50 protein-coding genes and 1 pseudogene are annotated in these 57,671 nt (G+C 67.3%); 19 read left to right on the top strand and 32 right to left on the bottom strand.

The window, feature by feature from the left end:
* The first annotated feature begins 16 nt into the window (after positions 1–16).
* Positions 17–1,033, top strand: coding sequence for an SEC-C domain-containing protein (locus F8178_RS07565; protein ID WP_317493968.1), 1,017 nt, complete (start codon positions 17–19; stop codon positions 1,031–1,033).
* A gap of 58 nt (positions 1,034–1,091) precedes the next feature.
* Positions 1,092–1,475, top strand: a complete 384-nt coding sequence (locus tag F8178_RS07560; protein ID WP_317493967.1) for a VOC family protein — start codon at positions 1,092–1,094, stop codon at positions 1,473–1,475.
* A gap of 28 nt (positions 1,476–1,503) precedes the next feature.
* On the opposite strand, the gene F8178_RS07555 is transcribed toward F8178_RS07560, so the two are convergent.
* The 3 genes from F8178_RS07555 to F8178_RS07545 all read right to left on the bottom strand — a co-directional run bounded on the left by F8178_RS07555 (position 1,504) and on the right by F8178_RS07545 (position 3,987).
* Entirely contained in the window at positions 1,504–2,241 is a 738-nt protein-coding gene (locus F8178_RS07555; RefSeq protein WP_317493966.1) for a gamma-glutamylcyclotransferase family protein, read from the bottom strand.
* A gap of 82 nt (positions 2,242–2,323) precedes the next feature.
* Complete coding sequence (locus F8178_RS07550; RefSeq protein ID WP_317493965.1) at positions 2,324–2,839, bottom strand: XdhC family protein; 516 nt, start codon at positions 2,837–2,839, stop codon at positions 2,324–2,326.
* Between the two features lie 44 nt (positions 2,840–2,883).
* Complete coding sequence (locus tag F8178_RS07545; protein ID WP_317493964.1) at positions 2,884–3,987, bottom strand: hypothetical protein; 1,104 nt, start codon at positions 3,985–3,987, stop codon at positions 2,884–2,886.
* Between the two features lie 98 nt (positions 3,988–4,085).
* Here F8178_RS07545 and F8178_RS07540 point away from each other — a divergent pair, with 98 nt between their 5' ends.
* The 3 genes from F8178_RS07540 (at position 4,086) to F8178_RS07530 (ending at position 7,668) form a co-directional block, all read left to right on the top strand.
* Entirely contained in the window at positions 4,086–4,865 is a 780-nt protein-coding gene (locus F8178_RS07540) for a J domain-containing protein (RefSeq protein WP_317493963.1), read from the top strand.
* Positions 4,866–4,948: 83 nt separating this feature from the next.
* Entirely contained in the window at positions 4,949–6,232 is a 1,284-nt protein-coding gene (locus F8178_RS07535; protein WP_317493962.1) for a hypothetical protein, read from the top strand.
* A 137-nt stretch (positions 6,233–6,369) separates the two neighbouring features.
* Positions 6,370–7,668: a hypothetical protein gene (locus tag F8178_RS07530; RefSeq protein ID WP_317493961.1), complete on the top strand. Its 1,299-nt coding sequence runs from the start codon at positions 6,370–6,372 to the stop codon at positions 7,666–7,668.
* Between the two features lie 65 nt (positions 7,669–7,733).
* Here the strand turns inward: F8178_RS07530 and F8178_RS07525 are convergent, their stop codons facing one another.
* Positions 7,734–7,937 carry a cold-shock protein gene (locus F8178_RS07525; RefSeq protein ID WP_317493960.1) on the bottom strand — a complete coding sequence of 68 codons (204 nt, stop codon included), beginning with the start codon at positions 7,935–7,937 and terminating at the stop codon, positions 7,734–7,736.
* A gap of 344 nt (positions 7,938–8,281) precedes the next feature.
* Between F8178_RS07525 and F8178_RS07520 the strand changes: the two genes are divergently transcribed.
* Together F8178_RS07520 and F8178_RS07515 are read left to right on the top strand one after the other, a co-directional pair.
* Positions 8,282–8,461 (top strand): hypothetical protein, encoded by a 180-nt coding sequence (locus F8178_RS07520; protein WP_317493959.1) that lies wholly within the window; start codon positions 8,282–8,284, stop codon positions 8,459–8,461.
* Between the two features lie 368 nt (positions 8,462–8,829).
* Positions 8,830–9,765: an NADP-dependent oxidoreductase gene (locus F8178_RS07515; RefSeq protein WP_317493958.1), complete on the top strand. Its 936-nt coding sequence runs from the start codon at positions 8,830–8,832 to the stop codon at positions 9,763–9,765.
* A gap of 39 nt (positions 9,766–9,804) precedes the next feature.
* On the opposite strand, the gene F8178_RS07510 is transcribed toward F8178_RS07515, so the two are convergent.
* A complete protein-coding gene (locus F8178_RS07510) occupies positions 9,805–10,179 on the bottom strand; it encodes an MmcQ/YjbR family DNA-binding protein (RefSeq protein ID WP_317493957.1) in 375 nt (124 codons plus the stop codon).
* A gap of 150 nt (positions 10,180–10,329) precedes the next feature.
* On the opposite strand from F8178_RS07510, the gene F8178_RS07505 reads away from it, so the two are divergent.
* Positions 10,330–10,884: a GNAT family N-acetyltransferase gene (locus tag F8178_RS07505; protein WP_317493956.1), complete on the top strand. Its 555-nt coding sequence runs from the start codon at positions 10,330–10,332 to the stop codon at positions 10,882–10,884.
* Positions 10,885–10,951: 67 nt separating this feature from the next.
* Here F8178_RS07505 and F8178_RS07500 read toward each other — a convergent pair whose 3' ends face one another.
* The 3 genes from F8178_RS07500 to F8178_RS07490 form a co-directional block, all read right to left on the bottom strand.
* On the bottom strand, positions 10,952–11,482 hold the full coding sequence (locus tag F8178_RS07500; protein WP_317493955.1) for a DUF3558 family protein: 531 nt from the start codon (positions 11,480–11,482) through the stop codon (positions 10,952–10,954).
* Positions 11,483–11,829: 347 nt separating this feature from the next.
* Positions 11,830–12,327 (bottom strand): DUF3558 family protein, encoded by a 498-nt coding sequence (locus tag F8178_RS07495; RefSeq protein WP_317493954.1) that lies wholly within the window; start codon positions 12,325–12,327, stop codon positions 11,830–11,832.
* 42 nt (positions 12,328–12,369) lie between these two features.
* Positions 12,370–12,744 (bottom strand): hypothetical protein, encoded by a 375-nt coding sequence (locus F8178_RS07490; protein WP_317493953.1) that lies wholly within the window; start codon positions 12,742–12,744, stop codon positions 12,370–12,372.
* Positions 12,745–13,416: 672 nt separating this feature from the next.
* On the opposite strand from F8178_RS07490, the gene F8178_RS07485 reads away from it, so the two are divergent.
* Positions 13,417–14,961 carry a serine/threonine-protein kinase gene (locus tag F8178_RS07485; protein ID WP_317493952.1) on the top strand — a complete coding sequence of 515 codons (1,545 nt, stop codon included), beginning with the start codon at positions 13,417–13,419 and terminating at the stop codon, positions 14,959–14,961.
* A 27-nt stretch (positions 14,962–14,988) separates the two neighbouring features.
* On the opposite strand, the gene F8178_RS07480 is transcribed toward F8178_RS07485, so the two are convergent.
* The 12 genes from F8178_RS07480 to F8178_RS07425 form a co-directional block, all read right to left on the bottom strand.
* A complete protein-coding gene (locus tag F8178_RS07480; RefSeq protein WP_317493951.1) occupies positions 14,989–15,201 on the bottom strand; it encodes a hypothetical protein in 213 nt (70 codons plus the stop codon).
* Positions 15,202–15,368: 167 nt separating this feature from the next.
* Complete coding sequence (locus F8178_RS07475; protein WP_317493950.1) at positions 15,369–16,979, bottom strand: exonuclease domain-containing protein; 1,611 nt, start codon at positions 16,977–16,979, stop codon at positions 15,369–15,371.
* 18 nt (positions 16,980–16,997) lie between these two features.
* Positions 16,998–19,187: a UvrD-helicase domain-containing protein gene (locus F8178_RS07470; RefSeq protein WP_317493949.1), complete on the bottom strand. Its 2,190-nt coding sequence runs from the start codon at positions 19,185–19,187 to the stop codon at positions 16,998–17,000.
* Complete coding sequence (locus F8178_RS07465) at positions 19,184–25,405, bottom strand: DEAD/DEAH box helicase (protein WP_317493948.1); 6,222 nt, start codon at positions 25,403–25,405, stop codon at positions 19,184–19,186. Before F8178_RS07465 ends, F8178_RS07470 begins: the two co-directional genes overlap by 4 nt.
* A 303-nt stretch (positions 25,406–25,708) precedes the next feature.
* Positions 25,709–27,097: a hypothetical protein gene (locus tag F8178_RS07460; RefSeq protein ID WP_317493947.1), complete on the bottom strand. Its 1,389-nt coding sequence runs from the start codon at positions 27,095–27,097 to the stop codon at positions 25,709–25,711.
* Positions 27,097–27,687: a DUF3558 domain-containing protein gene (locus F8178_RS07455; RefSeq protein ID WP_317493946.1), complete on the bottom strand. Its 591-nt coding sequence runs from the start codon at positions 27,685–27,687 to the stop codon at positions 27,097–27,099. Before F8178_RS07455 ends, F8178_RS07460 begins: the two co-directional genes overlap by 1 nt.
* A gap of 103 nt (positions 27,688–27,790) precedes the next feature.
* Positions 27,791–28,441 (bottom strand): DUF3558 domain-containing protein, encoded by a 651-nt coding sequence (locus F8178_RS07450; protein WP_317493945.1) that lies wholly within the window; start codon positions 28,439–28,441, stop codon positions 27,791–27,793.
* On the bottom strand, positions 28,441–28,893 hold the full coding sequence (locus tag F8178_RS07445) for a hypothetical protein (protein WP_317493944.1): 453 nt from the start codon (positions 28,891–28,893) through the stop codon (positions 28,441–28,443). Before F8178_RS07445 ends, F8178_RS07450 begins: the two co-directional genes overlap by 1 nt.
* A 436-nt stretch (positions 28,894–29,329) precedes the next feature.
* A complete protein-coding gene (locus tag F8178_RS07440) occupies positions 29,330–29,887 on the bottom strand; it encodes a DUF3558 family protein (RefSeq protein ID WP_317493943.1) in 558 nt (185 codons plus the stop codon).
* The gene (locus F8178_RS07435) at positions 29,877–30,359 is read right to left on the bottom strand and encodes a hypothetical protein (RefSeq protein ID WP_317493942.1); all 483 of its coding nucleotides are present in this window, start codon (positions 30,357–30,359) and stop codon (positions 29,877–29,879) included. Before F8178_RS07435 ends, F8178_RS07440 begins: the two co-directional genes overlap by 11 nt.
* A gap of 198 nt (positions 30,360–30,557) precedes the next feature.
* Positions 30,558–30,734: a DUF397 domain-containing protein gene (locus tag F8178_RS07430; protein ID WP_317493941.1), complete on the bottom strand. Its 177-nt coding sequence runs from the start codon at positions 30,732–30,734 to the stop codon at positions 30,558–30,560.
* Positions 30,722–31,471 (bottom strand): helix-turn-helix transcriptional regulator, encoded by a 750-nt coding sequence (locus tag F8178_RS07425; protein ID WP_317493940.1) that lies wholly within the window; start codon positions 31,469–31,471, stop codon positions 30,722–30,724. Before F8178_RS07425 ends, F8178_RS07430 begins: the two co-directional genes overlap by 13 nt.
* A gap of 114 nt (positions 31,472–31,585) precedes the next feature.
* Between F8178_RS07425 and F8178_RS07420 the strand changes: the two genes are divergently transcribed.
* From F8178_RS07420 to F8178_RS07410, 3 genes are all read left to right on the top strand, one after another.
* The gene (locus F8178_RS07420; protein ID WP_317493939.1) at positions 31,586–31,756 is read left to right on the top strand and encodes a hypothetical protein; all 171 of its coding nucleotides are present in this window, start codon (positions 31,586–31,588) and stop codon (positions 31,754–31,756) included.
* Between the two features lie 88 nt (positions 31,757–31,844).
* Positions 31,845–32,027 carry a hypothetical protein gene (locus F8178_RS07415; RefSeq protein WP_317493938.1) on the top strand — a complete coding sequence of 61 codons (183 nt, stop codon included), beginning with the start codon at positions 31,845–31,847 and terminating at the stop codon, positions 32,025–32,027.
* A 151-nt stretch (positions 32,028–32,178) separates the two neighbouring features.
* A complete protein-coding gene (locus F8178_RS07410; RefSeq protein WP_317493937.1) occupies positions 32,179–32,325 on the top strand; it encodes a hypothetical protein in 147 nt (48 codons plus the stop codon).
* Positions 32,326–32,436: 111 nt separating this feature from the next.
* On the opposite strand, the gene F8178_RS07405 is transcribed toward F8178_RS07410, so the two are convergent.
* The 6 genes from F8178_RS07405 to F8178_RS07380 form a co-directional block, all read right to left on the bottom strand.
* Positions 32,437–33,099 carry a hypothetical protein gene (locus F8178_RS07405; RefSeq protein ID WP_317493936.1) on the bottom strand — a complete coding sequence of 221 codons (663 nt, stop codon included), beginning with the start codon at positions 33,097–33,099 and terminating at the stop codon, positions 32,437–32,439.
* A 2-nt stretch (positions 33,100–33,101) separates the two neighbouring features.
* The gene (locus F8178_RS07400; RefSeq protein WP_317494295.1) at positions 33,102–34,514 is read right to left on the bottom strand and encodes a WXG100 family type VII secretion target; all 1,413 of its coding nucleotides are present in this window, start codon (positions 34,512–34,514) and stop codon (positions 33,102–33,104) included.
* A 36-nt stretch (positions 34,515–34,550) separates the two neighbouring features.
* Positions 34,551–34,835, bottom strand: a complete 285-nt coding sequence (locus F8178_RS07395) for a hypothetical protein (protein WP_317493935.1) — start codon at positions 34,833–34,835, stop codon at positions 34,551–34,553.
* Positions 34,825–35,172 (bottom strand): SAV_915 family protein, encoded by a 348-nt coding sequence (locus F8178_RS07390; protein WP_317493934.1) that lies wholly within the window; start codon positions 35,170–35,172, stop codon positions 34,825–34,827. Before F8178_RS07390 ends, F8178_RS07395 begins: the two co-directional genes overlap by 11 nt.
* Before the next feature lie 266 nt (positions 35,173–35,438).
* Positions 35,439–40,034 carry an Eco57I restriction-modification methylase domain-containing protein gene (locus F8178_RS07385; protein ID WP_317493933.1) on the bottom strand — a complete coding sequence of 1,532 codons (4,596 nt, stop codon included), beginning with the start codon at positions 40,032–40,034 and terminating at the stop codon, positions 35,439–35,441.
* A gap of 58 nt (positions 40,035–40,092) precedes the next feature.
* Positions 40,093–42,921 carry a helicase-related protein gene (locus tag F8178_RS07380; RefSeq protein WP_317493932.1) on the bottom strand — a complete coding sequence of 943 codons (2,829 nt, stop codon included), beginning with the start codon at positions 42,919–42,921 and terminating at the stop codon, positions 40,093–40,095.
* Positions 42,922–43,022: 101 nt separating this feature from the next.
* Here F8178_RS07380 and F8178_RS07375 point away from each other — a divergent pair, with 101 nt between their 5' ends.
* The 3 genes from F8178_RS07375 to F8178_RS07365 all read left to right on the top strand — a co-directional run bounded on the left by F8178_RS07375 (position 43,023) and on the right by F8178_RS07365 (position 46,418).
* Entirely contained in the window at positions 43,023–43,574 is a 552-nt protein-coding gene (locus F8178_RS07375) for a hypothetical protein (protein WP_317493931.1), read from the top strand.
* Between the two features lie 50 nt (positions 43,575–43,624).
* Complete coding sequence (locus F8178_RS07370; RefSeq protein ID WP_317493930.1) at positions 43,625–45,205, top strand: serine/threonine-protein kinase; 1,581 nt, start codon at positions 43,625–43,627, stop codon at positions 45,203–45,205.
* Positions 45,206–45,341: 136 nt separating this feature from the next.
* Positions 45,342–46,418 carry a hypothetical protein gene (locus F8178_RS07365; RefSeq protein ID WP_317493929.1) on the top strand — a complete coding sequence of 359 codons (1,077 nt, stop codon included), beginning with the start codon at positions 45,342–45,344 and terminating at the stop codon, positions 46,416–46,418.
* A 499-nt stretch (positions 46,419–46,917) separates the two neighbouring features.
* Here F8178_RS07365 and F8178_RS07360 read toward each other — a convergent pair whose 3' ends face one another.
* Both F8178_RS07360 and F8178_RS07355 read right to left on the bottom strand, forming a co-directional pair.
* A complete protein-coding gene (locus F8178_RS07360) occupies positions 46,918–48,180 on the bottom strand; it encodes a DUF4143 domain-containing protein (protein WP_317493928.1) in 1,263 nt (420 codons plus the stop codon).
* Between the two features lie 14 nt (positions 48,181–48,194).
* Positions 48,195–48,536, bottom strand: a complete 342-nt coding sequence (locus tag F8178_RS07355; protein ID WP_317493927.1) for a TetR/AcrR family transcriptional regulator — start codon at positions 48,534–48,536, stop codon at positions 48,195–48,197.
* Between the two features lie 525 nt (positions 48,537–49,061).
* On the opposite strand from F8178_RS07355, the gene F8178_RS07350 reads away from it, so the two are divergent.
* From F8178_RS07350 to shbA (F8178_RS20400), 3 genes and pseudogenes are all read left to right on the top strand, one after another.
* Positions 49,062–50,288: a DNA sulfur modification protein DndB gene (locus tag F8178_RS07350; protein ID WP_317493926.1), complete on the top strand. Its 1,227-nt coding sequence runs from the start codon at positions 49,062–49,064 to the stop codon at positions 50,286–50,288.
* A 53-nt stretch (positions 50,289–50,341) separates the two neighbouring features.
* Positions 50,342–50,962, top strand: a complete 621-nt coding sequence (shbA, locus tag F8178_RS07345; protein ID WP_317493925.1) for an RNA polymerase sigma factor ShbA — start codon at positions 50,342–50,344, stop codon at positions 50,960–50,962.
* Positions 50,963–51,366: 404 nt separating this feature from the next.
* A pseudogene (gene shbA, locus F8178_RS20400) lies at positions 51,367–51,900 on the top strand (RNA polymerase sigma factor ShbA); the annotation flags it as partial.
* Between the two features lie 85 nt (positions 51,901–51,985).
* Here shbA (F8178_RS20400) and F8178_RS07335 read toward each other — a convergent pair.
* Positions 51,986–53,905: an N-6 DNA methylase gene (locus F8178_RS07335; RefSeq protein ID WP_317493923.1), complete on the bottom strand. Its 1,920-nt coding sequence runs from the start codon at positions 53,903–53,905 to the stop codon at positions 51,986–51,988.
* Between the two features lie 169 nt (positions 53,906–54,074).
* On the opposite strand from F8178_RS07335, the gene F8178_RS07330 reads away from it, so the two are divergent.
* Positions 54,075–55,676, top strand: coding sequence for an NERD domain-containing protein (locus F8178_RS07330; RefSeq protein ID WP_317493922.1), 1,602 nt, complete (start codon positions 54,075–54,077; stop codon positions 55,674–55,676).
* Positions 55,677–55,815: 139 nt separating this feature from the next.
* On the opposite strand, the gene F8178_RS07325 is transcribed toward F8178_RS07330, so the two are convergent.
* From F8178_RS07325 to F8178_RS07315, 3 genes are all read right to left on the bottom strand, one after another.
* The gene (locus tag F8178_RS07325; protein WP_317493921.1) at positions 55,816–56,316 is read right to left on the bottom strand and encodes a hypothetical protein; all 501 of its coding nucleotides are present in this window, start codon (positions 56,314–56,316) and stop codon (positions 55,816–55,818) included.
* 137 nt (positions 56,317–56,453) lie between these two features.
* Positions 56,454–56,948 (bottom strand): hypothetical protein, encoded by a 495-nt coding sequence (locus F8178_RS07320; protein WP_317493920.1) that lies wholly within the window; start codon positions 56,946–56,948, stop codon positions 56,454–56,456.
* A gap of 175 nt (positions 56,949–57,123) precedes the next feature.
* Positions 57,124–57,671, bottom strand: a 548-nt coding sequence (locus F8178_RS07315; protein ID WP_317493919.1) for a hypothetical protein, incomplete at its 5' end; no start/stop codon positions are given.

The following is a 57,671-nucleotide window of genomic DNA, read 5'->3' as shown; positions in this document are numbered from 1 at the left end:
CGCGGTAGTCTCCGGTATGCCCACAACGGAGCAGGTCACCAGCGACGACCTCGACAGGCTCGGCGTCGAGGGGCTCGTGGCTGCCGACCCCGAGTCGGTGATCGCCGAGCTGGTCAATTCCGTCGACAGCGACCGACTGGCCGACGAGTCCGACACCCGCTACGCCTTGTCGCTCGCGGCCGAGATCGCGCACCGCCACGGAGACGACGAACGCGCGCTGACCCTGTACGATCGCGCGATCGCGGCACCGGACGACCCGGACGACCCGGACGGCGGGTTCACCCGCGCCTGCCGGGCCGAGGTGCTCGCCGATCTCGACCGCGAGGACGAAGCGCTGGCCGCGCTGCGAGAACTGCGCCCGCTCCTGGGAGTCGATCCCGGCGCGGCCGAGTACCTCACCGCGGCGCTCGTCCAGTGCGGCTACGACGAGATGGCCGAGGAGTGGCTGACCGACGCGCTGCGGCAGCTACTCGCGCAGCTCAGGGACGAGGAGCTCAGCGAGGACAGCAACGAAGCCGAGGTGCTGCTCAACCTGGGGCGGCAACGCTACGAGCTGCGGGGAACGCTCGAGAAGACCGCCGATGATCTCGACCTGTTCGTCGAGGAGCTCGACGGTGCCGTCGAGGAGGACGCCGCCGAAGACGAACCGGAGGAGGACGGTGAGAACGGAGTAGCCGCGCTGTTCTGGCCCCGAGCAGAGTTCGACGCGCTCGGCACGTTCTGGCCCTCACATGCCGAACTCGCCGGGGCCACCTGGGACGAGCACTGCGCAAACGTCGAGCGCGAGCTGGTCGAGGTCTCCGCACACGGCGCCCCCGAGATTGTGCTCGTGCCGGGATCGGCGGCCGAACTTCGCGACTATGTTTCCGAGCATGGGATCGAGGACATCGACCTCGATGACCTCGACGGCTTCTTCGAGCAGTCACACGGTGTCGGCGAACCCGTGCCCTGGCCGCCGGGACGGAACGAAGCTTGCTGGTGCGGTTCGGGGACCAAGTACCAGAAGTGCTGCCTACCCCGCTCACGCGTCTGAGCGATCCGCTCCCCTTCACCCTGTGGCGCACGCCGACCCGCGGCGCGACGATGAGGGGATGGACGGTTCGGCACCCATCGGGTTGATCCGTGAGATCGTGCTCGACACCCCCGATCCGTGGAGTCTGGCGCGGTTCTGGTCCGGGCTACTCGGCGGCACACCTGTGGAGTGGTACCCGGGCTGGGTCACGCTGGAACCCCCGCCGCACGGCCAGCGCCTGTCGTTCCAGGCCAGCGAGGGTTCTTGGGGCGAGGCGCACTGCCCGGCCCATTTCGACATCCTGGTACACGATCTGGAGCGCGGTCACGAGGCGGTGCTCGCGCGGGGCGGCACCTACGTCGGCGAGCGTTATTCACCTCGGGCGGGCGCCGCGGGCGAGACCGTGCCGTGGCGTGTCTACCGGGATCCCGACGGCCACCCGTTCTGCCTGGTGGTGCGGTGAGCAGGCGCGGTTCGCGCATCTGCCGCCGTCACGGCTCGCCGGTGATCTCGGTGCAGCGCAACCCGTCACTGCGCGCGGGCGTGCCTCGCAGCGCCAACGCCGAACGCTGGTCCAGCTCCGCGCAACGAACCGGGTATCCATCTACAAGCAACGGATTCATCTCGTTGGAGGCCGCCGTGTAGGCGAGCATGTGGCGTGGTTCGGTACCGTCGTCCAGTCGGATCGTGGCCACACCGTCGGCCAGCCGCACCAGGCGGTAGCGGCTGCCCCGCCCCTCGCAGCGGTCCAGCACCCTGCGCTGGTCCGGGGTGGCGAACCACACCGCGTGGTGCTCGCTGGCACCGGGGGCAGCCACCAGCACCGCGGGTCGCTGGCCGTCGCGCGGCCGGTGACCGGCCGACCACGCCGCGACGACACCGGTGCACGATGCACGCATCACCACGGCTGGACCGGTCAGTCCGAGATCCGAGCGCAGCCAGTTGATCTTCTCGGGGCAGGCGTTCGACCCGTAGGCCAGCACCGGATAGCGACTGCCCAGCGGCTCGGCTCCGTGGTGAGCGAGCCACGCGTCCAGGCACGACTCGCTCTCGTCTCCCGCGACGACACGCCACCCGGAGGGCATGGTCACGTCCGGGAGTAGCGGGTAGCACGTGCCGCCGAGATGGACGAACGAGCAGCCGGGGCGGGAACCTGGATACGGGAACTCCGGGTAATCCGCCGCGGCGAAGGGGGCCAGTGCCGGGGCTGTTGACGGTAGTCGGGGCATGTCGCTCTACTGTGGTCCATAACCCCGACATCGCGCTGCGATATGGGTCACATTGTGACGCGCTGCGCTGGCACGCACACGTTCAGAACACGAACCCGCCCGGCTTGCCGTTGCGGTCGGCCAGCAAACCGGCCAGCGTGGCGATCGCGATCTCCGGCGGGGTACGGGAACCGATGTTCAGCCCGATCGGCCGGTGCACCCGAGCGATCTCGTCGTCCGGCACACCGAGCCCGCGTAGCGCAACCACGTGCGGCCCCTCCCGGTGCGGGTTACCCATCACTCCGACCCACCGCACCGGCTGGGCCAGCACGTCACGCAGCACCGGCCCCAGCTCGCCGCGGTGGTGATCGGTCACCACCACATCGGTGTCACCGTCGAGACCGGTGGCGGTGGCGGAGACCGCGACACCGTCACCGCTGACCTCGGCCGCGCGGTCCAGTTCCGGCTCAACCAGCGTCACCCGGTAACCGGCGTCTCGGCCGTAGGCCAGCAGGTACCGCGCCATCGGGGAGGCGAACACCGCCACCAGGTTCCGGGTGTCCCGCTCGGCCGCACGGTTGCCGTGCGCCTCATCGCATGCCGTGCTGTCCTCGGTCATGACCACAGTGTGGCCGGACGAGGCGGGCGTGGGCCAGGAGCCGATCAGTCACAGGACGGTTTGCGGTCGACCGGACGTCGTGGGAGCCGGGACTCGACCAGCATTCGCGGCCGCGGCCCGGACCACGGCGCGGGAGGGACGTGCAGCGCGGCGGCCAGCGCGTAGACCACCTGCTCGTAGTTGACCCGCCAGCCCCGGAAGTGCGGCCACGCGGCGTCGACGTCGCGCTCGGCCGGGTAACCCACCGCGGCCAGCTTGCGCACAGCGTCGTCGAAATCCTCCTTGGCCAACTGGATCTCGCTGTCCGGGTGGGGGTCGGGATCGTGGTCGACACCCAACACCTCGGCGATGGCACGCAGCGACATGAATCCGGTGCGCAACGCGAGCCGCGCCGACACCGGCGCGGACTCCGGCCGCAACGCGTGCTCCAGCGCAGCCGCGTCCAGCACCGCCAGCAGCGAGGTCAACCAGGAACGGTCGGGATGCGGGGAGCGGAACGCACCAAGGATCGGGTAGCTGGTGTGGGTCTCACCCACGTCGGCGGCCCAATGCTCCCACGCCGTGTACAGCTCGGGCAGGTCGTCGAGCGTGCCGTCGCGGGCGGACCTGGCCAGCAACTCGACGCCCCACGCAGGCGAACTCGCACGGGTCTCCAGCAGGCTGACCAGCCGTTCCCGTTCGTTGAACGCGCCGTAGAGCGTGGGCAGGTAGCCGATCAGCAACGCCACCACGATCACGCCCGACAGCACCGCGGACAGCGACGCTGCCTGCACGGGGCCGATACCGGACGCGTCCAGCCCGAGCACCGAGCCGGTCATCGCGACGAGCATCCCGAACACCCCGGTCTCGCCGGACCACGGCCGCGCCAGCAGCGCATACGCCAACGCCAGCAGACCCAGCCACACCACGAGGAGCGCGAGCAGCGCCACCGGCGGCTGCATCGCCAGGATCCGGTCCTTGGCGCGGTAGCCGCGCCAAGGCCATGCCGCGGCCACGAAGATCCCGCGCACGCCCTTGATGACGGCTTCGGCGAGGGTGGAGGGGGTGGCCCGCGGCACGACCAGCGTCCACAGCACGCTCAGCACGGTCGTGACCAGCAGCGCCGCGCCCGCCACGAACGCGGCGGTTGGCAACACGGCGTCGATCATGGTGAGGCGGCAGCTTACCAGGGGTAGACGCCATACTCGGGCTATGTGGCACGACGACCGCCCGGCACATAATCGCCTCGGGCATCTGGAGCGGCGACGTGGATGACGGTACGGCGCGGCGGCTCCTCGGCATCGGGCCGCAGGCTTCGATCCAGCAGGCCCGCGAGGCCTACAAGCGGCGCGCGAAGATGATCCACCCGGACCGCCACGCGTACGCCTCCGCCGAGGCCCGACGGGAGGCCGAGCGAGCCATGGCCGAGCTCAACGAGGCGTGGCGCGCGCTACGCACCGGTTCGACCACACGGGAGGCCTCCCAGCGGCGCGACGCCGGACGGCACAGCACCGGGAAACACAGCACTCAGCGGAGCACCACCGAGCGGCGCGAAACCGGCAGGGCGTACGCGAGCTACGAACCACCCGCAGCCACCCAACCCGGGGCGGATCGCGCCTGGCCGCACCGCCCGCGTGCCAGGGGCTGTGAGATCTGCGGGTACACCCCGGCCATCTGGATCGACATCCGCGCGCTGACCGGATTGGTCATCTTTCACCGGTCCGACCGGTACGCCGCGACGTTGTGCCGTTACTGCGGCACCGCGATCTGGCGCGATGTGCAGGCACAGACGCTGACCCTCGGCTGGTGGGGCGTTCCCGCGCTGTTCATCAATCTCGCCGTGCTGGTGAACAACCGCACCTACGGCGTGGCGCTGCGGGAACTCGAACCGCCCCAGGCCCGGGTGGCCGATTCGGGGGCGCCGCTGTCCGAACCGATAGCTCTCACCAAACGGGTCGCGACGCGGGTGCTGCCGTGGCTTGCCATGGTGGCCCTGCTGGTGCTAGTCACCCTGCTGGTGGTGGCACTGGTGCAAGCGCGGGGATGAGCGGGCGCCCCGCGCGACTCTCCACCGGAGTCACTTAGGGTTGCTCGGCAAGCTAGCTCAAGTACCGCTTGGGGGTACGTGCCATGTCCGAGCCCACCGCGCCCGCTAGTCCGGGTGAGACCTACCGGTTCCGCCGCCACCGGGTAAGGCTATGGTTGGCCGCTGCCGTCACGCTGCTGCTGGTGACCGGCGCGACCGCTGTCGCGGTCAGCACCGGGGAGGAGGCCACGCTGCGCCTCGCCGACACCCCGGGCAGCGGCACTCCGGAGCCCACGGCGCTTGGTTTCGAACCTAACCCCGATGTGTTGATCTCCCCGGACGGCACACCGCACGTTCCGGCCTGCCGGGTGGTCGGCCCCGAGGACCTGCGGCAGGCGGGGATGGCACTGTCCGACCTCGCAGCGGAAGGCAACGCGAGTCACGTGGGCGTCTCCCGGATCTGGCGCGACAACGGGACAACCGATCATCGCGACACCCCGTCGTTTCGTGGGCTGTCGAGCCACTGCACGTACACCCTCGATCCCCTCGCCGACAACCCGCTGCCCGCCCTCGAAGTGGGCACCGGCGGGGCCACCCGGGACGGTATGGAAACCGCCCGCACGATCCTCGACGAGGAGTACGATCCGACCGGCTCGATACGGGGATTCACGCTGTACGAAGCTCCCTCCGAGCAGTACGCGCTCGTGAAAGCGGACCGGGCCGTGGTGTTCCTGCACCGCACGCTGCCCGGGGAGCTCGACGAACGGCTGCTGGAGATCGCGGCGAGGAACTTCGAACGGCTGCTCGACGAGCCCGAAGGTCCAGCGCTGGCGCGGTACCGGGGCTCTCCCCTCGACGAGGACGTCGTCGAGGGGTGTCCCCTGCTGGCTGGTGAACCGATCAGGGAGGTCACCGGGGACGACGTCAGCCCAAGCGGCAAAGAGGTTCTCGCGGCACATCCGGCGGCGGCGCCCGCGACGTCCTCGGCGCCGGGTGAGAGCTACCTCTACAACCAATGCGAACGGATCACCATGCCGCACTCCGACGACGGCGATCCCTCCGGACGCGGGCCCACCTTCCGGCTGACGGTGCGCGCGTTCGAATCGGAGGACGGTGCCGCGCAGCATTTCGACAGCGACTTCCCGGACACCATCGGCTCGTACGGGGAGTCGTTCGTCCTCAGCGACACCGGCGACGACGCCTACGCCGGAATGCGACAGAGCGGAGCGTCCACGACAGACCTCTACGTGCGCTCGGGTCGCGTCACCTTCGAGCTCACCTACCTCCATGCGGGGCGCGGTGACACCGGCGACCTCGAGCAGCGGATCGAGCGGCTCGAACCGCTCACCGAACACATCCTCGAAACGCTGGAGCGTGACGGGTACTGACGCCACGGCAGAGGGTCGGTGGCTGAGTCCCCGGGCACCAGCCTGGGGGACCCGACGCGCGGTTCCTCCCCTATGCCCGGGACACCTCCTAAGATATTGCGTCAAGCCCGCTCGCCTGCCGCGCGGAGGCACCGATCATGGCGCAGGACCCATCGCACCCGGAGCAGCGAGCCGGCACCGGCTGGCTTCGCTCCAGCCGAGCACGGTGGTTGCTGGCCGCGGCGATCGTCCTGGTCCTGGTCGCGGGCATCGCCCTCGCGGTGGTCACCAGCGACGACCCGACGCTGCGGCTGGCGAACCCCGATGACATCCCCACTGACCCGGAGCTGGCCACGCTCAGTCTCGAACCCAACCCCCACGTGGTCACCGCCCCCAACGGCACCCCACACATCCCACCCTGCCGCGTGCTGAGCCCCGAGGATCTGAGCGAAGCCGGCATGCGATTCCACGAAACGAAGTTCCAGCACAACGGGCGGGTGGTCGGCATCAGCCGGGTCCGTTACGACTACGTCGGCGAGGCCACCTTCGAGGCCGACGACGGTCGACGGGCCTCCCCTGGCCATTGCTCGTACACTTTCGGCGCCGCTCCCGAGCACGAGGTGCCGGTAGTCAATGTGGATGTGTACGAGACCGCGATGCCGTACGCGGAACAGGCCTTCGACATGCTCGCGGCCAATTTCGATGAGGTCGGCACGGTGGAAGGCCTCGCGTTGCACGAGGCGTCCGGCCATGTCGCCGATGAGCGACGCTACGCGCTGGAGTCGGGCGAGGCTGTCGTGATGATCAGCGGAAACATCCCGATCGAGGAGGTCGCGACCCGGCTCGTCGAGATCGCGGCGGCGAACGTGCAGCAACTCCACGACGAACCGGAAGGGCCAGCGGTTGCCCGGTACCGGGGCACGCCCCTCGACGGCGAGGCAGTCGATGCCTGCAGGCTGCTCGCCAACGAGCCGATCCGCCAGATCACCAGCAACGATGCCACCCCTTATGCCAACGAGATACTCCCCTTCCACGCCCGTCGCACATCGAGCGGGAGCGACTACATCCGTCACCGGTGCCAGCGCACTGATGTCCCCCGACACCCTGACGAGGACGATCCGCCGCAGCATGCCATCGGTATCAACAACTTCGACCTGACCGTGAGGACGTTCGCCTCGGAGGACGGCGCCGAGGCGCATTTCGACAGCGACTTCTCGGACAACATCGGAGCGTACGACGAATCCTTTGTGCTCAGCGGCACCGGCGACGACGCGTACGCGGGCATGTCCCGGAGCGGCCCGACTGAAGTTCACCTGTTCGTGCGTACGGGCCGGGTCACCTTCACGCTCGAATACTTCCACCGGGAACCCGCGCAGCAGGATCTCGAGCGGAGCATCGCGCAGCTCGAACCGCTCACCGAGCACATCGTCGCCACGCTGCGGGGTGAAGGGTACTGACCCCGGAAATCAATGAGGGGCCCGCCGGATCCGGCGGGCCCCTCATTGATCAAGCGAAGTGGGTGTCAGAGCACCGTCACGCCGGTGGCCTGCGGCCCCCGGTTGGTCTGACCGGTTTCGAACTCGACGCGCGCGTTCTCCTCCAGGCTACGGAACCCGTTGCCATTGATCTCCGAGTAGTGCACGAAGACGTCGCCCCCACCGTCGTCGGGCGAGATGAAACCAAACCCCTTCTCGGAGCTGAACCACTTCACGGTGCCTTGAGCCATAAAAAATCTCCTACTTATCACCAAACTGTACGGGGCAGCGACGTCGCCGACCCCGGGCTCCTGCGGGTTTGGGACCTCGGAGAGCATCCACAACGCCCGCTGAACATTCTTGCGGGCGTGGGAAAACACGAACACAAAAACGATCGAACCACTGCCATCTGATCACAGACGGGCACCGGACGTCAAGTCGGGGCGACACACGCCTCAACCGCGGTGGTGGCGTGCGGTGGTGGCGTGATCGCGCCATTACCGGTAGTGTGACTGTCATCGGGGGCGTCGTCCCCTTCCGGGCATGGTCACAACTCGTAGCCGACCGCCCTGTCACCAATGATTGAGGTTCCTCCTTGACGTCATACACGTCCCAATCCGGTCAGCGGACCCACGACGAGGTCACGCCGGTGCACTTCAGCCACCCACCAGCAGCGGAGCAGCCGAACCGCGACGAGTGCGCACGGCAGCCCAGCGAGATCCCGAACGCGCGCTCGCCCCAGTTCGTCGCGCCGGGAGCACGAACCCAGCGGTAACGTCCTCACCACGCGAGCAGGTTCACCCCCGCGGGAGATGGTGCCGGGCGTGCCCGCGCACCACCCGCAGGCCGGGTGAACCAGCCGAAACGCATGCCGAGCTGTGACCGAAAACACCCGGGCGTGTAGCAGCGTTCTGCTGTGCTGCGGGTGCGGGTGCGATGATTCCACCGGTTCAGCCGGCCAGGTGATCGGCCGATCACGCCTCACGCGGAGCAGCCGATCAGATGATCCGATCCCGTCAGATTTCTTTTCCTCGTTTGTGGACCGTCACGCCGTCCGATCTGTGTGGTATGCACGACACTCGCTTTTCGTAACCTGCGGAAGCGGGCGGAATACACTCGACCCGGCTCACTGTTGCACCGGGTATGAAGGCTGTGGTGATCAACGAGTTCGGAGACGCTGACGTCCTGACTCACCAGGAAGTACCCGACCCGCTCACCGGCCCGGACTGGGTACTCGTCGAGGCCCGCGCCGCCGGGGTCAATCCGGTGGACTGGAAGATCCGGCGCGGCTACCTGCAGAGCGTGTACCCGCACCACTTCCCGCTGATCCCCGGCTGGGACGTCGCCGGGATCGTGCGCGCCGCGGGCCCGGCCGTCACCCGCTTCCGCGAAGGCGACGAGGTCATCGGCTACGTCCGTAAGGATCACGTGCAGCACGGCACCTACGCCCAGCTCGTGGGGGCGCCGGAACGGACCCTGGCGCGCAAACCCGGCTCCGTCCCGTTCGCCGAAGCCGCCGGCCTGCCACTGGCCGGGCTCACCGCGCTGCAGCTGCTGAACGCGGTCGAGGTCGGCGAGGGTGACACCGTGCTCGTCCACGCCGCCGCCGGTGGTGTCGGGCACCTCGCGGTGCAGCTCGCGCATGCCCTCGGCGCTTCCCGGGTGATCGGAACCGCGTCGGAGGGCAACCACGATTTCCTCCGCAAGCTCGGTGCCGAACCCGTCACCTACGGCGACGACCTGATCGAGCGAGTCCGCGAGCTCGCGGGTGGTGACGGGAAGGTCGACGCGGCGCTGGACCTGATCGGCGGGCAGGCGCTGACCGACTCGCCCGCGCTGGTGCGTGACCCGGCGCGACACGGCTCCGTGGTGGACGCGCAGACGGTGCTGCAGCAGGGCGGCCGGTACGTGTTCGTGCGCCCGGATTCCGCGCAGCTCGACTGGCTGGGCCGGCTCGCAGACGAGGGCAGGCTGTCGGTGGAGGTGCAGCAGACGTTCCCGCTTGCCCAGGCCGCTGACGCGCACCGACTGCTGGAGGGCGGCCACGTGCGGGGGAAGGTCGCGTTGACCGTGGCGTGACGCCCGTTGCGGCCGGGCGGGTCACCCATCCGGTGCGGGCTACCCGGCGTCGAGGCGGGCCACCAGTGTCTTGGGCGCGATACAGCGGTAGGCGTCCTCGGCCAGCTCGTCGATCTCGACCCAATCGACCGGGACGTCGAGGTACACACCGAGCCATCCCCGATGGCCGACGTACGGCGGGCGGAAGAACCGATCCGGTTCAGCCGAGACCAGCGCCTCCTGTGCTCCCGGCGGAGCGGCGCACCAGAACCCCAGCCGCTCGTAGTACGGGGAATCAGCATAGGTCACGAAGGTCTTCTTACCGCGAACGAACCACGTCGGCGCGCCGTGGCTGAGCCGCTCGGTGACCTCAGGCAACGCGAGGCACCGGGCGCGCAGCAACTCCAGGGGCTCACCCCCGTCGTCGGTAGACATGGCGGCAGTATGCGGCACCGCACCGACAACGTGCCGACCCTCGCGTGCCTTCTGTAACGGGATCGTCGGTGGCCGCCGCTATGGTGTGGGTCACCGTCACGGAGGCCCTGCGCAGCATGCGGCCCCGACGCGCCACGGGAGGTAAGCTGGATGACCACTGATCAGGCAGAACTCGACACCTACCCGGTGACCGAGCAGCGCTGGGACGACCTGGCCGCGCTGTTCGAGAAACCGGGCCCACGTGGCGGCAGGCAGGACACTGCCAACTGCTGGTGCTCCGTGTGGCGATACCCCATGCGCTCGGCCGAGTCGAACAAGGCGGCGCTGCGCTCGCTGGTGACCGACCACGACCCGCCGGGGCTGCTGGCGTATCGCGACGGCGAGGCCGTCGGGTGGGTCTCCGTCGCCCCACGCGAGCAGTTCGCCAGCCTCCTTCGTGGATCGCAGTTCAAGCCGCGTGACGACGACAGCGGCGTGTTCGTGATCAGCTGCTTCGCTGTGGACCGCAGTGTGCGAGGGCGGGGTGTCGGGCGGGCGCTGGTAGACGCGGCCGTGCGATACGCGTTGGAACGGGGCGCGACCGCCGTGGAAGCCTTCCCCGGCGATCCGCCGGACTACAAGGGGAAGCTGGACTGGTTCCTCGACTACGGGTTCGAGGTCATGCGCACCGTGGGGAAGCGGACGGTCGTGCGGTATACGGCGTGAAGGGACGCGCAGGTGATCCAGCGGAGACCGGATCGAGCGAACCGCAGGCGGTGGCGGCTTCAGCTACTTACGGTTCCCCGCCAGGCAACTGCACCTCCACCCTCTCGGCGATCCGCTCAGCGTAATCACACGCCTCGTCAGTATCCCGATTGGACTGTGTGACCAGAACCAACGCGCGTTCGGACTCGTCCACCTTCATGGAGATGCCACAGTGTCCATCGCTGGCGCCTTCGATGGGATTGATGGCCATGCGCGCGTCGCGTCCGTTTACCGTTCCCTCGTACACCTCGCCTTCGAGCAGATCGAACGGTGTTTCCCCAAGCTCCACTGTGACGCTGACGTCGCCCAGCTTTCGAGATCGGCATGAACGGTCGGACCGGACGTCGGGGGGCTCCCCGGGGTCGAATCCTTCCCCCTCGAGCGCTACATCCAGGATCTCACAGGAGTCCAGTGCCAAGACTCCGTCATGAATACCGTTGCTTTGTTCGCCAGATATTGGATCACCTTCCGGCTCGGCGGTCCCGGCTTCCTGACCGCACCCGGCTACCAGGAGGCCGACACCCAGCGCCATCGCGTACTTGCTCACCGGGGACAGCACGGAGTACTCACTCCTGATCAAATCCGGTCAGCGCCTGCTCGGCGGCGGCTTCGGTCTCGTCGTAGTTGCGCCGCGCGATCGCCAAACCTTCTTTCATCTTCTTGAACCCCGTACGTAGCGTCGCACCTAAGTGGGAGTTAGCACCTGTTCGGCCGAACGCAGAGTAGGTAACATTCGTGCTGACATCGTGGTCAACGATGCGTGATCACAGTGCCCCAGCTGACGTCCGCCGTACTCCGTCGCACTGGGCAGTCGTTCGTTGATCAGTGCTGTGCCCATGGTGTCCTGCCCCCTGACAACAAGGTTGCCGTCACAGCTCGCGTCTGCTTTGGAGATCACGATGAGTCTTACCGCTCCCAATCAGGGAGCTGCGGCTCGACTTGTTCGGCAAGCTCTTCAGCGAAATCGCATGCCTCGTCTGTGTCACGGTCGATGCGCGTCACGAACACCAATGCGCGCTGCGAGTCCTCTACTTTCACTGACACTCCACAGAAGCCGTCACTGGCACCTTCGATCGGTTCTCTGAACAGTCGCGCCGGACGGTCGTTCACCACACCCTCAAAGACCTCGCCGTCGAGTACGTCGAAGGGTCCATCTTGAAACTCCAGCGTGGTCTGAATGCTACCCGGTTTGTCCACGTTGCAAGCGCGGTCGCTGCGGGTATCTGGACGCTCCCCCGGCTCGAAGTCCTGGCCTTCCAAAGCGGTTTCCAGCAAGTCGCACGGATCAAGCGCAAACAGATCAGATTCACGCTCGGAGCCATCCGCGCCCGCAGCGGTCGGAGTCGATTCAGGATCTGCAGTGCCTGTTTCTTGACCACATCCGACGATGAGCAGTCCCAGCACCGCAACGAGCGCAACAGTCCTTACCGAGCTTCGCACAGCACCTCACTCCTGATCGAACGCGGTGAACGATTGTTCGGCCGCTGCCTCAGCCTCGTCGTAGTTACGGCGCGCGATCTGTAAGGCTTCCCGCATCTTCTTGAACCCTTCGTACATCAAGTCCAGATTGGGAATCAGGGCTCGTTCGTCCCCGACAGCAACTTTGGCGTTGTACTCGGCGATCCGCTTCGCGAAGTCGCTGGATCCCATCGGCGCTGGGACAGCTAGTTCTATTGCCTCGCGCCGCAGCTCGTCCCACCCATCGATGTACTTGTCACACACGCGGGTGTAGGCCTGCATGGACTCCTCGTTGACCGCGAACTGGCCGTCAACGGCCAGCTGCTTGAACGTCTCCGCGCCGTGGTGGAAACTTATCGACACTCTTGGTGTCGAACGGACTGACCTTTCCCATGTCCTGAAGCGACGTGGCTGCTTCGTCGCCTGGCGTCGCGACCGGCTGCTCGCTGAACCCAGTCTCCCCCGACATAGCTCAACCTTCCCGCCTTGCCGTCACTTTGTGTGATCGAACGTACGCGCTTGTCATAGGATACAAGGACCACACACGCCCATGGTGTGGATTCAGGCGACTTGCACCGCGCAATCACCGCCGCCGCCTCGGGTACGTTCGGCCTGCATCCGTCCAAGGATCATGTGCAGCACCTGCTGCGTTCCGATGTCGCACCTCGATATGGCCGGTGCACGACCTGTTCCCCAGCGTGATCGACCGGGACGACACTCGACGCATGTTCGCGCTCGGGATCTCACTCGTCGTCAAGCCGCTGTCTCGTACGCGATCACGCCTCGCGGCCTGCTTACTGTCCGGTGACTGCGTCGGCGTGCACACTCGCGAGGTCATGTGAGCCGCTAGAGCACGATCCACCGGACCGGCCAACAGCTCGCAAGGCAGCTTGGGACCAAGGGTCGAACGGGGTCATCGCATGGAGCGCCGAGTTCGCCCGCGAGATCGTCAGCGTGGACACCGGAACAGCGTTTCGCCCCACAACGGCGGTTCCGTAGCCTGAGAGGCGACCGAGCTGCTAGGGGGTACTGCGAATGCCGCTGCGGGATCTTCAGCCAGATGACCCGGCTGAACTCGGTCCGTTCCGCTTGCGGGGCAGGCTGGGCAGCGGGGGCATGGGCGCTGTATACCTCGGCTTCAGCGCGGATGGATCCGCTGTGGCGGTGAAAACGCTCCTTCCCGGTGCAACCGAGGACGCGCGCAATCGCCTGCGACGCGAAGCGGAACTGCTGGCGCGGGTATCGAATCCTCACGTGGCTGAGTTCCACGACGCCGACACCGATGGTGAGCTTCCGTGGTGCGCGCTCTCCTACGTCGCCGGTCCGGCGCTCTCCGAGATCGAAGCGCCGCTCGACGAGGATCGCATCGGGCAGTTAGCGGAGGGCCTCGCTGACGGTCTATCCGCGCTCCACCAGGTAGGGATCGTCCATAGAGACGTCAAACCGGGCAATATCATCCTGACCCACGCAGGCCCCGTCCTCGTGGATCTGGGCATCGCTCGAGCGCACGACATCACCGCACTGACACAAAGCGGCACGCTGGTCGGTTCACCAGCATGGATGGCGCCCGAACAGCTGCGAGGTGAGCAGACAGGGCCTGCGACGGATGTCTGGGGATGGGGTGTCACGGTCGCCTTCGCCGCGACCGGGCGCGCTCCGTTCGGCGACGAACCCCTCGCTGCGCTCGCCTGGCGCATCCAACACACGGAACCAGACCTGGCTGGGGCACCGAGATCCATCGTCGCAGCGGTCACGGCAGCACTGGCGAAGGATCCTCACGACCGACCATCCATCGGGATGCTCAGATCTACCCGCGATGCCATGCGATCTGTGGGCGCGGTAGCTGACACCGCCGAAGACCATGAGACCAGCGCGTATGCCGACGAGTCGCCCACAGCACTAGTGTCGACCCCACGCCACAAGTCAGTCGGCAAGCCGTCATCGAAAACGAAGATGGTGGCGCTGGCGGTAGGTATTCCGGTACTCATAGCTGCGCTGGCGGTCGGTGCGAGCGCGCTGACGGCTGGCGGATTCATCGCAGGCCAGGCAGACCGGAACACCGATCACACGGCTAGGCCCACCGCCCCGAACACCGAGGCCGCCCGTGAGCCAGCGCAGGAACCCACCGCCACGACGTCGGTTGTGATCGACGAGGTCGAAGCAGACCTACAGATGTTCACCAGCGCCCTGGGCGACGACTTCAAGTCGTTGGTATTCCAGCTACAGGACCTGTCAGGCGGCGCCACCTCAGGGGTGGAAGCCGACGCGCCCATCCTTGGCTCCTGGTGGGCACTGGCCGATTGGTGCGCGACGGCCAACCGCGGGACGGTGGGATCGTGCTATGACCAGGCGTCCTCCTATTTCCGACACTGGTTCGATCGCGATCCGCGAGAGATCAACACGGCAACCTGGCAAGGTGCAGGCGCCATCGGCGACTACCTCGCACGAGGCTATGAACTGACCGAACTCGCCCTCGGGTGGGAGCCCACCCAGCAGCAGATACCCGATCTCACCGCGGGCCGACCAGGTATCGATATCCGCTGCACTCCGTCCTGCGCCGAACGCATGGATCCCTCGTAACCGTGCCGATCGCACCCGATGTGCCGGTTACTGGTCTTCGTCGCGCTTCGCTCGTAGTTCCTTCGCGCGCTCCAGCCGGGTGAGAAGCTCCTGCTGAGTAGCCCCCGGTCCTCGCCGTTCCGGAGGGCACGCAGCGCACCACCGTTCGATGATCGCGATCTCCGCGTCGTAATCCTTGCGCCTGCGGTAGATGACCGCCGCGCGGTGGGTGTAGGCGGGTGCTGGTTCACGCCCGCTCACACGAGCGGCTCGTTCGGCGGCGTCGATGAGTTCCCAGAGCAGGCTCAGCGCCTCGTCGTCGCACCCCTGCGAGCTTCATGCTCCACCGGTGAGGAGTCATCCGCGACCGGTCCGGGTTCGCGCGGCATCGGACTCGTCTAAACCTCGGGCTGCGTCACCACGCCTCCTTACCGGGCCTGGTGTCGACGTTTGAGCCGAAGTCCGGGCCAGCCGATCAGCAGCCCCAAGAGGAACACCGTGATCGACGCGCTGAGTTCGCCACCTCCGAGCAGTGCCAAGGCAGCAATCACGGTGAAGAACGCGCCGATGCCGATGAGGACCCAGCCAACACACAGCAGGATGGCACTACGTGTGCCGGAGTCTCGCCAACCACGGGCCGAACCCACCTCGGGACTGTCAGGTGACGCCGCCGACTGATCACTGGCGCTGGCCGCCGGCTTCGATGCTGGCGGCACCTCCAACGGTACAGCTGCGGCCGGTGCTGCCGCTGCCCCAGCGTCAGTGGCCTGCAAGCCGAGTTCCGAACGCGCCGCACTCGCCGGTAGGACGCGGGCACCGAGCTCAACAGCGCGCTGTCGGCGCGGTTCATCATCCGGCACGTGCTCATCGACCACCAGGTGTGTCACCGATGCGGTCAGGTTCCTGGCGAGCTGGTAGCCGTGCTCCAGTACTGCCGAGCGCAGCGCGTCTGCCTCGACCGTCCTGCCCAGTACGAGCACGCGCGTGCGCTTGGCCTGCGCCTGCTGTCGGGAGACCGGCTTGCTTGACGACGAACCCTGGGTCTGCACCTGGGACGTGGGCCGCAAGTCACTGATCACGTCCGTCACGTCCAGCGCTTCCGCGACTCGGGCAAGATCGGTGACTTCGGTAGCGGTGACCGCGCCGTCCGACGCGGCCTCCCGGCGCAGCGCGACGACCACCTGCCGGTGGACCTCGCGCACGTGCTCATCCGACATACCAGCCTGCTGAGCCAGCTCGGCGAGCTGCTGCGCTTCATCGCGCGACACCTGACCGTCGCTGAGCACAGTGCCGAGCAGATCGAGGTACGCATCGTCAAGTTCGCCGGAGCTATCGTCGGCGGCCGGTTCCACCCGCAGCCGCTCGGTCAGACTCGACATCCAGCTCTCTCGAGCAACCGGCGCATCACCAGGGCGTGGTGTCAGCACCCCTGCCGTAGCCAGGCGAGGGAGGTCACCGAACCGTGGTTGACGCGTCAAGCCCATACCGTGGGAGTTCACCAGCGTCGCGATGACGTTCGCGCACGCGCGGGCGTCCGCCAGCGCGCTGTGCGCGGCGAACTCCGGGCATCCCAGTGCGTCGGTCACGGTCGGGAGCCGGTAGTTCGGCAGGCGGAGCGCGCGCCGCGAGGCCATCAGCGTGCACACGCCGGGCATCGCCACATCGGGCAGCCGCAACCGTTCCCACTCACGGGCGAGGAACCGCGCTTCGAACGGCAGGTTGTGCGCCACCACGACACTGTCCCGGCAGAGGTCCAGGAAGTTCCCCATTACGTCGGCAAGCGGCGGCGCGTCATCCAGATCCCCGCGGGTGATCTTGTGCACCCGGGTCGGCCCGGGATCAACTCCCGAACCCGGGTTCACCAGGGTGGACAGCTCGCCAAGCACCGTGCCGTCGCCACGGATGCGTACCGCACCGATCTCGACGATGTGCCCCGGGCTCATGCCGGTCGTTTCGAAGTCGATCGCGGTGTATTCACGATCCCGCGCAGGCACCCGTCCCTGCCGGGACATCTGGTGACGTTCGATCACGTCCGGCATCGCGTTCCCTTCATGGTGCTACGCGTGCCCCTTCAGCAGCGGCGAGGGCGTGCCGGTCCACGACACGTACAGCTGCTCGCGGGCGCGGCTGCCGCAGACATAGACGAGGCTGCGTTCCCGCGCCCACGCGGCGTCACCTTCTTCGCCGTCGAGCTTGCGCACTCCTGGCGGCGGCAGCTCCTTGCTGCCCGCGCCCACCACCGCCACCGCTCGGTACTCCAGACCCTTGGCGCGGTGCATCGTCATCACGCGCACCACGTCGCCCAGGGAGCTTTCCTCGGTATTGCCTTCGACGCGTGTTGCTGGAATGTCCGCATCGGACAGAGCGGCAAGGAAATCGTCACACTGGTACCCGGAGCGGGCCATCACCGCGATCTCCTTCCAACCGAGGCCCGCAGCCGACCATTCCCGCAGCCTGTCCACCAGGCCGGCTTTCTCCGCGGATACAGTGTCGAACCCGCGGGCCTGCGGCTGCGGACCGGTGAACTCCGAGCGCGATCCGCTGAGCGTGTCCGAAGCACCGTCCAGGTCATCCGCTGGCTTGCCGTGCACGACGCGTAGTGACCAGTCCAGGATCTCGCGGGAGGTCCGGTAGTTCACCGTCAGCCGGCGCGACCGGCCCCGTGTTTCGATACCCAGCCGCGATAGCACCACCGGATTGCCGTAGATCCGCTGGTGAGCGTCACCGACGATGAACAGGTCGTCGGTGTCGCGCGGGACGACGGCGCGCACGAGCCGCCAGTGCGCGGGATGTAGATCCTGGGCCTCGTCGACGATCGCGTGCCGGTAGTTCGGCAGCGCCGACACACCACCACCACCAGCCCCATCGCGGCGGGAAGCGTGATTCCGCGCAACCGCGGCGGCTTCCGATGCCGCCTGGTGGTAGGTCTTGCGCTCCTCCCCCGCCAGGATCTGAGTGAATCGTTCGAACACACCCCACAAATCGGCGCGCTGTGGTCGGGACACCCGCCTACCGCGCCCGCTGCGCGACGCTCGTAGGTATGTCTCGCGATCATTGATTCCCTGGGCCAGCACCACCTGGGACCATTCGGATCTGAGAAAGCTCACGTCCCAGTCGTTCGTGGCGTCCCGGCGGGCGGCGTTCCACGCGTCCTCCAGTCCCGGGTCCTCGTCGCCGCACATCCTGGGGTGTCGCTCGCTGTCCGCCTGCGTGCTCAGCACCTTCCGTGCGAGCGCGTCAACGGTGACGACCTCGACCCGGTCGAGGATGTCCGGCCCCGCCAGCTCCTTGAGCTGCGACTCGATGTTCTGCGCGAGGTTCCTGGTGAACGTCGTGAACAGGACCTTGGCGTCGCTCCCCTCCCGTTCCAGCCGGTTGGCGAGGTGGCGGGCACGGTGGATCGCGGTGACGGTCTTGCCGGTGCCGGCCCCGCCGGTTACGCGGTACGGCCCGTTCCAGCCGTCGTGGTACGCGAGCCTGCGTTGCAGCGGGTGCAGCCACACGCGCCATGCCTTGAAGTCCTCCTCCAGGATCGCCCGCAGTTCCTCGGTGCCCCGGCCACCGGTGAATGTCAGGCGCGACGTCGGCCGCTCCAGCGCGCCCATCACGTCGCTGGTGTCGATATCGGAAGCTTCCTCGGCGACCCAGTCGGCCCAGACGTCCTCGGGGCTCCGGCCGGCAGCCAGGTCGAGCAGCGCGTTTCCCTGGATACCGGGAAGTTCCTGCGCGACCATCAGCAGCTGGTCCTCGTCAGTGATCGCCAGGAGCCGCTCGGCAATGTCCCGCTCGATACCGAACTGGTGCAGGTCACGGGCACGCAGGCCGTTCAGCACCGGCTGGGCGGTCACCGCCCCGGTCGCCGCCGCGTTGGGTGTACTCCCGTCGACGCGGGTCACGGCTTCCTGCAGCGCGGCCTCGTCGACGACCTCCAACGCGCCGGTGACCTCGTTGACCCCGAAGCGCAGGCTCCGCGCGAACGGCACCGCCTCGTCGTGCGGCTTCACCGCGACAAGCACGTAACCATGTGACTCCGGCAGCTCGATCAGCACGGCGCGCCAGAACTCGTTGACGCGTGCGGTCTTGACGCGCTTGTCCTTGACCGTCTCCGGCGTCTTGACGTCCAGCGATGGCGCATCCGGGCGTTCCTGGAGCTTGACGAGAAAGTCCATCACCCGGTTCTTGACGGATCCGTCCAGTTTGGAGTACAACTTCGAGAAGAGGTCGGACATGACGACGGCGGTTGTCATGACTCAGCCACCCCGAACTCCTCGGCGATCGTGCGCACCAGCTCGTCCTCCCGTTCCTCACCGTCATACTTCAGCAGTCGCCACCCGTTCCTGGCGAGCCATTCATCCCGCTGCGGTTCCTCGTCGGTGACCACCGCGACCCGCCGGTCCAGCCAGCAGTACTCCACCTGCCACAGCTCGGCATCGCCGACCTCCCCGCCGGCTTCCGGCTCCGGCACACCCAGATTCGCCAGCCGCCGACCCACGCCGTGCAGGGTCTCGTCGGTGAATTCGAGCACCATCTTCCACTCCGGGTGGCTGACGTCGATCGTGATGTCCAGCTCGTCCGGCGCGGCGGCGGCCAGCGGGATGCTGCGCAGCCGGAACTCATCCAGGGACTGGCGGCTCCAGCATTCAGCCATCCGCAGCGGCAGCTCGTGGCCGTACCGCGGCAGACGCAGGAACTGCAGCAGGTTCGACCAGCGCAGCCAGTCGCGCCACTGTCCCTCGTGGCCGGTTCCGCCCACTTCGCTGGGCCGATCGTCGAGCACGACCAACGTCCCCATCGCCTCGGTTCCGGCAGCCTGGGTGTCGCCGACCACCGCGATCGGCAGCCCGGACCGGCCGTGCCGCGAAACCAGCATGACCGTGCCGTTCGCGCTCGCCACGCCGTCGCCCGTGGCCCAGCCTGTCAGGGCGTCTCGCAACTCGCTGGCGGCGCATTGCACCGGGGCGTCAGAGCCGTGCGCGGTCGAGGTGGCCAACGCGACACACGTCTGCACCGCGGTCTGCTCCCACACGGCCGCGGCGGGGTCAGTCAGGTACTCCAGCAGCGCCCGCATCGGGTTGCCCCACAGCACCGGCGCGCGGGGGTCGGTCACCTGGAAGCGCACGGCGTTGCGCACCGACCGGTCGACGAGCTCATCTTGCCTGCTCTCGTAGTTTTCGAGGATGCGACGGAAGTCCTCCACGTCGTCCCAGGTCAGCGACCACACGCGGTATCCGTGGTCGCGCAGCGCGGTGCGCTTGCGCGCATCGTCGGCGGTGCGGTCGTGCTCGGCCGAGGCGTGATAGGCCTTCCCGTCCAGGTAGATCGCCACCGGCGCGTCCTGATCGTCCTGCCGGTGCAGCAGGAAGTCAGGCTTCGTGGTGATCCCACCGGCGGTCACCGTCTGCTGCGGCCGCATGTTCCAGCGGCGCGGCGACCCGTCGCGCCCGCGCAGGCGGATGTCGAGCTCCTCGCCTTCCGGCCCCTTGGTGCCGGTCCACGACTGGCTGGGGTCGTCGTCCATCCACTGCTTGAGCTGCTCACGGAACAGCAGCTCCAGTTCGGAGTACCGCACGGCCGAGACGTCGATACCGGTGACCGTCTCCACGTCGTCGACTTCCCAGGCGTCGAGCAGATCGGCGAGCAGCTCCTGGGCGACGCGCCGGTTGGCGTGCTCCACTTCGTCGCGCCGCGCGACTCCGAGCAGGCACCGGTGGCACGCCGCGCGGCCTTCGTGCTGGCACGGGCACGATTCCAGCGCATCATGCGCCTGCCGCAGGATGCGACGCATCCGGTCGGGGTCGCCGAACCGGTCGAGGTAGCCGGTGCCGCCGGGCACGGTGTCGTGCAGCACCAGGAACCGGCGGGTGTTGCGTTGCTCGTCCGGCATCTGCGCGGTGACCACTTCGAGGTGTTGCGGGTCACCGCCGAAGTCGCGCCGCAGGCCGAGCAGCAGTGCGGTCTTGAACGACGTTAGCCGGGACTCCACATGGAACGTCGAGACCGGCAGCAACATCCGCACGGCTTGCGTGGTGATCTCATGCGAGAGCAGCAGCCGCTCCCAGACCACCGGGGTGCCGCGGCGGGTGGAACACCAGCCGCGGTGGCGCACCCTGTCCTCGGGGCCCGACTGCCACACCACGCCGCAATAGGTGCACGTGACGAACTGCGGCGCGGACTCGCGCACACCCGCGATCGCCAGGTCGGAACCGGGTCTCTCGCGCCGTCCGGTGTTGATGGTGCGCACGGTGGCCTGCCGGGCGTATTCGGCGCCGAACACGCGATCATGCAGCCGCCACGCATGCTGCACCTGGGCGGGCGCGATGTCCACCCCGGTGATGGTGGTGAACCGGATGGTGTCGCGCTCGTCCCGATCGTCGTCGATCACCGCCTCATCGCGGCGATGCACCGCCGAGACCCGCTGAAGCTCCAGCACCCGGTGCACCGCGCCGGTGTCGGCGACGGCGGCGCTGCCGCAACGCGGGCACGAGGCCGGTGCGGGTTCGACGGTTTCGGTGCCCCACCCGCAGTCGGGGCACAGCCGCATGACACGCCAGTGCGGCTGGCCTTGCGGCCCGATGTCCACCGCGTCGATCTCCATGCGGTAGCCGTGGCTGTAGAACACGGCGCCGGGGGCGAACTCAGTGAGTGCAGTGCGGCTGCCGCGGCTGTAGTTGTGTTCGGTGGTGTGGAGGGTGCCTTCACCTTCGTCATCGGTGGTCCACCACAGCGAGACGTCCAGTTCGGTACTGTCGTCGTGCAGGTTGTAGGTCGGCAGCAGCCCGAGTTCCCCGAGGCCGATGAGGGCGTCCTTCCGTCCCCGGTCGTGCAGTACATTTCGCAGCGCAGTGAGCTCGCCGCGCCAACGTTTGCGGTCTTCCTGCTGGCCGTCGTCGAGGTGTCCTTGCTTACCGAGCTCTGCGATCGAGCGCGACAGCTCCTGGATGCGGTTCTCGAGATCGCGTTGGCGTTCGACCCATTCGGCGTGCACGCGTGCGACGCTTTCTTGCAGACCAGCTTTGGCGAACTGCCGCACGCTGTCGCGGGCGTGCTCGTCGAGGTGCTGGCCGTAGAGCTGCAGGAACTGCTCGGACAGCTCGCTGGCCCGGGCGGTGACGGTGTCGATGCACTGCCGCAGCCAGCTACCCTGCTCGAGCCCGTCCTCCATCAGCAGGCCGAGCCTGGGCGGCATGTCGCGGTCGAGGGCGATGTCGCCGGTGGCGACCCGGTCGATGCAGAACGCGAAGTACTGCCGGTGCAGCAGCTCGGTGGCCGAGAGGAACGCCGCCGGTGGGGTGATCTCGCCGTCGATGAGGTGCTTGGGTTCAGAGAGGTAGTACAGGTCGCGCGAGCCGGTCGGCACGGTGGCGAGGATGAGCGCGTTGCCGGTGGAGCGCCCGGCGCGGCCGACCCGCTGCAGGTAGTTGGCAGGCCCGCGCGGCAGCGAGGCCAGCCCGACGGTGGACAGGTCGCCGATGTCGATGCCCAGTTCCAGGGTGGGTGTGCAGGTGAGCACGTTCGGATCGATCGGTGAGGTCCCGGTGGAGAAGCTGCGTTCAACCTGCTGGCGGGTGACGTCGTCGAGCATCGCGGTGTGTTCGTGGCTGACCAGGTGCCGCAACCTGCCCGACTGGTACAGCTGTCGGTAGAAGTTGTCGGGCCGCACCGGTCGGGGTTCCAGCGTGCCGGTGCAGCGCATGCGGGGGCAGGGCGCATCTAGCCACAGCTGCACCCGGTCTGGGGGAACCGGCTGGATGTGGTGGCAGGTGGGGCACCGCAGATGGGAGTTGGTGAATTGCTCATCGTCGAGCGGGGCCAGCAGCAGGTGGTCGGGTTTGAAACCGAAGACCGAGGCGTCCGAACGGGTGGTGCGCCGCATCAACGGTGCGTCGTCGCCCTCGCTGAGTTGCCGCAGCACCGGCTGCAGCAGGCCGCGGGCTTCGTCCTGGCTCACCCCGAGGCAACGCGCGGTCCAGTCGGTCAGCCAGGAGTCCCCGCGTGGCCGCAGGCTGTCGAAGTCCCCCTTGGTGCCGGTGGTGAAGAACAGCGGGGCGGCCCTTCCCTTCGGGAACTTCGGCATGCCTTTCGGGCTGCCGCCCCAGATGTGCCAGCGCTTGCCGTCATCGCCGATGTAGCTGGTGAGCCACTCGTGATCGATACCGCCACGACGTCGCAGCCGGTCGAGCAGGCCCAGGATCCACGTCTGGTAGGCGGCGGTACCGGGCAGCGTCATGCCGCGTTCGGGAAGGTTCTCGTGCTCAGCGCGCACCAGCGCGGCGTGGTGCTCCAGGTCCACGGCGTAGTCCACGGCGAGCGCGCCGGTGAGTTCGAGCGTGCGGCCGACACGTGCGTGTAAGCCGACTTCGAGCTGGGCTTGGAACGCCAGCCGCTCGCCGAGCAGGTTCCGCCGTTTGCGGCCGCGGTCCTGGTCGAGCCACTCGCCGGTGAAGCCGAGGCGGCGGGGGAAGTCGGACGGGGTGATCGCGTACAGGTCTCCGGCGGTGTTGCCGGCGAGGCCCCGGCACACCTCGGTGAGGGTGCGCTGCCGTCCGTCGAGGGCGCGCAGCATCGCGGAGCGGAAGTTGAACTGGAATGCCCGGCCTTCGATGAACGCCGCCCGGTGCGCGGCGTCCTGCACCGAGTCGGTGAACACGAGGGTTTTCTTCTCGTCGTCGGGTACGAGCGAGGACCCGAACAGCTGGGTCAGGGCGACACTGATCAGCGTGGCCACCGAGGAGCCGAGGAACCGCACCGAGTCGTCGCTGCCGCAGGAGGGGCAACGCTGCAACTCGGCGGCTTCGGCGTCGGGGGTGATCAGCACGGGCAGTCCCTTTTCGCCCTCGCGGCAGAACGCGAGGGTGCGAGGGTCGATGAGCCGCGCGCCGGGTTCGTCGTCGTCGGCCAGCAGCAGGGTGCGCGCGCTAGCCCGGTCGGTCACGGCGGCCCGGAACACCTTGCGCGGGGAACCTTCGAGCGTTTCGCCGAGCTCGGTGGCCTGCGCTTGCCACCCGGAGCGGCCGCACACGCGGCAGTAGGCGGCAGGCAGGTACCGGTAGTCGTCGTCGACCGGACCGTCGTCCCACCACGCGAACCGGGGCTGCCGGTCGACGGCCCGCAGCAGCCGGCTCACCGCGCGGACCCACAGCTGCACCTCCAGGTTCAGCAGCGGGCGGTCCTTGCCTGTGCCTGCTGGGGCACGCGCGGCCGACAGCAGCGCGAGGAAGTGCCGCAGGGCGTGCTCGACGTACTCGGGGGACTGCTTACGCATGTATCCCCACTGGTACGGGCCGTTCTCGGCCACGGCGTCCACGGCTTCGCGCAGCGTCAGCGGCCCGGACGATAGGGACTGGACCACGGCTCGGGCGAGGTAGCTGCGGCTGAGCGCGCGGCCGAGCGCCTGCTCGTCGGGGATGACGCCGGTGAGGAACTGGTGCGCCAGCGGCTGCCACGAGCCGCGACGCTCCGCGTCGGGTTGCGGCAACTCGGTCAGGTCCGGCACGTCCCGGTCGTCGACGTCGAAGTCGACGTCGGAAACGACCTCGGAGGCGTCCAGCCGCTGCTCGGTGATGACCGAGCCCGGTTCGAACTCAGTGCCGAACACGGTTTCCGCGAAGCTGCGTAGCTCCTCCGAGCGGGTGGTGCCGCCTAGGGTGGCCGACGTCGCGACCGGGGTGATCCGGCCCAGTGGTGCGCCCGGTTCGGCCACCTTCAGGGTGGCGCCGAGCCGGCGCAGCAGCATCGCCACGTCGGTGCCCTGGGCGCCGTCGTAGGTGTGGAACTCGTCCAGCACCAGGTAGCGCAGGCTGCTGGTAGAAGCACGCCACAGCGGCGCGTCGGCCTCACGAAGCAGCAGCAGGTCGAGCATCTTGTAGTTGGTCAGCAGGATGTCCGGCGGGTCGTCGCGCAGCGTCTGGCGGTGGTTGACCAGCCGGTCGCGGGTGGCCTGCTGCTGGTTGCCGTCGCCGCCGATATACACCCCGGCGGTAACCTGCCGTAGGGCCGGTTCGTCGTGCAGCAGCTCCGCGATACGCCGACCCTGGTCGGTGACCAGGGCATTCATCGGGTACAGGATGATCGCTTTGATGCCGCTCTCACCGCGCGCTTTCGCCCGCGCGGCGTGATCCAGCAGCGGGTAGAGGAACGACTCCGTCTTGCCGGAGCCGGTGCCGGTCGTGACGATCGTCGGCTGTGCGGGGCTGTGCCGCGTCGACAGCCGTTCGAAGGCCTGCGCCTGGTGCCGGTACGGGCTGAACCACGAGGGCAGCCAGTCCAGCGGGGAACGCCACCCCTGCTCCACCGCCTGGAACGGGGTACGTATCCGCAGGTACGGGCCACGGAAGATCCCGTGTGTGGGGTCGGACAGGAACCGCTGCAGCTCGGTGCGCGCCTCATCCTCTGCCAGGGCGAAGGTGGTCGAGAGGTACTCCGTGAGCGCGTGCTCGGCCTCCTTCGCGAGCAGCGACGGATACATCGACAGTTCCCTTCCCCGGACGGCTTCGGCACTCTATGTGATCATCGCGCAAGTAGCGCGTGACGTTAAGGGCCGTTACTGAGTCGTGGTATGGGGTCGTGGCGTGCGGGTACGGCGTTACTGCGCCCAGGCAAGGACAGCTGTTGGGACGGTTGACGTCTCTCGCGGCGACCTTGAGGGGCGGCACACTCAGATCCTCTGCGAGCTCGCCGCGAGGGTCGACGACGACCACAGCGCCACTCCGAGGCCCGGCAGCGGGGACCGAACTCCGTTCGGACTGCGTTCCCCCTCGGACTCACCGGTTCATTCGCCGATGACGCCGTCGATGATGACCATGCCGGTGACGGGGTCGTACTCTTTCTCGCCGTGTTCGTCGCGCACCACCGGCAGGCCGGTGTCGAGTTGCTCGTCCTGGATGAACTTGCGCTGGTGGGTGTCGTCCTCGCCACCCTGGCCACCACGACCGCCAGCTCCGGCGCCCATCATGCCGCCCATCGGCGCCCGCGCCCCGGCCGCGGCACCGCCGCCCGCGCCGCCCCCGGCCGCACCAGCCGCGCCCGAGCCCGTCGGGCCGAAGCCGCCCTGCCCGCTCAACGCACCAGCACCGGCCATGCCACCCGCGCCGCCCGCGCCTGCGGCGCCACCGGGTCGTGCGCCCGCGGCACCGCCTGCGGCCAGACCCCCAGCGGCCATACCCGCACCCCCAGCGACCGCCCCCGATCCCACCGGCCCGAAATCACCGCCCGACCGGCCCCCGGCACCCCCAACACCCGAGGCGCTCGTGCCACTCGGCGGGATCACCGTGCCATCCGGCCGCACCAAACTGCCATCCGGACGCCGGATCGACCCATCCGGATACCGGATACTGCCATCCGGCAGCCGCACCCCACCCGAACCAACACCAGCACCAGCCCCGGTGCCACCACCAGCACCACCCCCGACAGCACCACCAACAGCCCCAGCCGGCACCCCCGGCACCCCCGGCGCCACCGCCGAACCACCAGACGCACCCGCAGCCCCGGAACCGCCATAGGCACCACCACCGGCGCCCATGCCGGCGGCGGTTGGTGTCGCGGTAGGCAGGCCGCCGCCTCCGGGAGTGCCTGCGGCCGAGCTCAACGTGTACCCCGAGCCACCGGAACCGGCATTGTCGCCAGAGCCCTCCGAGTAGTCGCGCTCGATCATGTCCCAGTTCAGCTGCGACGTGTTCCGGTAGCGCTCGTAGGCCTCGATGTTGTGCTGGTTCGTCTGCTCCCACTCGGCCCGCTTGTCCTCGGCGGAGTCCATGAAACCCATCGTCCAGCCGGTGTTGCGCACGAACCAGTTCGGATCATCCGGTTGATCCGGCACCTCCACCACCTCATGGCGGGTGCGAGAGAACGCGTCATTCTGACCACCCATGCTCGGGTTCGACGGCTCGACCTTCGACGCGGCCAGCGCGGACCGGTTACGGACACGGTCGAGTTTCGCCTTGAACGCCTCGGCGGCCTCACCCCGCCAAGACTGACCTACACTGCCGTGCACCCAGGCCAGCTCCTCCGCCGCCTCCTGCTGCGCCGCGCGAGCCTGGCTCGCCGTGTCTTGCCCCGTTGCCAGCGTGCCGCCGAACTGGTCGTCCGTGGTCATCAACCGGTAGATCTGGGCGCCGGTATAGCCGGTGGCACCACGGTCATCGATCATCTGATCAGCCATCAGCTCTCCCCCTGGAGTGTCGCGACAACGACCTCGGCCAACTCATGAGCACCCTGGCATGGTGTGTCCTCGTAGCGTGCGTCCTCTCCAGTACCAACCGTAAAGTTGGCGGAGACGGCCAGGTCGTCGCGGATGCCCACAGCAACAGTGCATATCCCGATATCCCGAGCATCGCTCTGGCTGGCCGCGACAGCGGGGTAACCGCTGACGGGGTCGAGCTCCTCGAACAGGCCCAGCCCACCGCCAGCGTGGTTGGCATAGATACCACTGAGACCCTCGGTGTTGGACACCATCACCGTGACACCGTAGGAACTGCCGTCGCTCGCGTGCCAGTGGCAGATCGGATCACCCTGAACATCGGTATCGGCCGCAGTGTCCTCATAGGTGAAGCCAGCCTCGGCCAGAAGAGCATCATCGATCGTGCGGCACGGGTCATCCTCATAGGGCGCGATGTCTGCCACGATGGGATCCTCCACCGCAGGCGCGCCACTATGCGGCAACTCAGCACTGCCCTGCTGCTCGTTGTCACCGTCGGCATCGGCGCTGCCGCCCGGGTCACCGGAGCAACCCGCCACCAGCAGCGCAGCCACCGCCGCCAAAGTGAGTGTCCGCGCGGCCCTGGGCATCATCCGCGCCTCTCGATCGGCTCGATGGGGTCGGTACGCCAACAGACGTCAGCCATCCCATGAGCCATCAGCTCTCACCGTCGAGTGTCGCGACAACGACCTCGGCCAACTCATGAGCACGCTCACACGGTGTGTCGTTATACGGGACGTCGTCACCAGCTCCAGCACTGAAGTACGCCGAGATCGTCAAGTCGTCGCGAACACCGACCGCTACTGTGCAGGTACCGCGGTGCCGAGAATCGACTTGATCTGCAGCAACCGCCGGATAACCGTTGACGGGCTCGAGCTCCTCGAAGACCTCGAGCCCGCCGTCTTCATGATTGGCGTAGATGCCGCTCAGACCGTGCTCGTTCGAGAGCATCACCGTCACGCCGAACACGCCGCCGTGATCAGTTTTCCAATGGCAGATGGGATCACCTTGGTTCGTCGTACTGGCCTCTGTCTCGTTATACGTAAAGCCGGCTTGGGCTAGCAGGTCGTCGTCGAGCGTTCGACAAGGGCTGCTTTCATAGCGTGCGGTGTCGATGCCGATCGGGTCGCGTACCGAGGGTGCACCGCTGTACGGCAGATCGGAACTGACGCCTCGCTCGTTCGGCTCCCCGTTGGCACCGGTGGGTTCGGCGGTGCCGTCAGCGTTGTCGGAACACGCTGTTGTCGCTAATACGGCGACAGCCAGCGCCGTTACCGTTCGTCTCCAAATACGGGTGGTGGTGGGCATCATCCGTGCTTTTCGATCTGTTCGACCTGGTCGGCTTCCAGCCATAGGCGCTCGTCGCGGATCCGCTTGACGTCGTCGATCAGCTGGTCGAGCTCCGCGATCTCCTCCTCGAGGGCTTGGATGTAGGCTTCTCCGCCCTGGTTCGCGATCGTCGCGTAGAGGCGTGAGGCCGAATCCTCCCGCTGGTGGATGCCGGCCAGGGCTTGGGCTTCCCCTCGGTGCATGTCGAGCTTCTGCCGCACATCCTCCAGCTTGCCGATGATCGTGTTGACCCCGTCTTCGTCGAAGGCGATGTCTTCGAGCTGGCCCGCGACTGTGGCGTCGGCGTTAGCGCGGAGTTGGTTGACGTAGAGCATGTCGCCCATGCTGGTAGCGGTGTTGCCACTGGAAGGGGCGACCATGTCCTCGTGGAAGCCGACCAGGTCACCTCCGGTGTCGTCCTGCGCAGGCACCTCGCACTCTCCTCCCTGGGATTGCCCCCTGTGTATCCTGCCGCGCGCGACATACTTACCGTAGCGAGGGCCTTACCGGCCAGCAACGCATTCCACACACCCGACCCCCACCACCTCGTGTGTCGCACGTCACACACTCCGCCGAGTTCGGAAGCGTGGTTCGCGGGGGTGACGACCGAACCGAACCATTCCGGCGCCTACGGCCGGGATTCACTGTCGTAGCGCTGCGACCGACACCGATGAGAAAGCCGTCGAGCCGGAGTGTGGCTTCCTCGATCCCGCGGCTCCGCGAGCGAACACAGCAGGACGGATGCGCGCTCGACGGTGAGTGAGATGCTGCTGCGCCCAACTCGGTGTGCCTGAGCGCCCGACACGGGGTGTCACTACGCCGGACACGGCGAACGCTCGTCCAGAGAGCACCGACCGCGCGAGTTCGCTACTCCTCGGGAGGGAGTTCCGGCTCCACTCGCTCGGCGATCTGTTCGGCGTTCTCGCATGCTGTGTCGGTGTCCCGATTAACTTGCGTAACAAAGACAACCGCACTCTGCGACTTCTGCGCCTTCATGGATATACCACAGTGGCCGTCGCTCGCTCCTTCGAGCGTCTCAGTGAACAACCGAGCCTCGCGTCCATTAACGACGCCTTCATACACCTGCGCCATGTCCGGCTCTAGGATGTCAAACGGCGCTTCCATCAACTCAAGCGTGACCGTGATCTCGCGCGGCTTACTTGTAGTACAGGCGTAGTCACCTCGAATATCGCGTGGTTCGCTGGGATCGAAACCCTCGCCTTCCAGTGCGGCATCCAGCGTTTCGCACGGATCCAGAGTCAACACTCCGTCCTCACCCACGTCGCCGTCGGCGAACCCTGGAGTGCGTTCTGGATCTGGCTCGGCAGTACCGGTCTCCTGCCCGCAGCTTGCCAGCGCCAACACAACCGTCGGGACCAGGCACACAACCTTCGTCGCGCTCCTCACGGTGTGCTCATCCCTCATCGAGGCCGTTTAACGCCTGCGAGGCAGCGGTCTCGGTCTCGTCGTAGTTGCGTCGCGCGATCTCGAGTCCTTCCTTCATCTTCTTGAAGCCCTCGTACATCAAGTCCAGATTCGGGATCAGGGATCGCTCATCACCAACAGCGACCTTGGCATTGTACTCAGCAATCTGTCGAGCGAAGTCACTCGAACCCATCCTTGCCGGGTAGCCAAGTTCCGCAGCCATCGGCCGCAGCTGCTCCCAGCCCTCTAGGTACTTGTCGCAGACGCGGGTGTAGGCCTGCATGGCGTCTTCGTTGACGGCGAACTGGCCGTCGGTGGCGAGCTGTTTGAACGTCTCCGCACCGTGGTGGAACCTGTCGACACTCTTGGTGTCGAAAGGGCTCACCGAGCCCATACCTTCCAGTGCTCCAGCGGCAGCGCCGTCCCCCGATCCATCGATCGGCTGGTCGCTGAAGCCGGTTTCCCCAGACATCGCTCGACCCTTCCAGTATCTCTCACTGTACGTAGCAGCCCAGATGCGCTCACCACAGGATACAAGCGCCGCCCGCACCCGTGGGATGGTTTCACGCACCCGGAGCACGCCCAACGCCCGTAGCCCACGCCAGCACAGCGGGGCGCGTATAAGTCATGCCTCCGACCCGCCTGGGCCGGAGGCATGATCAGTGGGCGTTTACCGCTCGGGCAGGCTCGCCACAAACGCGCGCCACGCGCCGAACGGGACCTCCAGGGCGCCGCCCTCGCGGTCCTTGGTGTCCCTGATGCGAGTGCGGCCGGGCTCCACTGCGAGTTCGACGCAATTACCGTGCGTACCAGAGCGTGTCGGCTTCCGCCACTTTACGTGTTCCATTGCTCCGCCACTTCCACGATCAGTTGTCGGGACTGCCGTTGCGGCAGCGCCTCGCCTCTGAGGTAGTCCCATCGTCTCACGAGCCGTGTACCGATTTCCGGATCATCCAGCACGAAGCCTCTGGCAGGAGTTTCGACATAGCTGATCTCCTTGCCATCCACCGTCGCCAAACAGAAGCTGCCGTCCACCCCGTAGTAGGTCTCAGCACCGGAGGGAACAACCTGCACAGATACTGGGGCTTCCGCCAGCCGTTGCAGCTGTTCGCGCATGATCTCACGATTACCGATCTGGCGGTGCAGCACGGCCTCGTCGAGCACGGCTACGACGTCTGGCCGGGTTCCGGGGTCGAGAATGCTCGCTCGCGCCAGGCGCGCCGCGACCTGATCATCATCGACGAGCAACGTGCGGGCATAGTCTTCCGTTTGCATCGGGCCAGGTACAACAAGCGGTTCGTACAAACGAACCAGGCTGGCCTGCTCCTCGATATCCGGCCAGGCGCGGAACCACTCGGGCACCACATCCTGCTTCAAGGTGTGCAGCCGGATCCTCGAAAGAAAGCCGTCGGTCTGCAGCACCTTGTCCGCCTCGCCTGCGAAGGCCTCGCTGGGGAACTTGCTGCCGCTCTCCACCTTCTCGACCAGGCTTATTGAGAAGCAGACCTCTTCTGCGAACTTCTCGCGGGACCAGCCCAAAGCCTCACGGGCGCGCCGCAGCTCGCTGCCAAACAGAGTCACCACGTTTTCACCCCTCTTGCACTCCGTACACGACTGCGCCATCCGGAGGCTCCACAGCAGTCGTGGTGCGTACACGATCCGTTCCGTAGCGTAATCGACGGGTGTGACGATAAGCACATGCTCACGCTCTGGATCAGTCTCCTGACCCTGGCCTACCTGCTACTACTCGGCTACGTGCTCGGCCACGTCGTCCGTGACGCGCGGCTACGGCGCAGGCAATGGCAGCACGATCCCCGGCCACGCATGGTCATCACCGACGACGGTGCCTACCTGGACCGGGGGTTGTGATGGCCGCGCCACCGCCGCAACACCGGCGACCGCACATCCCTCGACGCCCCTCCCCATCGCCCTACCCACAGCACACGGAGCTCGCGCCATGAACTACCAGGTACACCGCATCCAGCACAGCGACGGCGGGTGCGTGCCGGTGCTCCTCAGCGAGCACGCGACCTACCTCGAAGCGTTACAACACCGCGATCAGCAGCGGCAACGCCTGCGGGATAGGTCGATCTACGTCACCGACGCCTACGGATACCCGCTCGCTGACACCAACCCCTGAGACTCCCGGCCGGTGCACGAGACCGCCCCCGACCGTGCACCGGCCGGGTCCCCATAAATCGACATATCAACACACGAGCGTTGGAATGAACGTGACGTCCGTTCCCTCTACGGAACCCGACGTCACGTTCAGCCCCACACAGGAGGAACTCATGAGCCGGTGGTACCGCGGCGACGGCCGCATCATCGTCGACGACGGCGACGACGTGTACGTCATCCGCGCCGACGACCCCGACCACGCGGACAACGCGGACAACGCCGACGAGGAGCAGCCGGTCGAGAATCCCGACACCACGTAGTGACTCCCGGCCGGCGCGGCCTGACCCTGTCCTTCCGCTCGTCCCCGCCGCGCCGGCCGGGTCTTGGCTGGTGTCGCTCCACGCGGGCCGCTCGTGCTCGACGGCGCGAAGCTATTCAGCTTCGGGGCTCTGGCTACGTCTCGCATCGCGCATGGCGACCTCCCGATGCAGCTGCAACCTGCTGATGGCTCTCGAATCGATGTACGCGCCGTTGACCACAGAGTGCCGGATGCCGTTGTAAACCAGATTCCACAGCCTGCGGTTCCCTAGCAATGCCAGTTCCGAGACAGAAACTTCGTTACCATACCTGTCTTGCAATTCGAACGTGTACTTATTGATGGCGGGTTCGAGTTCGATCGATGTCAGTTCGTAGGTTTTGATGAAATGCTTGCGTTGCATGAGCCAATCCGCACCGGCGGCGACGGTACCGATGTAGACCCCGAACGAAAAGAGGAAACTGAATACCACGAACAATATCCACATGGTTCGATCAGTTGCCCAATCGAACATACCGCGGTCGCTATCCAGCAGGTCATACACTGTGAAGAACCCGATAAAAATGACCATTGTGACAAAAAACGCCTCGATTTGGCGTTTGAGCGATCCGTAGTCCCATTCCAGGGGAGGACCTTCACCGGGCGGAGGTTTCGGAACACGGAACCTGCTCCACCGCTGGCGAGAGTTTTTAGCGGGTCGAATAACTGGTGCCCGTGGTGGGCGTGGCTCGCCTGTCTCGCGGTCCGGCATAGGGGGTAACTGGAGCGGCTCACTCATACCTAGAACGTGTTTCTATCTTCTGGCCGCTGTTGATGCGGCTCAGGGGTCTCGCCTGGAAGGTCGCCGTGCGCGGGAGCGACGGTGGACTCCTCACCGCCGGTCACCGAGTCCTTGAGGTTGGAAGCCTGGTCGCTGATCCAGTCCTTGGTATCTGAGGCGGTATCTGAAGCCCACTCCTTAGCATTGTTCGCTTGCTCGGTCACCCATTGCCCCGCGCTGGTTTCTTTGAGTTGGTCGCTGTAGTACATCGCCATCTCGGCAGCACCCACCGCCGGAGCCAAGCCCGTAGGGGCAACATTTGCGTACTTGGGTTGGGGGTTGGTCCCGAAATCCTTGACTACCGCCGATGTGCCCGCACCGACGAGAAAACCGGCAAGCGCACCTCCGGGACCGGTGATCGATCCTACCGTAGCGCCACCGGCTGCGAGCCCTCCGACACCAGCAGTCACAGATCGCACCGGATGAGTGCCCGATCCTATATCACGATAAACGCCGAACCCTGTGATCATGGATCCGACTACTGGAATGTTTCGTACGAGCGGGATGGCGTTCCGGAGGTACGTAGCGTTCTTCGGGATAAAATCGCCAAGGCTGAGGCGGATAAAGTCCTGAATTCGTCCGGGCAGGCGTTCGAGGAACCGGCCGATGTAGCTGGTGTTGGCGCGTGTCTCCGCAGCGATAGCGCGGGCACGGGCCATCATCGCCGTCAGGGAGTTGCTGGCTCGGGTGGCGGCGCTACGGCCGGCATCCTGCGCTGCTTGGGCGGCCCGGTTGCCGATGTCGTGGAAGTGTGCCGCGTTGGCTCGCCAGGTGTTCTGGCGGGACAGGAACCCGGCTGCCAGTCCGGTCATGAGGTCCGTTGCCTGGATGTAGGGCTGGCTGATGAGGTGTTCGATACTGTCCAGCGCACCCGTGTGGCCCTGTTCTTCGAGCTCGCGGTCCTCGTCGACGCGTCGTTCGCATTGGTGATAAACCTGGGCACGCCGCACCCATTCGCTGTAGAGCTGCCACGCGGCACGCTTGTCAGCCGCCTGGCTGGGCGTGTCGGCCTCGTGCAACGGCGTAGGAAACGGGGGAGGCGCACCGGGGTTGTGGATCTCGGTGTCGCTACACGTCAACCCCTCCTCGCTCGCCCACTCGCGGGTCTCGGCCATATTCCTGCGCACCGCGGCGATCGTCTCGGCGTGTTCACGCAGCGCGCGGGCGGCCGCTGTGTAGGCGTCTGCCAGCTGTTGACCATCACGCCGCAGCTGGTCGGCTACCGCGCGAAAACCGTCACCGGCATCGCCGTCCCACCCGGCCTGCGACTGATCACGGGCCTGGCCGGCATCACAGGCGGCATCGTCAACCGTGCCGGCGATCTGGTCGAGCCAGTCGGCCAACGCGTGGATCGACTCCGGCTCGGCTCGCACTTGAATGTTCAGCGTCACATCTCCCCCTCTGCTGGATCAGGTGCCGCCCGCACCGAGCGCGTCGGCGATCTCGTCCTCGGCGGTGCGGTACACCTCCCGCGAGGCGGTCACGGCCTCGCCAGCACCACCGAGTTGACCCATGAACCGCTCCGTTTCACTGGACAGATGCGCCATCAGCGCAGCCACCGCCTCGGTAATCTCACCCGCCCGCACATCCCCCGGCGCCGTCGGCACGGAATCCAGCCGCTGCGCTGCACCCGCCAACCGCCCGGACACCTGCTCCAGCGTCGCCGCCCGGACATCGAACCCGTCACCGCTCATCGGTACCTCCCTGGACGGTAGTGTCCCAGTCCCCGTGCTGCCGCAGCTCCGGCGCCAGCACCGCATCCCAGATCAGCCGGTCGAGGCCGAGCCAGTACTGAAACTCCGGCAAGCCCTCCGAACGGATACTCACATACGGCTGCCCCTGGCCACAGCCCGCTGCCAGAGCTTCCAGTGAGGTATACACCAGCATCGCGACCTCGCCGTCATCCATCTGACGCAACACCAGCGCAGGGGGTTCCTCCCCGCCATCCCACACCGTCGCGGTGGGGGTATACACCACCGGCGGAAACGCGTCCTCCTCCTCGTCATCAGCGAACATGTCACCGGTGATCACTTCCGGAAGGCACCTCTCCCCCTCATCAGGCCCGAACACGTCGCCATCCCAACGTGACCCCACCCGAAACACCCCAGGTCATCGACGGCGGCAGTGGACAAGCGCAAACACATAGGGTAGTCGACCGTTCGTGCCGCAGCAATCGCGGCAACGCGTCGTGCCTCCCGGCCGGTACGGGCGCGCGCGTCGATCACCCGCACCGGCCAGGTGCCCATCGCCGTCGGTGTGCCTGCTGCGCCTGGTGCTCGGCAGGCTGGCGGTGGCGGCTACAGACCCAGCCGCCGGGAGAAGTCGTCGTAGGCGGCGCGCATCTCGGCTTCGCGGTTGACCCGGGTGATCGGTGGCTCGTAGCGGTCGAGCAGGTCGCCGCAGTCCTCTTCGCTGCGGTACGCCTGCAGCAGCTTGAAGTCGTCCTTACGCTGCTTCACACCGTGCGCGTGATGGTCCTTGGCGATCTTCTGGCCGAGGTTGTCGAAGAACATGTTCTCCTCGTACTTGCGCAGCACCGCGAACTGTCCCCGGTACATCAGACACAACTGATCGGCGGACAGGCCGAGCATGATCGCCGCCAGCGCGTCGATCTCCACCAGTGCCGCCCGGCGCTCGAACTCCGAACGCAGCGGCGTCTCCCAGTGCCACTCGGGTTTGGACACAGCGAGCTGCGGCCAATCGCTGAACGGCGTCGTCCAGGAATCCTCGGCGAAGTGTGGCGCGTACAGCTCCTCCCACAACGGGGCGTAATCCCGCGTCAGGCAGTTCAGGCGGAGGGTGCGCAGGAGCAGGTATGGGGCGGCGGAGTGCTCAATGGGGGCGGGGAGTCTCCTTATGAGCTCCTCGTAAACATTAACTTTACCGCTCAGCTTCACAAGATAATCGACCGGTAGCGATGTCCATAGTCCACTGACAAGAATTGTTAACCGATTCGAGCTACACGCTAGGGTGTGCACACTACCTGTGTGCGCGGGCCCCGGGGGCAGGACTGCGCAGCGAAACGTCCTCTCATGACCTTCCTGAACCATCTTCCGCCAAGCGGCACGATAGTACTTCGTATAAGGAATCGTATTCCAGACATCGAGGCCTGCATCGTAGCGGTCGCGGTCGGTGGCGCGCTGGTAGTTGGTGCGCGGGATCACCTGCTCCGGAAGTTCTTCCAGGTCCCAGTCGGAGTAGTCGCCTTTACTCTTGCAGTGCTCGTTCGGTTCCTTTGCGAACGGCGTCGCGACGGAGAAGTGCGGGCCTTGCAGGATCACCTCGTCCCAGCGTGGCGGGTACTCGGTGCGCCACTCGATGTAGCCGTCTTCCTTGGCTCCCTTCTCGTGCCAGCCGCTCGTCCACTGGTAGTCGACGCTGGCCATCCGCGTTCCCTGGCTCGACAGCACGGCGAGGGAGTCGAGATGTTCGCGGGTGAGCGGGCGCAGCAGGCGCGCCCGGGCCGGTGCGGTCCCCGGTTCGTCGAACAGATCCGCCCACTGCGCCAGCTCCCGCTCGGTGATCTCGACGACGCGGGAGGCGTGCGGACGCAAGTCCCAGCCGCCTGCCGGGTACTGGATGCCGGGGACTTCGCCGGTGCCATCGTGGCTGAGCGAGCCCTCCAGGGTGTCCGGAACGAGCAGGTTGGCGACTTGGATGAACTCGGTCTCGCGGGGTGAGCCGTAAATGTGAATTCCGTATATGACCGGATGTCCAATGTCGGCGAAAAGCATGGCTTCGTTAACGAACTGCCAGTGGCGCCGCAGGCGCGGATATGTGGCCGCGCGCAGGGTGCCCGCCTTCGGGTCGGTGAAATGGCTCTCCGGATGCAGCAGCCCAACGATGCCGCGCTCGCCCATGGACCGCCAGGTCCGTTCCATGAAGCTCGTGTACAGGTTGGTCTGCACACCACGCAGCACGGGGTGTTCCACCGGCGAACCGAGGTGCTCGTTGAGCCCTGCCCACGAACCGAGCTCGCCCAGGTACTGCTGCTCGACGGCGTGGTCCGCGAGCAACTCGGCGCGCCGCTTGCGGAACGTGGTGTCCGGGATCTTGTCCTGTAGCACGAAGAACGGATCGAACTCGGCGAGGGCTTCGTCGTCCTTCCACGTAGGCCGCACCCACGGTGGGTTCCCGAGCTGCAGGTCGAACCCACCCCGGTGGAACACCTGGGCGAAGTCGAGTTCCCAGTGGAAGAAGCCTTCCTGCTTGGCGATCTCGCGGACCACCCCGAGCCACGGGTGCTCCAGGTACAGCACCGCGACGTCGCGCATGCCGTAGTAGGTCTTCTCCAGCTCGTCCAGGTCGGCGAGCTCGTGGAAGCCGTCGACGCTCTCGGTGAGATCGAGCTGGTTCACCGCGGTGGCTTTCCCGTTCACCCCGAGCAGGCCCTCCAGCGCGGCGATCCACTGGTCGAGGTTCGGTGGCGCGACGTCCGTGGTGAGTGGCCAGAAGAACAGCGCGCACCAGGCGTCCATCGCCAGCCGCAGCCGCTGGTACGGTCCTTCCGGGTCGGTGAGCTTGTCCTCCACCTCGTCCCGGCTGACCGCTGTGCTCTCCGGGCCGATGTCCGCGCCCCACACGTCGATGTGCCGGGCGACCTCGCGTTCGCTGATCTCCAGGCGGCGCAGCGTCAGCTCCCACAGCCGCTCGACCCGCCGCGCCAGGCCCCGCAGCCGCGCGGTCTGCTCCTTGCCCGGCTTGCGGGTGATGTCCTTCGCCCAGTCCTTGATCGCCTTGGCGTGCTCGGGCACGCGTTCCTTGGCGATCTTCGCGTCGCCGACCGCGCCCCACCCGTCGGCGGGCAGCAGGAAGTGGTGGATCTCCCCGTCGCCGATCGCGCCTTCGGCCAGCGGCCGGTCCGTGGGTGGGGTGTCCTTCCAGTGCTTTTTCGCCTTGGCCAGCGCGGTGAGGTCGTAGGTGGCCCGGCGCGCCCCGATCAGCGAGTTGCCACGCCCCAGGTGCAGGCCGAACCACGGGGCCTTCAGGCCGGGGTGCATCACGTTCAGCCACAGCGACACCTCGGCGAGCTCGCGGGCGGTGTCGTTGAGGTCGACGCCGTAGCAGCGGTGCAGCGCCAGGTAGGCCTTCACCTTCTGCAGCTCCTCGCGGTAGCGCTCCGGGTCGATCGTCTCGCCCAGCTCGTGCTGCCGCCGTTTCAGGTACTCGGCGGCGAGCTGGTTGATGGCCTCGTTGAGGAACGCCCCGCTGCCCATCGCGGGTTCGCAGACACGGTAATCGAGGATGTCCTGCGCGCTGGTGTCCTCAGTGATCAGTTCGGCCAGCGAGTGCCGCACCACGCACTGGGTCAGCACCTCCGGTGTGTAGTAGGAGGCGCTGCGCTGACGGTCCCGCCCGGAAAGCCGGTAGACGAAGGTGCCCGGCTTGTGCACCACGAAGTTCTTGTCTTCGGTGATGGGGTCCTCGCGGTAGACGATGTGCTTCTCGTCGTACTGGGCGAGGTTCTCGCGTGGCACCAGCCAGGTTCCCTTGCCCGGATCGCCGTCCTTGGCCAGCTCCACGAGCTCCTGCTCAGCGATGAACCCGCTGTAGGCCATCAGCCCCTCATACACCGCGCCGAGCTGGTTGATGCCGAGCTGTGCGTAGGACACGTAGCCGCGGCGGGCGCCCTTGCTCTTCGACCGCTTGGACAGCAGGAGCAGCGCCAGCACCCGCTGCAAGGTCGCGTTGCTCAGGTTGACGTTGTCGATGTGGTAGGCGTGCCGCTGGTCGAACAGGTCCGCCCGCAGCGGCTCGAACACCAGGCTGTCGCCGTCCGGGTTGTCGTAGCCGTGGCCGGAGTTGACCAGGCGGAACAGCAGCCGCAGCGAGTCGTGCAGGTGATGGCCGTCGCGGGAGCGGCCGGTCAACGGCACCTGGATCATCTCCCGCAGCCGGTCCAGGCCGTAACCGGCGTCGTAGTCATGGTCGCCGACCGGCAGGATCCGCAGTTCCGGCCGAGCCTCCGCATACAGCAGGAACAGGATCCGGTACAGGAACCGCAGCGACTGGGTGGTGAGCTCGCGCGGCAGCTCCGGGATGCCCTCCACCGGTTCGCCCCGCTCGCGGCGCTTGGCGATCACCTCGCCCGCGATCAGCTCCACCGACACCCGCAGGCCCTCGCGCAGGTCCTCGCTGACCCCGACGGCGTGCTTGACGGAGTCCTCGCTGAACTGGTCGAGCCTGGCCGAGCCCTCCTCGGACGGCAGCAGCACATCCGCCGAGGCCAGCCCGGCGAGCCAGGCGAGCTCGCCGGTGACCTTGTCGTCCTTGCGGGACAGCGCGGTGTGGATGTCGAACGCGAGGTAGCGGCCCTCGGCCCAGCGCTCCACATCGGACAGCAGCATCCAGCCACCGGCCAGCACCAGCACGAAGCGTGGCGCGTGGCCGGTGAGGAACAGCTGCTGCACCGCCTTCGGCACCGCCGCCAGCTCCTCGACCTTCTCCGCCCCGGTCTGGATCCGCAGGGGCTCGACGAGCTGCCCCTCCTCCCCGAACAGCGCGTCGACGTTGCCGACCGGATGGGCCTGTAGCACGTGCAGCGCCTCACCGGCCGGGGACTGGCAGCGGGCCAGCAGCGGCACCGTGATCGGGGTCTCGGACTGCTCGGTGTCCAGCTCGGTCGGCGTGGCATCGAGACCGAGCGCGGCCAGCACCTGCCCGTGCAACTCGGTGAGGGCCACGGCGTAGCCGTCGTCGGTGTCGCGTGGCAGGTTGGCGTAGCTGGTGAGGAACGGGCCGCTGAGGCTGGACAACTCCCGCAGCGGGCTGGGCTTGCCGTGCTCGGTGCGCTCCCGCCACTCGCGGTTGAGCTCCTTGAGCTTGCCGGGGAACGCCTCGGACAGCCAGTGCGGGGACAGGAAGTCGCCGACGTTGCGGATCGAGTCGTACATGTCGTTTCCTCTGCTCGCCCTCTGCTGTTCCGGTGCGCCGGTCGTGCGCCGGGGATGCCTAGCCTGCTGGGACGATCACGCCGACCACCCGGACGAACGGCTCGCCCGACGCGGCCAGCGAATCGATGCGCGAGTCGGCATCGTCACGCGTCCGGTGCACGGCGTCCTTGCGCTTGTGGGACCGGCTTCCAGACCGGCCCTCACTGTCCACGAGCGACAGCGCGAGCTGCTCCCAGCGCTGCACCCGCGTGCGGTGCTGCTCCAGCCGTTCCAGCAGCGCGCCTTCCATCTCCTCGCGCCTGCCGCGCAGATCCTCCGTGGCGACCTCTACCGCCTGCGGCACCAGGGGTTGCAGCTTTTCAGCCCAGCTCTGCACGCCTCCGGGGTTGCGTGCCCGCTCCTTCAGCCCGGCCTGCTCAACCGCCTCGCGTAGCTCCCCCACCTGCGGATTCCGGGGCAGGCCGGTGATCGCGCCCCAGCGGGTGAGCACCGCCTGGCCCAGCTCGTTCGACCAGCTCGCCTGCGTCAGGAACACCGGCTCGTCCACCGCAGCGGCCATCAGCGGCGCCTGGTTGCGGTCGAACCGCGCCAGCGCCCGGCTGGTCGCCCACTGCAACACCGGATGGATCGGGGCCAGATAGCTGACATCCGGCCACGTCATGTCCTCCTCGGCGCGGGCCTTGTCCAGCCGTGTCTTCGCGTACCGGTACTGCGAGGACAGCCGGATCCGGTCGGTCACCCCGCGCTCGGCGAGGTAGTCACCCGGCAGGTCCGCCAGCCGTGCCGCCAGGTCCTCCGGGGTGTCGAACGCCAGCAGACCTGTCTCCTGCTCCCGGTGCACGTTGAGAGTGCCGAAATCCGGGGCGATCTCCTCCAGCGCCTCGGTGAGGAAGTTGTCGTCGTCATCGAACAGCGTGCGCGGGCTCTCAGTGCGCACCGGCGGTTCCTGCTCGTGCTGCCCGCCGGTGGCCATCATCGCCGCGAACGGGTTGAGCTGCGCCGGCTCCGGGTCGGGCACCTCCTCGTCCAGGTCCCGGCCCTGCTGGAGGTAGGACATCACGGTGTCCTCCTCGATCTGCTCGTCCCGCACGTTCAGCAGCGCACCCGCATCCCCCAGCGCCTGGTTCGCGGCGTGCTCCTTCTGCAGCAGCTTCGTCACCACCCGTAGGTCGCTGATCGCGGACTCGCCTGACTCGCCGTCCGAGGTCAGCGCCAGGGCGGTGATCTCCGGTTTCCGCAGCTGCATGTACCGGTCGATGCGGCCGTTGCGCTGCTGGATCCGGATGAAGCTCCACGGCAGGTCGTAGTGCACCAGCCGGTGGCACTGCCGGTGCAGGTTGATGCCCTCCGACGCCATGTCGCTGGCCAGCAGCAGCCGCACCGGGCTGGTGGCCAGCTCGAAGTCGGTGCGCACCGCCTGCACCTTCTCGTCTGGCAACTGGGCGTGCAGCGTGGCCACCGCCTTGTCCGGCAGCTTCAGCCGCGACGTCAGCTGCTCGCGCAGCCAGTGCAGCGTGTCGATCCGTTCGGAGAACACCACCACGCGAGCATCGTTGCTGGCGGAGAGCCCGACATCGCGGAGGTAGCCCACCAGCGCTTCCAGCTTCGCGGGCCCGCGCATCTGCGCCGCGGCGGCCAGCTCGTCCAGCCGCTGCAACGCCGTGGCCTCGATGGCGGCGTCGGAGCGGTCGGCGAGGGTGTTGAGGCGGCGTTTGATGCTGCTGCGCAGCGCTTCCGGCGACGACAGGAACGCCTTGAACAGCGTCCACGGGAACAGCGACCGGCCCTTGCCGGTCACCGGTGGCTGGCCTGCGGGGCGCAGCCACACATCCCGCAGCTCGTCCAGCACCGCCTGCTCCTCGGCGGTGGCGGTGACCGAGACGACGCGGGGATCCTCACGCGCCGCCCAGTGCTGGCCGACCTCGAGCGTGACGTCCGGGGAGTTGCGGTGCCTGCGCACGTACAGGTGCTCGATGTCATCGGCGCTGTAGTTCGAGCGGTCCGCGATCGCGGTGGGGTCGAGCAGCTCCACCAGGTTGGCGAACGACTCCGGTTTACCGTTGTGCGGCGTGGCGCTGGCCAGGATCAGGGCTTCCGTCTGCCGCGCCAGCAGCTTGGCCAGCTCGAAGTTCTGGGTGCCGCGGTTGATGAGGTTGTGGCACTCGTCGATGACCACCACGTCCCAGTCGTGATTGCCCAGGTGGTGGCGGTAGCGGGCCGGGTTCTTCAGCGTGTCGATCGAGACGATCGCCCGCCGGTAGTAGCTGAACGGGTTGCGGGTAGCGGGCAGGGTCTGGCGGATCCGCTGGATACCGTCCGAGTCCAGCCGCACCAGCGGGATGGCGTAGCGGGTCCACATCTCGTGCTGGAACTGCTCCAGCACCGCACGCGGGGTGACCACCAGGATCCGCTCGCCGCGCCCCCGTTCGATCAGCTCGGTCAGCGTGATGCCGATCTCCAGGGTCTTGCCCAGGCCGACCGCGTCACCGATGAGGATACGCGGCCGCAGGTTCGCCAACGCCTGATGCGCCGGACGCAGCTGGTAGTCCATCCGGTCGGCCAGCCCGCGATGGCCCGAGACGATCTCGGTGTTGGTGATCGGGGTGGAGCTTTGCCGCAGCAGCGACTCCAGCCACAGCCGCGAGCGGCGGAATCCCGAGCTGTCGTCGGCCACCAGACGCGTCTCGCGGGGATCGAGCACCGTCACGTCGTCCAGGTCGGTGTAGAACACCGCGTCCTGGTCCCGCACCAGCTCGGACACCCCGGTCGCCTCGATACGGTAGCTGCCCCGCCGGGTGCGGCGGGAAGTCCGGACCAGCCAGTCCTCGTCCCGCACGACGATCTGCGCGCCCGGCGCGTAATCCGGTTCCGACTTCTCCCCTTGCACTCGCGCGAGCCTAGTAACCATGCCAGTCCCCTATCGAGGGCCATGCCCGAATCGTGATCCGACTACCGCGCACAGCGACCGTGCCGTCGTAGGGTGGGGTCGTGGCGCACTACCTGCTTGTTATCGGTGACCGGGAAGCCCTCGGCTGGGTGCTGACCGAGCAGCGCATGGCGTTCCCTGACATGCGGCGCGCCGAGGTGCGTGCGCTCACGCCGGGCGACACGCTTTTCCTCTACACCACGCGGGGCTGCTTCAAGAACCCCACGCGGGACCGGGGCCGGATTATCGCGGCTGGTACCGCCCGCTCGGCGGTGGCGGAGCTGGACGAACCGGTCGAGTTCGGCGGCAAACGCTTCACCGTGGGCTGTGACGTGGAGTTCGCCACCGCCACCACGTGGCCCGAGGGGGTGGAGCTGGGGCCGCTGGTCGGTGAGCTCGCCAGTTTCACCGGGATGGAGGACAGCTGGAGCATTCGGCTGCGCAAGCCATTGGTGGCGGTGACCGAGCGCGACGCTAGCTACCTTCGCGACCAGCTGGAGCGGCACACGCTGCACCCGCTGGCGGAGGTGCTGGACGACTACGCGCGGTGGTGGGTTCCGGCGCAGGCGGAGGGGAGTGATTCGCGGGACGCCACCGCACCGCCCACGGGATAGGCTCGACCCGGGTCCGGGCACATCGACGGGCAGCGCGAGCGGGAGGTTGTGTGGCCGAGCGCAGAGTGATCAACGGGCGCTACGAGCTCCACCCCAGCCCCATCGCCCGGGGCGGGATGGGCGAGGTATGGCGAGGCCGGGACATCCGGCTCGACCGCGAAATCGCCGTCAAGTTCGTCCGCGTCCCCCCTGGTGCAGACAGCCAGGACATGCTCAAGCGCTTCGAGCGAGAATCCCGGATCACCGCGCGCCTGCAGCACCCCGGTGTGCCGTCGATCTTCGACGTGGGCGCTGAAGGTGATCAGCCGTACCTGGTGATGCAGCTCGTGCACGGTCTCACTGTCGGCGACCTCATCGACCAGCACGGGCAGCTGCCCATCGGATGGGCCGCCGCGATCGCCGCCCAAACCTGCTCGGTGCTGTCGGTTGCGCACGAGAAGTCGCTGTTGCATCGGGACATCAAACCCAGCAACCTCATGGTGGAACCGGACGGCACCGTCAAGGTTCTCGACTTCGGGCTGGCCGTCGCGCTGGACATCGCCGACATGTCGGCGATCACCCGCAGCGGCCAGAACATCGGCACGCCCGAATACATGGCGCCCGAGCAGGTGCGCGCGGCGGTCAGCGCTCCCCAATCCGACCTGTACGCGCTGGGCTGCACGCTGTTCCACATGCTCACCGGCGAGAAGCTCTTCACGGGCACGACGTCGTACTCGGTGATGAGCCAACAGGCCGACGCCGAGCCCCGGTCGGTGAGGTCCGTGCGGGGAACCGTGCCGCCGGAGCTGGACGCGCTGCTTGCCGACATGTTGCGCAAGAATCAAGCGGACCGGCCCGCCACCGCCCAGGAAGTCTACGATCGGCTGCTGCCGTTCGTGCGCGATCTGGACCCGCTACCCGGAGCACCCCAGCCGCCGGTGGTGCCCGACCCGGTCCGCATGTACGCCACGGTGCTCAGCCGCGCCTTCACGTCAGCACCCGGGGCCCAGTCACAAGAGCGCTCCGCCACGCCCGAACCCGCCCAGCCCGACGCCACACGAGCGGCGAATCACGCGACACGGGCGGTGTCACAGGCGGACCTGGTGCAGGCACGCAGTGAAGCGAACGGGCTGGCACACAAGGCGCGCTTCTCGCAGGCCGCCGAAGTACTGGCTGGCATGGTGGAAGCCGCGAGCGGCGTCATCGACCCCCACGACGAGGACCTGATCAACGCGAGGTTGGAGTGGGCGAACATCCTCTTCGACGGCGGGGACTACCGGTCTGCGGCACCGATGTACCGCGACCTCGTCGACCCGGTCGCCCAGCGCTACGGCGCCGACTCCGTCCTGGTGTTCGAGTGCCGCCGTCGCTACGCGGAATGCCACGCCAAGCTCGGCGAGTTCGAACTCGCGCTCGATGTGCTGCACCACGTGCTGGAGGATCAGCAGCGCATCTTCGGCGCTCGCAGCTCCCGCACCGTGGACGTGCGCAAGCAGATCGGCACCCTGCAGCTCGCGGCCGGGCATACCGAAGCCGGGCGGGCCACGCTCCAAGGGCTGCTCGACGAGCTCGTCGCTGACCGGGGCGAGTCCCACCCGGTCGTCGCGCAGATCCGGGACCTGCTGTCGGACCGCCCCGGGACAGCCGGGTGAGCTGACGGTGATCCCCTCGGCAGGAGCGACGAACAGGGTCAATCTCCGGGTGAGCCCAAGCAATGCGTTCCAGTAGCCGGCGGCGCTACCGTTGCTACTCCCAGGACAACGACCCGAGGCTAGGAGGTCGTGCACCGTGTCCGCCGACGACATCTTCCTCATCGAGAACGATCGCCTCGTGCCCCTGTCCGCACAGCCGTACCCGGACGAAGACGCACTGCAGGACCTACTCGCCCGGTGTCCCGACCTGCTGGCCGGCGCTAGAATCAACCCCGCCGATCCCAGGCGGTGGCTCCTGGTCACCCGTGAGGCCGGCGTGCCCGCGGTCGAGGGCGGCGGCGCGCATTGGGCAATCGACCACCTGTTCCTGGATCAAGACGCGATCCCCACATTCGTCGAGGTGAAGCGGTCCACGGATACGCGCATCAGGCGGGAGGTTGTCGGCCAGATGCTCGACTACGCGGCCAACGGCCTGCGCTACTGGCCTGCCGAGGAGCTACGCATGCGCCTGGCCAAGCGTCTTGGTTCCGCGGCCGAGGCAGATCACGCCGTCGACGGGCTGACTGGCGTGGATGATGCGGCCGACGAATACTGGGAGCGTGTGGCCAGCAACCTGCGCTCCGGGTGGGTGCGGATGGTGTTCGTCGCTGATCAGCTCCCGCAGGAACTGCGCACCGTGATCGAGTTCCTGAATGAGCAGTTGTCCCTGGCAGAGGTCGTCGGCATCGAGATCCGGCAGTACGAGGGGCACGGGCATCGCGCCCTCGTTCCCCAGGTCGTAGGCATGACAGCGACTGCTCAGCAGGCGAAGGGCCAGCACCCGCGCAAGCCCTTCACCGAGTTGCTCGCGGAGTCCCCTGGCGCGGTTCGCGAGCTTGATCAACGCATCCTCGACTGGGCGCAACAGCAGGGATATCGCGACACCACCACGGGCGCCGCGCGCAAGATCCTGCGAGCCGACAATGTCCCGGTAGTGCTGGTCTACCCCGCCGACGGTGCCGCGGAGCTGGACATCAAGCGGCTACGCGCGCAGGGCAATGACCACGACGCGGACCGGATACATGTGACGCTGCAGGAACTGGCCGGTCGTGAGCTGGCCCCGCACTATCCCCGGATTACCGCGCAGGAAGCGCTCTCCCAGTTCGAACGGTTCGTCACCGACGTTCTCCAACCGTTCGCGGCGTTGGTAAGGCCTGTCCAGAGTGGCGAGTGAATCGCGGCGAACTAGTGGAATCTCTGCGAAGGTAAAGGGCGGGGCGCAGATTGCGGGTAAGGGCGGTGCGGAGTCGGCGGAAATCTTCGGCGACCTCGACTGCCCAGCGCAGGCCGCGGCTCACGCGCTCACCCAGGTCGTCACCGAAGCCACCGGCGAGCTGCTGCTGACGACCTACGAGAGTCGCTGGACGCAGCCCCATGACAACGCTGGTCTGGGACACATCGCCGTTGTGGCACGCGATACTCGCCGATCGCCTCGATGTCCTCGGTGAGCTCGCGCAGGGACCTGGCGAAGTGCCGTGGTCCAACGTGACGACACAGACCGTTGTCGCCGAGCTACGGCGGAAAAGTACGGTCGCCCTACACGACAGCTTGCGTGTGGTCGCCGCCCCAGTCAACTGCGTCAGCGTACCCGGCTGTGCCGCCACCCATCCGTCGACGCGGTACGGTTGTTCGTCACCCCTCGCGGACAGGAACGCAGTCCACTCGCGATGGGATCATCCATCCCACCGCTGATCCCACAGGGCGGCGATGGGTACCGCTGTGATCCGCTCGCCTAGCGGATAGACCCACTTACCGGTATGGAACACGATTCCGCCAACGAAGTGCTCACCGAACTGGTCGCGCATCCAGGCCAAATGGCGCGCATCGGTCGTTGACGGCCCCGCCGATGCCTTGACCTCGATGGCAAGGAGCCGCCCATTGCGAAACTCAACGATCTGGTCAACTTCATGACGCCCGTCCCGCATGCGGAGGTGATGAAGGCGAGCTCCGTCCTCACGCAACTCGAGCAGCGGCCGGATCTGGGCCGCGACGAAAGTGTCCAGCATGCGTCCCATCATGTCCGTGTCCCTGAGAAGCGCGACCACGTCGACGCCGATCAGTGCGGCAGCGAGACCGGGATCAATGAAGTAATACTTGTGCCCTTTCGCGAATCGTGTATTGCGATTCGCGAACCAGGCTGGCACTGAGTCGAGCAACCCCAGCTCAACGAGCAGGTGCTGATAGTGCTTGACCGTCTTGACATTCAGGCCAGCTAACCGAGCCAGATCGGTGTCAGCTATCAATCCGGCCGTGTTCGCCGCCAAGACCTCGACGAAACGGCGCAACCGCCCGGAGTCGGGGTGCTCACCGAGCGCCGCCGTGTCACGGGTGAAGACCTGTTCGAGGTAGCTCGTCAGCCATAACGTACGCGCACGACCCGGCGCGCGGACGACTTCCGGGTATCCGCCTGCAACTGCCAGTTCCAGATAGCCGACCAGATCAGGTGGGTCGGCAGGCGGCAACAGCTCCCCCGCTCGCCCTGTGCTGAGCAGATCGAGCACCTTGCCTGCGGTACCCACACCGTCCGGCTTCAGCTCAGCGGTGGTCATGGGATACATGGACACTTGAATGAGCCGACCGGTGCCCGGCCACATGGTTGTCTTCATGGGCGCTCTCACGCTGCCAGCGAGCAGGAACCGGCCAGGCTCCGCGCCCTCATCGACGGCCCTCTTGACTGCGCCCAATACCTCAGGAACCTCCTGCCATTCGTCCAGCAGGACGCTGCCGCGCATGGTGGCGAGGGCCCGATCCGGTGCGGCCTGAAAGGCTCCCGCTTCCTCGTACCGATCGAGCCTAATTACCGTCTCGACGTGCTGACGAGCCGTCGTCGTCTTGCCCGTCGCCCGGGCTCCGGTGAGCAACACCGCTGGGAACGTGCGGCGAATCTCGGCGAGGTACGGATCTACCAACCGCGTATAGTAGCTCTGCGTACTCACATTACCTCTCCATGTTACTGGCAGTTTCGCACATCGTACACTGGCACTATCGCACAGAGAGTGCTGGCCATATCGCACGCCGAATGGCGGCGGTCCCGCACATACTGGGAGATCTCGAAGAGGACTTCTTCTTTCGAGCCGAAGTGCACGTCCAGCGCGGCAAGCGACAGGCCAGCCGCCGAGGTGCTATGCCCGGTGGTTGTTACGTGGAAGCCGCGCGACGCGAAACAGCGCACACCTGCCGTCAGCAACCGCCGGGCGACTTTCCTAGAATCCGCTATCCCACAGCTGACCCGATTCGTCCACCAGCTCCGGGGCAGCAAGCACTGTGGTGGGCCAACTCCGGTACATCGCACGAACCCACGCCGTGTACTACCCTGCCGCCTGGTTGTTCGTTGATGATGACGAGCCTGGTGGCGATCGCGATCGCACTGCCGCGAACCGCCTGTACGATCAGGCCGGGTTCGTCGAGGTCGACCGGCTGCACTCCTACCAGCTCACGCGGTGACGCTGGCTGCGACACCTCCCACCAGCCACCGACGTCCAGGGGCGAAGTCTACGAAGCACGCTACCGGGCCGCAGCGATCCGACTCCGCAAGTCCGCCCGTGACACCCCGGCCTTGCGGACCCATCGCCAGGCTTCGATTTCCGCGACACTCGGCCCTCCCAGGTCGCACGCGAGCCACCCGCGTGAGACCTGGGAGGGCCAACCTGAACCGCCAGGACGGTGAATCGCACCGAATCGTGCTCACACACTCGCGTCTCGTTCGCGTGAACTTGTCGACCCATGGATAATATGTTGACGACGTTCACAGTACATGCTTAACTAGCACTAGTTCACGACCACCGGCGCTTGTCGCCATCACCCGCAGGAGGTCCCCATGTCCCTGACCGTCGACGTCGAGCGCATCACCGCAGGTCGCCGCGCCGACACCTACCTTGCCGTGCGCAGCGTGCAGGGCGGCCGCACCGTGTACAGCACCCGCGTCCCGCTGCTCGACCTGGACAAGATCCTTCCCGTGCCGGACCCCGACCACACCGACCCGGACAACCGCCGGGTCGACGCCCGCCACGCCAAGTCCTTCGGCGAATACCTCACCGCGCACGAGGCGTGGGTCGCGCCGACCCTGCTGGCTCGCGACAACGGCAGCTGCACCTTCCACCCGGTGGACGGCAGCGACGGCACCGTCGGCTACCTGGACATCCCGTGGTCGACCGGCACGGTCGGTGCGCTGTCCACGATCGACGGCCAGCACCGCATCCTCGGGGTGCGCACGGAGATACAGCGGCTCACCAACGAGATCGACAAGCTCGACCGCGAGCTCGACCGCGCCCGCGCGGAGAACCGCATCCGCACCCTCACCGGGAAGCGCGAGGATCTGAAGGCGGCGCTGGAGCGGATCCAGCAGGAGGCCATCGGCCTCGACATCTACGTCGAGCCCGACCCGGTGGCCGCCCGGCAGATGTTCGTCGACGTCGCCGACAACGCCAAGGGCATCTCCACGGCGCTGCGCGCACGCTTCGACGGCTCGAAGATCGCGAACCGCACGCTCGACCGGGTCGTCGACCACGCCCTGTTGCACAACAACGTCGACCTCGAGCAGGACCGCATGACGCGCAACAACACCAACTTCATCGGCGCCAAGCACGTCGCCGACCTCACCCGAGCCGTGGCGGTGGGGGTCAGCGGGCGCATCAGCAAGAAGCGCGAGGCCACGCTGTCCGACGAGGCCGTGGTGGAGTCGGTGCACAACTTCCTGGACTGCATCAGCACGGCGTTCACCGACCTGGCCGCCATTGCCGACGGTACACTCCGACCGGACGAGCTGCGTGGCCGCTCACTGCTGGCCTCGGTCGGGATGTTGCGCGTACTCGCCGGCACGTACCACGAGCTGAACGCCAAGGACATCGCCGACGACGACATCGCGTCCTTCTTCGCCACGCTCGACCCCCACATGACCACACCGGTGGCCGACGACGGGATCTGGCGCCGCACCGAAGCCAGCCGGAACTTCGAACCCGAGGCTTCGGCCCCGGTGATGCGTACCCAGAACCTGCAACACCTGGTGTCCGTGGTCACCAGCTGGTACCCGGCAGCCCCGCGATGAGCGCCGCGACAGCCCTCCGCACACGCCACGCGCCCCGCCGAAAGGCCACCGCCATGACCGAGCCCGCGCCGGACCGTGAGTCGCCCGACACGCTGGGCGCACTCGCCGCGGCGGCCGCGGGCGGTGATTCAGGTGCCACGGCCGAGCTGCTCGCGCGTGTGGAGCCGAAGATCGTGCGCTACTGCCGAGCACGGATCGGCGCGGCACACGGCCGTGATGCGTCCGCCGACGACGTCGCCCAGGAGGCGCTACTCGGGGTGCTCAGCTCCCTGCCGAGGTACCGCGCGAGCGGCGCGAACTTCCTCGCCTTTGCCTACGGCATCGCCGCGAACAAGGTCGCCGACTTCCACCGCAGGCACGCCTCGAACCCGACCCAGCCCGTCGCCGAACTGCCCGAGAGCGCCCACACCCCGGACACCGGCCCGGAGCACCAGGCTGTGCGTGCCGAGCTGCGCGAAGAGGTGGGGAGGCTGCTGCGCACGCTGACCGACTACCAGCGCGAGATCCTCGTCCTCCGCGTGGCCGTCGGCCTGTCCGCCGCGGAGACCGCGCGGGCGCTGTCGACCTCACCGAGCGCGGTACGCATCGCCCAACACCGGGCGCTGAACCGGCTGCGTGCCGAGATCGCCCGCGCATCCGGTGCCGGTAACCCACCGCTGGCCGCGCCCGACTAACCCGCGACACCGGGAGAAGCACATGAGCGAGTACAACATCGACCCCGCCGTCGACCCCGAAGAGCCCGAGCCGCCTCTTCCGACGGCGTTCACGCGCCCCTCCGCGCCAGGAGCCGTAGCCGGCGGGGCTCTACTGTGGGTGTGCCTCGGGGTGTTGTCACTAGTCCGAACGGCTAGCTGTGAGCTTCGCCGGCAACGATCCGGTTTCGGCGATTTTTCACCATTCTGGCAGCTACCTAATGTGGAGGATTCCGCCGAGTTCCACGACGGAACACGCTACCCACGAGTATGGACCGCGCGGTCATGCCTGTACCGAAAGGTCTCTGCCCATGTCCGACAGCGCCGTCGCAGGAGTGCAGCCATTCGCGCTCGGAGGCAAGCCCGAGCAGGCGGACGGTACCGATGTGCTGGCAGGTCTCGCCGCCGATGCCGCAGGCGGTCATCCGCAGGCCATCAACGATCTGCTGGCCCGCATCCAGCCGAAGGTCGTACGCTACTGTCGCGCCCGCGTCGGGCGGACGCACTGTGCGTACGCCTCGGCGGACGACGTCGCGCAGGAGGCACTGCTCGGGCTGGTGCATTCGCTGCCGCGATACCAGGCGTCCGGTTCGAGCATCCTCGCCTTCGCCTACGGGATCGCGTCGCGGAAGGTCGCCGACTTCTACCGCAAGCGCGCCGCCGACCGTGACCGGCTGGTTGCCGAGTTCCCCGACACGCCGAGCACCGACAGCGGCCCGGACAGCGCGGTACTCACCGCCGAGACCAGCGTGGAGATCGCCCAGCTGCTGGCGGTGCTGACCCCGCAACAACACGAGATCCTGTCGCTGCGGATCGTGGTGGGCCTGTCGGTCGAGGAGACCGCGCAGGCGGTGTCGAGCACGCCGGGAGCGGTTCGGGTGGCGCAGCACCGCGCGCTGAAGCGGCTCCGCGACTACCTCGACAGCGCCAACGACTCCTGGCAGGACATGCGCGGGCTGCGTGGCTCACGCTCACGCGACGCCAGCCACGGCCGTGGGAGGGCGGTCAGTCCCCGGGAGCCAGACTCCCTTCCGCCAAACCATCCGCGTAGTGCCTGACCAGCTCCGTTCCCGTGTCCGCGAGCCGCCGCAGGGCGTGCTCGAACTCGCGTAGCTGCCGGAAACGCTCACCCAGCACTCGCTGCTCGGCCAGCCCGACTACCGGTATCTCGACACGTCGCGCGTCCAGCCGGTGCACGCCGGAGGCGGTCACGCTGCCCACCCGCGCAGCCCTGCTGGAGCGCAGCTGCCCCGCCAGGAATTCCGCGTCCAGCCGCTCCGGGTCGACCCGCAGCAGTTGCAGGTTCGGCCCAAGCAGCAGGCCGCTCTCGGTGATCACCTCGGCGACTGGCCGACCGTCGCCTGCGACCAGCGCCGGTACCACCACATCACCGGGCCGCAGCTCGATCAGGTCGGTGGATTCTCCGGCCAGCCGCATCGTCGGCCCGGTGCCACCGGCGACATTCCGACCAGTGAGCACCCGCCTGCCTGAGGCATCCGGGTCGTCGGTGGTCTCCAGCCGGGCGGTCTGCTGCCGGTACAGCAGCGCCCCGGCGCGCACCAGCTCGCCGATCGTGGTTGCCGGTCGGGTCCAGGCGGCGCCGCTGCTGCGCGCGCCCGGCAGCGCACCGGCCAGCCGTTCCAGCTCGGTGACGAGCTGGTTCCGCTGACGTTCCAAGTCATCAGCGTTCACTGTGGTGGCCGGTGCCGGTATGTGCCGCGCCGGGGTGAGATCCACATCCTCGTCGAGCAGCTCGATCGGATCCACAGTGGCCTGCACGCCGGGGATCTCATGCACTGTCCCGGTGTCGGCGAACGAGTGCCAGGGCTGCAGCACCGCCTCGTGAATGGCTGGCCAGTTGACCATGCCCCGCCGAGCGGGCTTCTCGTCACCGGCATCGATCAGCAGTACAGGATCGCCCGCCTCGCCGTCAGGTGCCCGGAGCACCCACAGGTGCACCGGGATGCCGGTGTGTGGCAGCGAACCGGCGGGCAGCGCGATCACCGCCCGAACGACACCACGCCGCACCAGCGCCTGGCGGATGACCTTGCCCGATCGGCGGGAGGCCACACTCGCCGGGGCAAGCATCACCACGGTGCCCCCAGGGACGGTGTGTGCCAGGCAGTGCTGCAGCCAGGCCAGCTCGGGCTCGCTTTTGACCGGGAACCCGTAGCCCCACCGGGGATCCATCCCGAGCTCCTCGTATCCCCAGTCGCGGTAGCCGAACGGCGGATCGCACAGCACCGCGTCCGCCTGGAACTCACCGAAGGCGTCGGCGCGCAGCGAGTCCGCGACCTCGATGCGGATCCGTGCACCGGGCTGAGCCTTCGCCGCGACCCTGGCACTGGCGAGCGTGGCCAGTTCCCGGGCGACCTCCTGGCCCGCCAATTCGCTTGCTCCCTGCGCGGCGGCCTCGCGCAGGATCGTGCCGGCCCCACAGGCCGGGTCGAACACCGAGCGCGCCTGCCCGGCCAGCTGCACCATCAGACTGGCCAGCTCGCCGGCGGTGGTGAGCTCCCCTCGGGACCGTTCGACATGCTGCTCGAACAGCTCCTCGGCCAGGTCCTCGCGCTTCCCGGCGGGCACCTCGTCCAGCGCAGTGCGGAGCTGCGTGCGCAGCGAGCCAGCCGCCGCGGGATCCCGCAGGTAGGTGAGCGCCCGGGCAAGCTCGTCGACCAGCTCCACCTCGCCGCGCCCAGCCTCCAGGGCGCGCCACACCGTCTCCGCCCGCGTGAGCGGGCGCAACCTGCCGTGCTCGCGCAGCCACTCCTCGACTTCCGAGAGGCGGAAACGCGGGTTCGGTTCGCTGCTGTCCACCGGCTGCGGGAAATCCGGGTACCGGCGACGCCAGTTGCTCACCGCTGCGCGGCCGACATCCGCCAGGCGGGCCACCTCGGCCGCGCTGACCAGCGAGTCCTCCGGCATCGCCACCTCCGCCGTCGTTACTGTGAACGTACCACGCGCAGCGGCTCATGTTGATTTTGTTCACGGACCGAACCGTTTCGTGCCGGTCGTACCCCGTCGCTGCGCCAGCCGGGTGAGTAACCGCCGTAACACTTTCGGTGAGCACCGGCGTTCCACCACGCTCATGCGTATGGCCGCCCGAGTTGCGCCCGATGGGGAGGTGGGGCTCGACCCCGCCGAGCAGTATGTGATCGAGCAGCTGCGGATGCAGCTGCCGCCCGATGCCACCGTCATACCGAACCTGCGTATCACCACCAGAAAGGGCGACCGGGAAGCGGACGCCGTCATGGTGTGGCCGGGGGTCGGTGTCGCGGTGATCGAGGTGAAAGCCGGCCCGGTGGTCTACGCCAACGGCCACTGGTGGTCCAGCAGTGCCCGGAAAGCTCGCAGGCTCCGCCCGTTCGACCAGGCCCGGGAGTGCAAGTACGCACTGCGCGACATCCTGCGCAGACACCCTCGCTGGTGTAACGGCGATCCCCGCATGGCGCACCATGTCGTGATGCCACACACCAGCGTGTCTCGCGATTTCGTGGCGCCGCACTGTCCACGTGAGATTCTGAGTGACCGGGACGACGTTCCCGTGCTCGCCTCCAGAATCGCCACCCAGCTCGGTGCGCTCGTGGACGCACCGCCGCCACCCGACACCGCGCAAGCCACATCGCTGGCGACCGCGTTCACCGGCCCGCAGCACGTGCAGGCGGATCTCGCGTCGCAGCTCGCCGCCGAACTCGCCCACCGCGAGCATCGGTGCGAGCTGCTGACGGCGCAGCAAGCCAAGGTGCTGGACATGCTGCGCGAGCAGTCCCGCGTGCAGATCCTCGGAGGCGCGGGAACCGGTAAGACCTGGCTCGCGGTCGAGCAGGCCCGGCGGCTCGCCGCGCGCGGCCAACGGGTCGCGCTGCTCTGCTACTCACGCGGCTTGTCAACCTGGCTGAAGCGGCGAGTGCAGGCGCTGCCGCCGGGCCAACGACCGGTGTTCACCGGGACGTTCCATGCTCTCGGCTACCGCTGGGGAGCGTGGTCGCACCACGGCATGCCCGAGCCCCATCAGTGGGAGAGCGAGGTGCCGACGCTCATGCTCCACCGCGCACGAGAGCTATCCGAATCCGAACGGTTCCACGCCGCAGTCATCGACGAGATCCAGGACTTCGCACCGTCCTGGTGGGACCCGATCTGTGCAGCGCTCAGCGACCGCGAGCGGGCGTGCCTTGTGGCCTTCGCCGATGAGGGTCAGGCGGTGTTCTCCCGTGGCGCCATCCCAGACGCCGGTTTCACGCGCATCGTCCTCGACGAGAACGTCCGCAATACCGAACCCATCACGCGTGCGTTCGAGCCGTACGGCGAGCGTCCGCTCACGCCGCTCGGTGGGCCCGGTGCCGACGTGCAGTGGATCGACACCACTCCTGATCGCGCCATCGAAACGGCCGATGATCAGGTACGCCAACTGCTCGAGAACGGCTGGCAACCAGGTCACATCATGCTGCTGACCACCGGCCATCGCCATCCCGAACACAGCAGGGTCCTCAACGAACACTCCATCGAGCAGTACTGGAACGCGTTCTGGGAAGGAAAGGTCGTTTTCCACGGAACGGTCTCGGGTTCGAAGGGGCTGGAACGGCCAGCCGTGGTGCTTGCCTTGAACGGGCCCGCGCACGGTGACCGCGCTCGCGCACTGCGGTACGTGGGAATGAGCCGCGCGCGCGACCTGCTGATCGCCTGCGGACCGCGATAGCCCCAGCTCGCCCGCGCAGCGTGCGTTTCGCGAGCCCGCTCAGGTTCCACACGCTCTCCGAGCGCAGGGGTAACGCCGCCGACGAGGTGTTCACCCAGTTAACGCTGCGCCTGGTGACGGCTACGGCGGTACAGTCCAGCTATGTGTCCCGACGCTCTCCACCGCCGTCCAGCAGCGGCTGGATCTCGGCAACGAAGTCCGGGTGCGGCTCGTCAAAGACCACCCACTCGCCGTCCTGGGAGACCCGACCACCGGTGATCCACGGCCAATCGCCACGCGACGAGACACGCGCCGAAACGATCATCGACGCGAAGCCGAGCACCGGCGGGACAACGAACAGCGCCGTCACAAACGGCGCAACAGACTCACTCGGCTCCGGAAGATGCTCACCGACGAGCACAGCGAACAACACCGGCCCCACGAACAGGACCAGACCACCGAAGAACATCCATCGCGCCGTGAGCCGGATCCTCCGTCGACGTCGCTCGCACTCGGTACACACCGGCCAGCCAGCTGCCTCGATACGCTTCGTACCGACTACCGCGAGGAAGCCATAGATCGCGATCGCGAAGACGCCCAACATGCGGACCACGCCGTACTTCGGACGGAACTCCTTGGGAGGCTTCCGTTGCAGGAACACCGTGTCCACCCGCTGGCTCGGAGGGATGCCGTGGCGAACACAGACACCCAGATCACCACTGGACCCCTCTACAACGGCTGGCCGCACTCGCATCTGCCCCACAGCGACCTACCCCTTTTTCGTGCCGTACCGAGAGCCTAACCATCCTCGCTCACCGCGCCGTCAGACGCGGTACCAGGGCGCGCGCCGCCCAGGAACGGCTGGACCTCCGCAACGAAGTTCGGGTGCGGCTCGTCGAAGACCACCCACTTCTCGTCTTCAGACACCCTCCCACCAGCAACCGACGTCCACTTAGACCGAGCATAAACATGGCCGGAAACGATCATCGACGCGAAACCGACGATGGGCAGTCCCACAATGAGGATTCCGAGCAGGACACTGATGAGATCCGACCGAGGCCCTGTGGGTTCCGGTAAGAACGGTCCTACGGTGAACGCGAACAGCAACGGTCCCGCGAACAGGGCGAGACCGCCAAAGAACAGCCACCGAGCAGCTCTGCCGAATCGGTACCCACGCTCCTCGCATTCGGGGCAGATCGGCCACGCATCGACATGCACGCGCTTCATCGTCACGACGTGAGCCGTGGTGTACAGCGCGATCGCGATCATCCCCAGAGCCTTGACCGCCCCCATACGAGGCCGGTACTTCCGCGGAGGCTTGGCGGGAATGAACGCCGTCTCCACCCCCTGGCTTGGAGAATTACCATGCCGAACACAGACGCCGACATCGCCGCTGAACTGCGTCACGACCGCTGGCCGAACTCTCAACTGCCCCACAAGCTACCCCTTGACGAGCCGTACCGAGAGCCTAACCATCCTCGCTCACCGCGCCGTCAGACGCGGTACCAGGGCGCGCGCCGCCCAGGAACGGCTGGACCTCCGCAACGAAGTTCGGGTGCGGCTCGTCGAAGACCACCCACTTCTCGTCTTCAGACACCCTCCCACCAGCAACCGACGTCCACTTAGACCGAGCATAAACATGGCCGGAAACGATCATCGACGCGAAACCGACGATGGGCAGTCCCACAATGAGGATTCCGAGCAGGACACTGATGAGATCCGACCGAGGCCCTGTGGGTTCCGGTAAGAACGGTCCTACGGTGAACGCGAACAGCAACGGTCCCGCGAACAGGGCGAGACCGCCAAAGAACAGCCACCGAGCAGCTCTGCCGAATCGGTACCCACGCTCCTCGCATTCGGGGCAGATCGGCCACGCATCGACATGCACGCGCTTCATCGTCACGACGTGAGCCGTGGTGTACAGCGCGATCGCGATCATCCCCAGAGCCTTGACCGCCCCCATACGAGGCCGGTACTTCCGCGGAGGCTTGGCGGGAATGAACGCCGTCTCCACCC

Origin of the sequence: Haloechinothrix sp. LS1_15 (genome assembly GCF_033042135.1) — a bacterium.
Lineage (GTDB): Bacteria > Actinomycetota > Actinomycetes > Mycobacteriales > Pseudonocardiaceae > Haloechinothrix.
Note: the sequence above shows the minus strand (reverse complement) of the source record. Positions and strands in the feature narration are given on the sequence as shown.

What these genes read in the sequence shown, in the direction of transcription:
- F8178_RS07385 (WP_317493933.1), bottom strand. Translation starts at nt 40,034, where the DNA reads ATGTACGACTCGATCCGCAACGTCGGCGACTTCCTGTCCCCGCACTGG.
- F8178_RS07395 (WP_317493935.1), bottom strand. Translation starts at nt 34,835, where the DNA reads ATGAGCGGTGACGGGTTCGATGTCCGGGCGGCGACGCTGGAGCAGGTG.
- F8178_RS07560 (WP_317493967.1), top strand. Translation starts at nt 1,092, where the DNA reads ATGGACGGTTCGGCACCCATCGGGTTGATCCGTGAGATCGTGCTCGAC.
- F8178_RS07505 (WP_317493956.1), top strand. Translation starts at nt 10,330, where the DNA reads ATGACCACTGATCAGGCAGAACTCGACACCTACCCGGTGACCGAGCAG.
- F8178_RS07460 (WP_317493947.1), bottom strand. Translation starts at nt 27,097, where the DNA reads ATGGCTGATCAGATGATCGATGACCGTGGTGCCACCGGCTATACCGGC.
- F8178_RS07530 (WP_317493961.1), top strand. Translation starts at nt 6,370, where the DNA reads ATGGCGCAGGACCCATCGCACCCGGAGCAGCGAGCCGGCACCGGCTGG.
- F8178_RS07405 (WP_317493936.1), bottom strand. Translation starts at nt 33,099, where the DNA reads ATGAGTGAGCCGCTCCAGTTACCCCCTATGCCGGACCGCGAGACAGGC.
- F8178_RS07440 (WP_317493943.1), bottom strand. Translation starts at nt 29,887, where the DNA reads ATGAGGGATGAGCACACCGTGAGGAGCGCGACGAAGGTTGTGTGCCTG.
- F8178_RS07350 (WP_317493926.1), top strand. Translation starts at nt 49,062, where the DNA reads ATGTCCCTGACCGTCGACGTCGAGCGCATCACCGCAGGTCGCCGCGCC.
- F8178_RS07465 (WP_317493948.1), bottom strand. Translation starts at nt 25,405, where the DNA reads ATGTATCCGTCGCTGCTCGCGAAGGAGGCCGAGCACGCGCTCACGGAG.
- F8178_RS07420 (WP_317493939.1), top strand. Translation starts at nt 31,586, where the DNA reads ATGCTCACGCTCTGGATCAGTCTCCTGACCCTGGCCTACCTGCTACTA.
- F8178_RS07555 (WP_317493966.1), bottom strand. Translation starts at nt 2,241, where the DNA reads ATGCCCCGACTACCGTCAACAGCCCCGGCACTGGCCCCCTTCGCCGCG.
- shbA (WP_317493925.1), top strand. Translation starts at nt 50,342, where the DNA reads ATGACCGAGCCCGCGCCGGACCGTGAGTCGCCCGACACGCTGGGCGCA.
- F8178_RS07515 (WP_317493958.1), top strand. Translation starts at nt 8,830, where the DNA reads ATGAAGGCTGTGGTGATCAACGAGTTCGGAGACGCTGACGTCCTGACT.
- F8178_RS07510 (WP_317493957.1), bottom strand. Translation starts at nt 10,179, where the DNA reads ATGTCTACCGACGACGGGGGTGAGCCCCTGGAGTTGCTGCGCGCCCGG.
- F8178_RS07485 (WP_317493952.1), top strand. Translation starts at nt 13,417, where the DNA reads ATGCCGCTGCGGGATCTTCAGCCAGATGACCCGGCTGAACTCGGTCCG.
- F8178_RS07330 (WP_317493922.1), top strand. Translation starts at nt 54,075, where the DNA reads ATGGCCGCCCGAGTTGCGCCCGATGGGGAGGTGGGGCTCGACCCCGCC.
- F8178_RS07410 (WP_317493937.1), top strand. Translation starts at nt 32,179, where the DNA reads ATGAGCCGGTGGTACCGCGGCGACGGCCGCATCATCGTCGACGACGGC.
- F8178_RS07450 (WP_317493945.1), bottom strand. Translation starts at nt 28,441, where the DNA reads ATGCCCACCACCACCCGTATTTGGAGACGAACGGTAACGGCGCTGGCT.
- F8178_RS07435 (WP_317493942.1), bottom strand. Translation starts at nt 30,359, where the DNA reads ATGTCTGGGGAAACCGGCTTCAGCGACCAGCCGATCGATGGATCGGGG.
- F8178_RS07535 (WP_317493962.1), top strand. Translation starts at nt 4,949, where the DNA reads ATGTCCGAGCCCACCGCGCCCGCTAGTCCGGGTGAGACCTACCGGTTC.
- F8178_RS07475 (WP_317493950.1), bottom strand. Translation starts at nt 16,979, where the DNA reads ATGCCGGACGTGATCGAACGTCACCAGATGTCCCGGCAGGGACGGGTG.
- F8178_RS07545 (WP_317493964.1), bottom strand. Translation starts at nt 3,987, where the DNA reads ATGATCGACGCCGTGTTGCCAACCGCCGCGTTCGTGGCGGGCGCGGCG.
- F8178_RS07565 (WP_317493968.1), top strand. Translation starts at nt 17, where the DNA reads ATGCCCACAACGGAGCAGGTCACCAGCGACGACCTCGACAGGCTCGGC.
- F8178_RS07470 (WP_317493949.1), bottom strand. Translation starts at nt 19,187, where the DNA reads ATGACAACCGCCGTCGTCATGTCCGACCTCTTCTCGAAGTTGTACTCC.
- F8178_RS07525 (WP_317493960.1), bottom strand. Translation starts at nt 7,937, where the DNA reads ATGGCTCAAGGCACCGTGAAGTGGTTCAGCTCCGAGAAGGGGTTTGGT.
- F8178_RS07320 (WP_317493920.1), bottom strand. Translation starts at nt 56,948, where the DNA reads ATGGGGGCGGTCAAGGCTCTGGGGATGATCGCGATCGCGCTGTACACC.
- F8178_RS07430 (WP_317493941.1), bottom strand. Translation starts at nt 30,734, where the DNA reads ATGGAACACGTAAAGTGGCGGAAGCCGACACGCTCTGGTACGCACGGT.
- F8178_RS07335 (WP_317493923.1), bottom strand. Translation starts at nt 53,905, where the DNA reads ATGCCGGAGGACTCGCTGGTCAGCGCGGCCGAGGTGGCCCGCCTGGCG.
- F8178_RS07550 (WP_317493965.1), bottom strand. Translation starts at nt 2,839, where the DNA reads ATGACCGAGGACAGCACGGCATGCGATGAGGCGCACGGCAACCGTGCG.
- F8178_RS07415 (WP_317493938.1), top strand. Translation starts at nt 31,845, where the DNA reads ATGAACTACCAGGTACACCGCATCCAGCACAGCGACGGCGGGTGCGTG.